Origin of the sequence: Leptolyngbya sp. FACHB-60 (genome assembly GCF_014695775.1) — a bacterium.
Classification (GTDB): Bacteria; Cyanobacteriota; Cyanobacteriia; order Phormidesmidales; family Phormidesmidaceae; genus Nodosilinea.
On sequence record NZ_JACJOX010000050.1, the window covers coordinates 57,434 to 113,160 of the forward strand.

The 55,727-nt window shown below is 57.8% G+C and carries 54 protein-coding genes (1 of these 54 cut by a window edge); 22 read left to right on the top strand and 32 right to left on the bottom strand.

Annotated elements, in window-relative coordinates; genetic code table 11:
- A protein-coding gene (locus H6F57_RS19360; RefSeq protein ID WP_199289683.1) for a WG repeat-containing protein crosses the window boundary here: on the top strand, window positions 1–359 show its end. 775 nt of this gene lie to the left of the window's left edge; 359 of the gene's 1,134 nt are visible here — the last part of the coding sequence; the start codon falls outside the window, past its left edge; its stop codon occupies window positions 357–359.
- Between the two features lie 2 nt (window positions 360–361).
- Here the strand turns inward: H6F57_RS19360 and H6F57_RS19365 are convergent, their stop codons facing one another.
- Complete coding sequence (locus tag H6F57_RS19365; protein WP_190626671.1) at window positions 362–1,249, bottom strand: alpha/beta fold hydrolase; 888 nt, start codon at window positions 1,247–1,249, stop codon at window positions 362–364.
- A gap of 208 nt (window positions 1,250–1,457) precedes the next feature.
- Here H6F57_RS19365 and H6F57_RS19370 point away from each other — a divergent pair, with 208 nt between their 5' ends.
- Window positions 1,458–2,072, top strand: coding sequence for a hypothetical protein (locus H6F57_RS19370; protein ID WP_190626672.1), 615 nt, complete (start codon window positions 1,458–1,460; stop codon window positions 2,070–2,072).
- Window positions 2,073–2,087: 15 nt separating this feature from the next.
- Here H6F57_RS19370 and H6F57_RS19375 read toward each other — a convergent pair whose 3' ends face one another.
- A complete protein-coding gene (locus H6F57_RS19375; protein ID WP_199289684.1) occupies window positions 2,088–2,807 on the bottom strand; it encodes a COP23 domain-containing protein in 720 nt (239 codons plus the stop codon).
- A 373-nt stretch (window positions 2,808–3,180) separates the two neighbouring features.
- Between H6F57_RS19375 and H6F57_RS19380 the strand changes: the two genes are divergently transcribed.
- Complete coding sequence (locus H6F57_RS19380; RefSeq protein WP_190626674.1) at window positions 3,181–5,292, top strand: AMIN domain-containing protein; 2,112 nt, start codon at window positions 3,181–3,183, stop codon at window positions 5,290–5,292.
- A gap of 97 nt (window positions 5,293–5,389) precedes the next feature.
- On the opposite strand, the gene H6F57_RS19385 is transcribed toward H6F57_RS19380, so the two are convergent.
- Window positions 5,390–5,824 (bottom strand): DUF1824 family protein, encoded by a 435-nt coding sequence (locus H6F57_RS19385; protein WP_190626676.1) that lies wholly within the window; start codon window positions 5,822–5,824, stop codon window positions 5,390–5,392.
- A 97-nt stretch (window positions 5,825–5,921) separates the two neighbouring features.
- On the opposite strand from H6F57_RS19385, the gene radC reads away from it, so the two are divergent.
- Entirely contained in the window at window positions 5,922–6,653 is a 732-nt protein-coding gene (radC, locus tag H6F57_RS19390) for a DNA repair protein RadC (RefSeq protein ID WP_190626678.1), read from the top strand.
- Between the two features lie 154 nt (window positions 6,654–6,807).
- Here radC and H6F57_RS19395 read toward each other — a convergent pair whose 3' ends face one another.
- The 4 genes from H6F57_RS19395 to fabI all read right to left on the bottom strand — a co-directional run bounded on the left by H6F57_RS19395 (window position 6,808) and on the right by fabI (window position 13,040).
- Complete coding sequence (locus tag H6F57_RS19395) at window positions 6,808–7,944, bottom strand: hypothetical protein (protein WP_190626680.1); 1,137 nt, start codon at window positions 7,942–7,944, stop codon at window positions 6,808–6,810.
- A gap of 197 nt (window positions 7,945–8,141) precedes the next feature.
- A complete protein-coding gene (locus H6F57_RS19400) occupies window positions 8,142–10,760 on the bottom strand; it encodes a CPBP family glutamic-type intramembrane protease (RefSeq protein WP_190626681.1) in 2,619 nt (872 codons plus the stop codon).
- Window positions 10,761–10,922: 162 nt separating this feature from the next.
- Window positions 10,923–12,119 (bottom strand): serine hydrolase, encoded by a 1,197-nt coding sequence (locus H6F57_RS19405; protein WP_190626683.1) that lies wholly within the window; start codon window positions 12,117–12,119, stop codon window positions 10,923–10,925.
- A gap of 144 nt (window positions 12,120–12,263) precedes the next feature.
- Window positions 12,264–13,040: an enoyl-ACP reductase FabI gene (gene fabI / locus H6F57_RS19410; RefSeq protein ID WP_190626685.1), complete on the bottom strand. Its 777-nt coding sequence runs from the start codon at window positions 13,038–13,040 to the stop codon at window positions 12,264–12,266.
- Window positions 13,041–13,155: 115 nt separating this feature from the next.
- Here fabI and hisA point away from each other — a divergent pair, with 115 nt between their 5' ends.
- Together hisA and H6F57_RS19420 are read left to right on the top strand one after the other, a co-directional pair.
- Window positions 13,156–13,929: a 1-(5-phosphoribosyl)-5-[(5-phosphoribosylamino)methylideneamino]imidazole-4-carboxamide isomerase gene (gene hisA / locus H6F57_RS19415; protein ID WP_190626686.1), complete on the top strand. Its 774-nt coding sequence runs from the start codon at window positions 13,156–13,158 to the stop codon at window positions 13,927–13,929.
- 60 nt (window positions 13,930–13,989) lie between these two features.
- Window positions 13,990–14,784: a hypothetical protein gene (locus H6F57_RS19420; RefSeq protein ID WP_190626688.1), complete on the top strand. Its 795-nt coding sequence runs from the start codon at window positions 13,990–13,992 to the stop codon at window positions 14,782–14,784.
- Between the two features lie 140 nt (window positions 14,785–14,924).
- Here H6F57_RS19420 and H6F57_RS19425 read toward each other — a convergent pair whose 3' ends face one another.
- The 4 genes from H6F57_RS19425 to H6F57_RS19440 form a co-directional block, all read right to left on the bottom strand.
- On the bottom strand, window positions 14,925–15,371 hold the full coding sequence (locus H6F57_RS19425; RefSeq protein WP_190626690.1) for a GFA family protein: 447 nt from the start codon (window positions 15,369–15,371) through the stop codon (window positions 14,925–14,927).
- Window positions 15,372–15,617: 246 nt separating this feature from the next.
- Window positions 15,618–16,592 carry a LysR family transcriptional regulator gene (locus H6F57_RS19430; protein WP_190626691.1) on the bottom strand — a complete coding sequence of 325 codons (975 nt, stop codon included), beginning with the start codon at window positions 16,590–16,592 and terminating at the stop codon, window positions 15,618–15,620.
- A 237-nt stretch (window positions 16,593–16,829) separates the two neighbouring features.
- Entirely contained in the window at window positions 16,830–18,353 is a 1,524-nt protein-coding gene (locus tag H6F57_RS19435; protein ID WP_190626692.1) for an HlyD family efflux transporter periplasmic adaptor subunit, read from the bottom strand.
- 116 nt (window positions 18,354–18,469) lie between these two features.
- Complete coding sequence (locus H6F57_RS19440) at window positions 18,470–21,454, bottom strand: peptidase domain-containing ABC transporter (RefSeq protein ID WP_190626693.1); 2,985 nt, start codon at window positions 21,452–21,454, stop codon at window positions 18,470–18,472.
- Window positions 21,455–21,875: 421 nt separating this feature from the next.
- On the opposite strand from H6F57_RS19440, the gene H6F57_RS19445 reads away from it, so the two are divergent.
- On the top strand, window positions 21,876–22,445 hold the full coding sequence (locus H6F57_RS19445; RefSeq protein WP_199294828.1) for a hypothetical protein: 570 nt from the start codon (window positions 21,876–21,878) through the stop codon (window positions 22,443–22,445).
- A gap of 87 nt (window positions 22,446–22,532) precedes the next feature.
- On the opposite strand, the gene H6F57_RS19450 is transcribed toward H6F57_RS19445, so the two are convergent.
- The gene (locus tag H6F57_RS19450; protein WP_190626694.1) at window positions 22,533–22,985 is read right to left on the bottom strand and encodes a DUF29 domain-containing protein; all 453 of its coding nucleotides are present in this window, start codon (window positions 22,983–22,985) and stop codon (window positions 22,533–22,535) included.
- A gap of 46 nt (window positions 22,986–23,031) precedes the next feature.
- A complete protein-coding gene (locus H6F57_RS19455; RefSeq protein ID WP_190626695.1) occupies window positions 23,032–23,853 on the bottom strand; it encodes a carbonic anhydrase in 822 nt (273 codons plus the stop codon).
- A 229-nt stretch (window positions 23,854–24,082) separates the two neighbouring features.
- On the opposite strand from H6F57_RS19455, the gene H6F57_RS19460 reads away from it, so the two are divergent.
- Both H6F57_RS19460 and H6F57_RS19465 read left to right on the top strand, forming a co-directional pair.
- Complete coding sequence (locus H6F57_RS19460; protein WP_190626696.1) at window positions 24,083–24,502, top strand: peptide chain release factor 1; 420 nt, start codon at window positions 24,083–24,085, stop codon at window positions 24,500–24,502.
- 67 nt (window positions 24,503–24,569) lie between these two features.
- Window positions 24,570–25,490, top strand: a complete 921-nt coding sequence (locus H6F57_RS19465) for a hypothetical protein (protein ID WP_190626698.1) — start codon at window positions 24,570–24,572, stop codon at window positions 25,488–25,490.
- 82 nt (window positions 25,491–25,572) lie between these two features.
- Here H6F57_RS19465 and H6F57_RS19470 read toward each other — a convergent pair whose 3' ends face one another.
- From H6F57_RS19470 to H6F57_RS19495, 7 genes are all read right to left on the bottom strand, one after another.
- Window positions 25,573–25,881, bottom strand: a complete 309-nt coding sequence (locus tag H6F57_RS19470; protein ID WP_190626700.1) for an RNA-binding protein — start codon at window positions 25,879–25,881, stop codon at window positions 25,573–25,575.
- Window positions 25,882–26,048: 167 nt separating this feature from the next.
- On the bottom strand, window positions 26,049–26,282 hold the full coding sequence (locus H6F57_RS19475) for a Calvin cycle protein CP12 (RefSeq protein ID WP_190626702.1): 234 nt from the start codon (window positions 26,280–26,282) through the stop codon (window positions 26,049–26,051).
- A gap of 124 nt (window positions 26,283–26,406) precedes the next feature.
- On the bottom strand, window positions 26,407–27,033 hold the full coding sequence (locus H6F57_RS19480) for a ribonuclease D (RefSeq protein WP_190626704.1): 627 nt from the start codon (window positions 27,031–27,033) through the stop codon (window positions 26,407–26,409).
- A 66-nt stretch (window positions 27,034–27,099) separates the two neighbouring features.
- The gene (locus tag H6F57_RS27680; RefSeq protein ID WP_313933587.1) at window positions 27,100–27,261 is read right to left on the bottom strand and encodes a DUF29 family protein; all 162 of its coding nucleotides are present in this window, start codon (window positions 27,259–27,261) and stop codon (window positions 27,100–27,102) included.
- A gap of 26 nt (window positions 27,262–27,287) precedes the next feature.
- Window positions 27,288–27,401 carry a DUF29 domain-containing protein gene (locus tag H6F57_RS27685; protein WP_242024865.1) on the bottom strand — a complete coding sequence of 38 codons (114 nt, stop codon included), beginning with the start codon at window positions 27,399–27,401 and terminating at the stop codon, window positions 27,288–27,290.
- Between the two features lie 56 nt (window positions 27,402–27,457).
- On the bottom strand, window positions 27,458–28,702 hold the full coding sequence (gene trpB, locus H6F57_RS19490) for a tryptophan synthase subunit beta (protein ID WP_190626705.1): 1,245 nt from the start codon (window positions 28,700–28,702) through the stop codon (window positions 27,458–27,460).
- A gap of 70 nt (window positions 28,703–28,772) precedes the next feature.
- The gene (locus H6F57_RS19495) at window positions 28,773–29,294 is read right to left on the bottom strand and encodes a gamma-glutamylcyclotransferase (RefSeq protein ID WP_190626707.1); all 522 of its coding nucleotides are present in this window, start codon (window positions 29,292–29,294) and stop codon (window positions 28,773–28,775) included.
- A 523-nt stretch (window positions 29,295–29,817) separates the two neighbouring features.
- Here H6F57_RS19495 and H6F57_RS19500 point away from each other — a divergent pair.
- Entirely contained in the window at window positions 29,818–29,961 is a 144-nt protein-coding gene (locus tag H6F57_RS19500) for a hypothetical protein (RefSeq protein ID WP_190626709.1), read from the top strand.
- Window positions 29,962–29,979: 18 nt separating this feature from the next.
- Here H6F57_RS19500 and H6F57_RS19505 read toward each other — a convergent pair whose 3' ends face one another.
- The 5 genes from H6F57_RS19505 to H6F57_RS19525 all read right to left on the bottom strand — a co-directional run bounded on the left by H6F57_RS19505 (window position 29,980) and on the right by H6F57_RS19525 (window position 35,873).
- Complete coding sequence (locus tag H6F57_RS19505; protein WP_190626710.1) at window positions 29,980–30,525, bottom strand: EF-hand domain-containing protein; 546 nt, start codon at window positions 30,523–30,525, stop codon at window positions 29,980–29,982.
- A 148-nt stretch (window positions 30,526–30,673) separates the two neighbouring features.
- Complete coding sequence (locus H6F57_RS28420; protein ID WP_190626712.1) at window positions 30,674–32,500, bottom strand: diguanylate cyclase; 1,827 nt, start codon at window positions 32,498–32,500, stop codon at window positions 30,674–30,676.
- A gap of 74 nt (window positions 32,501–32,574) precedes the next feature.
- Window positions 32,575–34,428, bottom strand: a complete 1,854-nt coding sequence (locus tag H6F57_RS19515) for an ABC transporter ATP-binding protein (protein WP_199289686.1) — start codon at window positions 34,426–34,428, stop codon at window positions 32,575–32,577.
- A 111-nt stretch (window positions 34,429–34,539) separates the two neighbouring features.
- Complete coding sequence (locus H6F57_RS19520; protein ID WP_190626714.1) at window positions 34,540–35,469, bottom strand: glycosyltransferase family 2 protein; 930 nt, start codon at window positions 35,467–35,469, stop codon at window positions 34,540–34,542.
- Window positions 35,470–35,690: 221 nt separating this feature from the next.
- Entirely contained in the window at window positions 35,691–35,873 is a 183-nt protein-coding gene (locus tag H6F57_RS19525; RefSeq protein WP_190626715.1) for a CsbD family protein, read from the bottom strand.
- A 194-nt stretch (window positions 35,874–36,067) separates the two neighbouring features.
- On the opposite strand from H6F57_RS19525, the gene H6F57_RS19530 reads away from it, so the two are divergent.
- The 3 genes from H6F57_RS19530 to H6F57_RS19540 all read left to right on the top strand — a co-directional run bounded on the left by H6F57_RS19530 (window position 36,068) and on the right by H6F57_RS19540 (window position 38,225).
- A complete protein-coding gene (locus H6F57_RS19530) occupies window positions 36,068–36,751 on the top strand; it encodes an ATP-dependent Clp protease proteolytic subunit (RefSeq protein WP_190626717.1) in 684 nt (227 codons plus the stop codon).
- 93 nt (window positions 36,752–36,844) lie between these two features.
- The gene (locus H6F57_RS19535; RefSeq protein ID WP_190626718.1) at window positions 36,845–37,480 is read left to right on the top strand and encodes an ATP-dependent Clp protease proteolytic subunit; all 636 of its coding nucleotides are present in this window, start codon (window positions 36,845–36,847) and stop codon (window positions 37,478–37,480) included.
- Between the two features lie 76 nt (window positions 37,481–37,556).
- Window positions 37,557–38,225, top strand: a complete 669-nt coding sequence (locus tag H6F57_RS19540) for a DnaJ domain-containing protein (RefSeq protein ID WP_190626720.1) — start codon at window positions 37,557–37,559, stop codon at window positions 38,223–38,225.
- A gap of 22 nt (window positions 38,226–38,247) precedes the next feature.
- Here the strand turns inward: H6F57_RS19540 and H6F57_RS19545 are convergent, their stop codons facing one another.
- The 3 genes from H6F57_RS19545 to H6F57_RS19555 form a co-directional block, all read right to left on the bottom strand.
- Window positions 38,248–39,321 carry a glycosyltransferase family 4 protein gene (locus tag H6F57_RS19545; protein ID WP_190626722.1) on the bottom strand — a complete coding sequence of 358 codons (1,074 nt, stop codon included), beginning with the start codon at window positions 39,319–39,321 and terminating at the stop codon, window positions 38,248–38,250.
- Window positions 39,322–39,368: 47 nt separating this feature from the next.
- Window positions 39,369–40,712, bottom strand: a complete 1,344-nt coding sequence (locus H6F57_RS19550) for a HEAT repeat domain-containing protein (protein ID WP_190626724.1) — start codon at window positions 40,710–40,712, stop codon at window positions 39,369–39,371.
- A gap of 252 nt (window positions 40,713–40,964) precedes the next feature.
- Window positions 40,965–41,984: an EamA family transporter gene (locus tag H6F57_RS19555; RefSeq protein ID WP_190626726.1), complete on the bottom strand. Its 1,020-nt coding sequence runs from the start codon at window positions 41,982–41,984 to the stop codon at window positions 40,965–40,967.
- 281 nt (window positions 41,985–42,265) lie between these two features.
- Between H6F57_RS19555 and sppA the strand changes: the two genes are divergently transcribed.
- Together sppA and aroH are read left to right on the top strand one after the other, a co-directional pair.
- Window positions 42,266–43,120, top strand: coding sequence for a signal peptide peptidase SppA (gene sppA / locus H6F57_RS19560; protein ID WP_190626728.1), 855 nt, complete (start codon window positions 42,266–42,268; stop codon window positions 43,118–43,120).
- A gap of 120 nt (window positions 43,121–43,240) precedes the next feature.
- On the top strand, window positions 43,241–43,618 hold the full coding sequence (aroH, locus tag H6F57_RS19565) for a chorismate mutase (RefSeq protein ID WP_190626729.1): 378 nt from the start codon (window positions 43,241–43,243) through the stop codon (window positions 43,616–43,618).
- Window positions 43,619–43,729: 111 nt separating this feature from the next.
- Here the strand turns inward: aroH and crtR are convergent, their stop codons facing one another.
- Entirely contained in the window at window positions 43,730–44,617 is an 888-nt protein-coding gene (gene crtR, locus H6F57_RS19570) for a beta-carotene hydroxylase (RefSeq protein ID WP_190626731.1), read from the bottom strand.
- Between the two features lie 327 nt (window positions 44,618–44,944).
- On the opposite strand from crtR, the gene pyk reads away from it, so the two are divergent.
- Complete coding sequence (gene pyk, locus H6F57_RS19575; protein WP_190626732.1) at window positions 44,945–46,735, top strand: pyruvate kinase; 1,791 nt, start codon at window positions 44,945–44,947, stop codon at window positions 46,733–46,735.
- Window positions 46,736–46,855: 120 nt separating this feature from the next.
- Here pyk and psaM read toward each other — a convergent pair whose 3' ends face one another.
- Window positions 46,856–46,951 carry a photosystem I reaction center subunit XII gene (psaM, locus tag H6F57_RS19580; RefSeq protein ID WP_190626734.1) on the bottom strand — a complete coding sequence of 32 codons (96 nt, stop codon included), beginning with the start codon at window positions 46,949–46,951 and terminating at the stop codon, window positions 46,856–46,858.
- Window positions 46,952–47,190: 239 nt separating this feature from the next.
- Between psaM and phoU the strand changes: the two genes are divergently transcribed.
- Complete coding sequence (phoU, locus tag H6F57_RS19585; RefSeq protein WP_190626736.1) at window positions 47,191–47,850, top strand: phosphate signaling complex protein PhoU; 660 nt, start codon at window positions 47,191–47,193, stop codon at window positions 47,848–47,850.
- Window positions 47,851–48,084: 234 nt separating this feature from the next.
- Here phoU and H6F57_RS19590 read toward each other — a convergent pair whose 3' ends face one another.
- Window positions 48,085–48,273 (bottom strand): hypothetical protein, encoded by a 189-nt coding sequence (locus H6F57_RS19590; protein ID WP_190626737.1) that lies wholly within the window; start codon window positions 48,271–48,273, stop codon window positions 48,085–48,087.
- Between the two features lie 80 nt (window positions 48,274–48,353).
- Between H6F57_RS19590 and H6F57_RS19595 the strand changes: the two genes are divergently transcribed.
- The 5 genes from H6F57_RS19595 to argB all read left to right on the top strand — a co-directional run bounded on the left by H6F57_RS19595 (window position 48,354) and on the right by argB (window position 54,407).
- Entirely contained in the window at window positions 48,354–50,774 is a 2,421-nt protein-coding gene (locus H6F57_RS19595) for a ribonuclease R family protein (RefSeq protein ID WP_190626739.1), read from the top strand.
- A 171-nt stretch (window positions 50,775–50,945) separates the two neighbouring features.
- Window positions 50,946–51,590 (top strand): flavin prenyltransferase UbiX, encoded by a 645-nt coding sequence (locus tag H6F57_RS19600; protein ID WP_190626741.1) that lies wholly within the window; start codon window positions 50,946–50,948, stop codon window positions 51,588–51,590.
- A 49-nt stretch (window positions 51,591–51,639) separates the two neighbouring features.
- Window positions 51,640–52,812 (top strand): hypothetical protein, encoded by a 1,173-nt coding sequence (locus tag H6F57_RS19605; protein WP_190626742.1) that lies wholly within the window; start codon window positions 51,640–51,642, stop codon window positions 52,810–52,812.
- A 68-nt stretch (window positions 52,813–52,880) separates the two neighbouring features.
- Window positions 52,881–53,459 carry a shikimate kinase gene (locus H6F57_RS19610; RefSeq protein WP_190626744.1) on the top strand — a complete coding sequence of 193 codons (579 nt, stop codon included), beginning with the start codon at window positions 52,881–52,883 and terminating at the stop codon, window positions 53,457–53,459.
- A gap of 45 nt (window positions 53,460–53,504) precedes the next feature.
- The gene (gene argB, locus H6F57_RS19615) at window positions 53,505–54,407 is read left to right on the top strand and encodes an acetylglutamate kinase (protein WP_190626745.1); all 903 of its coding nucleotides are present in this window, start codon (window positions 53,505–53,507) and stop codon (window positions 54,405–54,407) included.
- Window positions 54,408–54,475: 68 nt separating this feature from the next.
- Here the strand turns inward: argB and H6F57_RS19620 are convergent, their stop codons facing one another.
- On the bottom strand, window positions 54,476–55,099 hold the full coding sequence (locus H6F57_RS19620; RefSeq protein ID WP_190626747.1) for a glutathione S-transferase family protein: 624 nt from the start codon (window positions 55,097–55,099) through the stop codon (window positions 54,476–54,478).
- Window positions 55,100–55,727: the final 628 nt, after the last annotated feature.

A 55,727-nucleotide genomic window follows, 5' to 3' on the forward strand; every position in this document is an offset into this window, starting at 1 on the left:
TTGATGCCGCTGGGGCCGTAGTGGTTGAAACGACCCTACCCTTTGCCTCAGACTTTTCGGAGGGGCTGGCGGCCGTGCTGATCGAGGGCCAGTGGGGCTACATCGACCGCACCGGCAAGGTCGCCATTGCCCCTAGCTTCGCCTACGCCGCCGACTTTTCCGAAGGATTGGCCGCCGTTCAGAAAGATGGGCTCTATGGCTATATTGCCCCCAAGGGAGCCTGGGTCGTAGAACCTCAGTACACTAACGCCGGTCGGTTTTCGGAAGGGCGAGCGCGGGTGCAAATCGACAACCGCTGGGGCTTTATCGACACTGAGGGCAAGGTTCTCACTGGGGTTGGCTTCAAAGATCTGGAGTAACCCTACTGGGCCAAATCGGCCAAAAATTGCTCAATTAACCCAATAGTGACCCCAGGCTGCTCTAACTGGGGGGTCAACCCTACCCCCGGCAGCACCTCAAAGCGACGGATGGCGGCCGAGTTAAGGGCCGCGAACCGGCGACCTATGAACACGTCAGTGAGCTGGGCTACTTCACCCCAGAGCAGGGCGGTAGGGGTGGTGAGCTGGGGCAGGTGGGTGGCCAGATCAAAGCTCAGGTCGCCCCGCACAAAGGCTAGGGCGGCGACATCGGCATTGGGCTGCTGAGCCGACATCAGGTAGGCCGCTACGATGTCGTCAGAAATTTTGCTGGCGTCGGCAAACTGGCGCTGGGCCAAGAATAGATTGATGCCCTCGGTGGTGGCGATCGCCCCCCGGTAGAGTACCTGATCAATCACCGGCAGCTTCACGATCTGGTTGATTGGTGAGCGGCTCGGGTCTTGGCCAAAGTCGGCTAGCCCCGCTGGGGCTACCAGAAATAGTCCTCGCAGGCGATCGGGGTGGTCGATGGCAACCCGCACCAGCATGGCCCCACTGAGGGATGAGGACACTACTACGGGTGGAGTCGGGCAGAGTTCGATCAATTCGCTCAGCAGGCTCAGGTAGTCGGCGGTGGTCAAGGGGCGATCGGGATGGTCGGAGCTACCCCAACCGATCAGATCGGGAGCTAGCACCGGATGTTCGGCGGCAAAGGCCGGATATACCTTAGACCACTCATAGCTCGACGACCCACCGCCAAAGCCGTGGACAAATAACAGCGGCACAGCTGGAGCTGGAGGCCCAGGCCAAAAGTCGGGGTCAGCTTCGATGTAGGATACGGTGCCCAAACTCAAGGCCACCGATCGCTGGATAAAACCGGGAGGGATAAACATAGAACCACGCCGTTACTGCCTTCTGATTACCACGAAGCCTTGCCCCTTGCCCACTGGCCGAGACAGGATGGCCATTAGCGGGGCCATTCTAACGGCGTGAGTTCTGAAGCGCGTTGGCGCAGCCTCCTGTGGGAATCGCGGCAACCATTGCCCCAGCCCACCGTCTTAATCCATAGCAATTTCTAACGAGCTTTGGGAGTTAATGGCCATGGAGCAACGCGTTCAGCGGCTTTCTCTGGTGAGCTTTGGGGGGTTAGTGCTGGTCTCGGCGGGGTTGGCCGTGCTTATTCATCGGGCGTCACCCCTGCGAGACCCTAGCTTTGATGTCAACAGTGCCAATGCCGGTACGCTGGTGCCCTGGCTACAGTGGGTACCTGAGACCACTTGGCTATGGACTAGCTTTGCCCTAGCGGTACTGTTGGCGGTGAGTCTGACCTGGGTACTCAGGCAGTGGAGTCATGCCCCGGCACAGCCAGGACATACGGTGAGGTGGGTGGCGATCGCCGCCGTGCTTTTTCTGGCGTTGGGGTTTCCTGGCTACACGGTGGCCTATAGCTCCTCGGGCTACGGCTCCATCAGCACTGTTAAACTAGCTGCCGCGATCGTACGGACAGCCCTGCTGACAATTCACTTTACCGGCATGATTTGGTTTTGGCAGCGGATAAAGACAGCGCTGGCCCAGGATTCTGGGCTAGCGCCGGCGTTGCAGCGGTGGGGGCAACTCTACACCAGCGTCTACTGGGCAGGGTTTGCCGCCAGCTTATTTATCGCTCTGCGATTTTTATTTGTGGGCTATCTTCTTAATCAGCACATGGTGGACTAGATCGGCCTAGCGCTTCTAGCGAAACGCATCGGGGTCAAGGGAGCGACCGGTAGGGCTGCCGCCGCTCAGGCGAGCGCCGGTGCCGCCATCGGTGGGGTCGAGAAAGGGCTTGAGGTTAATGCCGCTGCTGCGCGAACTGCTGCTAGAACTGGGCAGCCCCAAAATATTGCCAATTTGCCCTAGCACGTCGTTGTTGCCGCCCGCAAAGGTGGTCACCCCGTCGGTTTGGTCGCCGCGGTCGGCGATCGCCAGGTTGTCAAACACAAGATCACGGGTTGCCATGGCATCTTGCCCCGGCGGTACGGTGAATACGATGCGGCAGGTGGGTGTTGACTCAGTAGTCACGCAGACGGTGTTGTAACCGTTTTCTACCGAAGTTTCAAGAGCCATCAGACCGTCAGGACGGTACTCTTCTAACCGAGCACTGATAGTGGCACAGCGCCGCTCGGCAGGCCAGGCACTGCCCATGTCTTGGGGCACCGCCCAGGGGTAGGCCTGACCCGGCTGACTGGTAGGGGAATACATCACCGTGTATTGCCCGTCCTGCATCTGACAGGTGAAGCGCGGCGCGGTGTCTGCCTCAGCAGGCTCTGCCGAAGTAGTTTCGGGAGTCCTTTCAGGGGTGCTTTCTGGAGTTTGGGCTTGGCCTACGGCCCCAAACGGCCCGGTCAGTAGGGCGGTGGCTAGCCCACCCATAAGTACTTTAGTGAACGTGCCAGTCGTAGAACGAACCATGGTGTGCTGCCTCCAGAAGTCAATTTGGCGTGCGTGAGTACATCTTTGCTCAGGGTGCCCCAGCGGCTGAAATACAGACCAGCTCGTAAGGTTGCTCAACCCCAAAAACATTCCCCATAGTGCGCGACGCGATCGCTCCCCCACAAGTTCCCCTCGCTCCCTATCGCATCATCTTCCTGATCCTTACCTTCTTAAACTTTCTTCTACCCCTTGCAATTCTCAAGATTGTGCGTATCCTTAGTTAGGCTTTGGGCTCACGCTGTATTTAGGCTAGGCAAACCCAGGCTAGACGCTGCATCTAGCGTTTGTCGAAAAAATCATTGGTATCTGCGTTCACTCCACACTCACACCGCCCCAGAGGGAGACATAACCCATGGAACACCCAATCCACCATTCTGCTGCATCGCGTACCGGCTACCGTCTAGGTGGCTGGGCGGGCGCTGGTTTAATGGTGTCTACCCTGCTGATCATCAGCCCCGCCGCCCAAGCCGAAACCCTGGCCGCCTGGCAGTTTGACCCGGCTACCCAGCAGCTAACCTTTACCCTGCCCAGCGGCATCACTCCGCAGTACACCGTTGCAGCGAACGCCTCCCAAATTGTGGTGACCTTGCCTCAAACCCAGCTGGGAACGGTAGCCACCCAGCAAACCTACAGCGGTGCCGTCAGTCAGGTGAGCCTCAGTCAGGTGAACGATGCCACCGTGGTGGTACTCGACTTAGTCGCCGATACCGTGTTGGCCGCAGAGGAAGTCAGACTGATCTCCATTGCCGCAGGTGATCAAACCCGCTGGGTGCTCACCGCCTCAGCCGCTGCCCCGATGGTGTCTACGCCCAGTAGCACCCCCGCACCGGGCAGTAGCTCCATGATTGTGGAACTGCCGGTAATTCCAGGAAATGATCCACGGCTGGGCTTTCCGGAGGCGGGCACCGGACGACTCAGCACCTCGGCCGCCAACCTGATGCTGCCCAGCGATATTGCCAGCCTGACGAACCTGCCTGAAACCCTGCCCGTAGACCCCTTCAACCTTGGGCAACCCGGAGAGCAGATATCGGTGCCCAGTTTGGCGGAACTCGACGCGGTGATCGGCCCGGTGGCTACCGCGCCACAGGGGCCAAGCTCAGCCTCGACTGAACCGCCGATCGCTGGAGCACCCCAGGCTGGGGCGATCGCCCCACTGCCTGCCGTACAGCCTCCCGCCAGCACCGGCTCGGTGCTGACCTTTGAGCCACCGTCGCTGGCCGAGGGTGCTGTCCCCAGGGCTGCCCAGCCATCGGTTGCCGCAGCTCCTACCTCTAGTCCCGAAGCAGTGGCAACCCAGCCAGCCAGTCCCCCCACCTCTCCTGCCGCGCCCGCGATCGATACCGAGACCAGCGGTGTGCCGATTGCGGTCACCCCGCCTGAGCTGCCAACCCCTGGGCAACCAGCAGTAGAGGCTGAGGCGATCGCGGCTGCTCCAACCCCTGCTACTCCTGTCGAAGCCAGCAACCCGACTCCGGTCATTGCTGCCGACCCGCCAGCCTTACCAGAATTGCCCGCAGAGACGACCACAGCTGCTCCAACCACTGCCCCTGCGGTTGAAGCTAGCAACCTCACTCCGGTCATTGCCTCCGACCCACCAGCCCTGCCAGAATTGCCCGCAGAGACGGCAATGGTTGAAACCCAGCCTGCTGGGGCGATCGCCGTTCAGCCCGACGCAATCAGCCAAGAGCCCCCTCCGGTGGCCACGGTTCCCGTTGAGTTAGCCGGCACCGACCCCAATCTTCTGACTGTACCCACTGCCCCAACCACCACCAGCCAGGGTACTGTAATTCCCCCATCATCGAGCCCGGTGATGTTGGCCGCAGCTAGAGAAACCGTTCTATTTGGTAGCCCACTGCCCGGCAATGGCGACCAGGCAGCTCTACCTAGCGCTATTAACCCGGCTTCTAGCGATCGCCCCCTTTCCCCCGATACGCTGGTGGCAGCGGGCACGGTGCTAGAACTGCGCTACGTCGGCGATGAGCCCCTTGGCCTAAATGCCAGCTCTAGCCAAAACCAGGTGCTGCTGCTGGCCCACGACATTCGTGACCCGATCACCAACGGCATCGTCGCCCCAGCGGGCAGTCAGCTGATTGGTCAATTTGAACCCACCCCTGAAGGCCAGCGCTGGGTGAGCAAAATGCTGATTGCCCCCAACGGGCAGCAAGTGGATTTCGCCAGCACTACCGAATATATGGTGGGCAACACCGAGGTCAGTAGTCCTCGCTTGGCCGCTGGAACGGGGTTAGGTGCCCTAGCCCTGTTGCTGTTGACTGGCTTTAGCGGCATCGGTCTGCTCGGAGGCGCTCTGGTCGGGGCTACAACCGTGGTGGGCACCTCTCCCCAGTACGTTGTCATTGAGCCAAACCAGGTCATTCAGGTGCAGGTGATTCAAGATATTCCCCGCGCCATCCCCATTGCTGCCGCCCCAGAAACGAGCCGCGAGTGGGGTAGCGGCGGCTGGTAGACCAGCCCTAACCAAGCAGAACATGTCAGCAGAAAGGCTTCAGGTAGGAATATATTCCTACCTGAAGCCTTTCTGCTGCACCCTCAACCCCAATCGACTAGGGCTGCGCTGGGAACAGGTCGAACGGAAACGGGCCATAGGTGCCCGACAATTCAGTTACCTCAGGGTCAGAGGTGTGAAAGGTGATCAGCACCCCGCGCGATTGGCCGCTGTAGTCATCCAAATACCACGCACCTTTAAGGGTGTTGAACTTGAGATAAACCGCTCCCTCACGGGCGGGCAAGTCTAGGCTAGCCGAAACCCCCAAGGCTTTCAAAAACGACTCTAGCGCCTGTTTCCCCTCAGCCAGGCCATCGGCGCAAATACCCAGGGTTTGGTAATCAGACCAATCGTTAAAGTCGCCCAGGTCAGCCCGCACCTGAGCGGCTTCGGCATCGCTGAGGGTAGGTGGCGTGGTGAGGCAGCTAAACTGGCCCAGCCGCTGGCGAATGGCGGCGATCACAGCGGCGGCAGGAAAAGGTGAGGTGGTCATAGGGAGTTCTCCGTTGTCTGTTTTGGGGGTGAATTATCCCAAAGCGGTTTGGGCTTACTAGCAGTGGGCCTCTGGCCCAGCTACCAGAGGTGCCACCATGACCTACCATGTCCGCATGTTGGACATGCCGTCGAGCGATCGCCCGCGAGAACGGCTGCTATCTTACGGGGCTAAAAGCCTCTCGGCCGCAGAGCTACTGGCCATTTTGCTGGGCACTGGCCAGGGGCCAGGTAAACTGTCGGCAGTGGGCCTAGGCCAGCTCATTCTGCAAGAAATGGGGCAAAACCAGCGCGATCCGCTCACCTCTTTGAGAGATGTATCGGCCCACGATCTAGAGCAAATCTCAGGCGTTGGCCCGGCTAAAGCCACCACCATATTAGCCGCCATTGAGCTGGGGAAACGGGTGCTGCAAGCGATTCCACCGGAAAACACTGTCGTAGATGACCCCGCCATTGCCGCCGCCGCTCTCAGTCACGAATTGATGTGGCAAGCTCAGGAGCGCTTTGCCGTAGTGCTGCTCGACGTGCGCCACCGGCTGATGGGCTCTAAGGTGATTACCATCGGCACCGCCACCGAAACCCTGGCTCACCCGAGAGAAATTTTCAAAACTGTGATTCGCCACGGTGCCGTGCGCTGCATTGTGGCGCACAACCATCCTTCAGGAAATCTCGAGCCTTCCCCTGACGACCTCTCGCTCACCCGTCAGCTACTTCAGGGGGCGCAGATTCTCGCCGTGCCGGTGCTCGATCATTTAATTATTGGCAATGGCGACTTCCGCAGCCTGCGCCAGACCACCCAGCTCTGGCAAGAAACGCCCCAGGGAGCCTAGGGTTGGACTTTCAGGGTGATGCAGGCGCATAACGCAGTAATGATTGCCCGAGGTATAAGCTGGGCTATTCTGAGAGACAAAAAAAGGAGAGTGCAGCGGCCCCTAAAGGATTATGCACCCTCCTCTAGTCCTGTCTGAGAGGATTTGCGATCGCCTAAATTGACCCAGTGACGGGCGCTTCTAGCGCTGGTGCCACGGTCGCCAGATCAAAGCTATCGTCAATAGCGCCGAGGGGCGTGGTCAACGAAGCGGTAGCAATGCCACCACTGACATCAATCACGCCATCGATACCGGCAAAGAAGTCGGCTCCCTGGTTGGTAAAGGCCACCACATCAAAGGTGGTCTCAAACAGCCCTAGAGAACTTTCGATCGCAGCGTCGAGCACGCCGTCGGTGAGCGTGCCGGTGCCATCTAGATCTTGGACAAACTCAGCCACATATTCACTGGCCAACGGCCCAATGGCTAGATCAGCAGTCGCGACCGGCAAGCTCAGACCAGAGCCGATAGGCAATGAAGCATCGAGACTAGCCAAACCGTCGGCCAGGGTCAGCGACCCAGTTACCGCCGAGAGGGGAATCGATAGATCGCCAAAGACGCCCAGGGGTGCAACAATATTGCCGCTGTTAAAGTCCACGACACCGTTGATGTCGCCCACTAGCGGCAGCGACGCCGAGAAAGGGAATACCGCGTCATCTTGAAAGTCGATGTCGGCCACCAATTGGCCAAAGGGCGTTGCCAGATCGAGGTTGAGGTCGCCCCCAGCTAGATCCACAGTGCCACCAATGGGGCCTAGAGCTGTGGCCAGGTCTAGGGTAAACGCGCCATTGGCAAATGGCACGGTGTCATCAATGGCGTTGATGGTGTCTAGCACTAGGGTGCTAACAGCGGCAGTCAGGTCAAACCTAGGCAAGACAGCCGTTTGCCCGTCGGTTGCGATCGCCGCCTCCATCATTCCCCCGTTGAGAGTGACAGTGCCATTTGAGACAGCGGCCAGATCGGCAAAACCCCGCAGAGTTGTAGGGGCATCAAAGGTGCCTGTTAGGGTCGTGCCATCGGCCAGCCGCAGGTTGGCATCAAACAGGCCATCCTCTACAGAAATTTGGCCAGTAGCATCGGGCAGGGCGCTGGCAAAATCGGCCACCAGTTCAGCAAAGCTGGAATCGAAAGCGGCCAGCAGGGTCAACACACTGTTGCTGCTGAAGAAGGATTCGTTAGGGGTAAATTCAACGACGGCTTCTTCTTCGTTGAAAAAATCTTGGTTAGGCGACAAATCAGTATCAGTCAAAGACATAGGGAACACCCTTGCTTTCCTTTAGATAAACATCAACGACAGATGACCTGTCGCAGGTGGCTCAGCGCCACCCACTGGTTTGCAATGCTCCGCTGGGTATTGTGCCACAAGAATTTAAGAGTGCCTAGGTAAATTTTCGGGCGATCGCAACGTCATTCCTGCCTATTCCCCTGGTCTTAATTACCACAGGCCCGGCATTACCGAAACGGCTCGATCGGCTTGCGCGCTCTGCCCCGAGCCGCCCCCACCCTGCTCAGCCGCGCCCAGCCGCCAAAGCGATTAACCCACACCAGCACTACCAACCAGTGCATCAGCACTACCAACCAAAGTGATCCCGTAATCCAGTACGCGCCGCTCAGTACCAGCCCCAAGCAGCCCGCTAGCACCAAAAAGCGAGGGTCAGAGAGGCCAGCCCCAGCCCCTCTGTACAGGGTTTTATCCAGCACAACGTGATACAGAATAAACGCCACAAAGCTAACGATGCCCCACAGCAGCCAGCGATCGCCGGGCACCCCTTCTACTGGGTGGGGCAGCAGCATGACGCGAAAGATCGTTTCTTCGAGCAGGGCAGGGGCAACGAAGCGGCGCAGGGCGTCTAGAGCAAACCCCGCTGGGCTAAACACCGCCTGCTGCCGCACCAAAAATCGTTTTCTCAGCCCAAAGGGCAGCGCCACCAGACCGTAGAGCGACAGCATGACCAGCCCCAGCAACCCCATGGGCCAGCTCAAGCCGGTGGCAAAGGCATCGGCCAGCCGCTGGGTGACCCGTCCCAGAATGGGAACACCCCCAAAAAAAGTCGTCGGGGGAACTGGCTGCACCATCGGGTCAAAGCCGCCCACCATGTTGGTACGCAAAAACCATAGCTGACCACCATGCTCCAAAAAAATGCGGGCTACCCGGTCGTGGGCCCAGCGAGGCATCATGCTGTGCCAAGTGAGTATGCCGCTCAACAACCTGCGGCTGCTGGTAAAACCGCCGGTTGAGGTGACCCCAGCCAGCGATTTAGCATTGGCTTGCCAGTCGGGACGCACCACACCATAGGGCACCAGCATAGCTTCGAGGTCATTGCCCAGAGCGGCAAAACGTCTGGATCGCTCAACCTCTGGGCTGTCAGGGTTTTGCTGCACCCAGGCAGCAATCTCAGGCTGGCTATCGATCTGGCGGCGAATCTGCTGAATCGCGATAAACAAGGCCTGGTTGGAGTCTTGCACACAGGACGTAGCGGGGGTGACCGGAGCCACACCCGTGCCGTCGCCAACGCGGTAGCGAGCCGCAATTACCTGGAGCTGCAACAACAGCTCGCGAAACAATGAAATGCGCATGTCGCCAAACTGAAACGGAGCGATGAAGGCGTCAAGCTTGACCACCACATCCGATACCGGGCGAATGCCAAGCCAGCCCCGCTGCATGTCGCCCATGTAGTCGGCCCAGTCGTGGGCACCAGACACAATGCCGTTGGGGTTGTGGGCGTAGATCTGCTGGTACTGAATATCAAACTGCAGCTCGTTAGTGATGGGTTCGCGCACCACCTTTGCCAGCCCGTAGGCAAAGTGGCCCGCTATGGTGCCGACTGGAGCAAATTCTGCTTTCTCACCGCCGATGCCGCCGAAAAGATGAATCACAAGGCCATAGTCACCCTCTTGCCACTGGGCCTGGGCGGTGTCGGCGCTGTCTGCGGTGGCGCTCACTAGCAGGCGCTGAAGGGTGCCCTGACGCTGAGGCGTGCCTTGCCAGTTGTCGCGATCGAGGTAGCGGCGGCCTGGGGCCAACCCCAGCACCACATCGTCAGTCTGAAGTTGAACCAGCGCCCTGGGCTTAAGGGCCTGCACAGTGAACAGACCATCCTCGGCACGGCTGCCGTAGATATACCAGCCAGCGCTGCCGGCGGGCGACTCGGCCAGGTCTCGCAGGTTAGACATGAAGCGATCGCCCCTCATCGCCGGCTGCTGCGGAATACGCACAGTGCCAACTGGCCCGCTAAAGTTACCCGACGCAGCGTTATAAAGCTGAACCCGAAAATATTCGGTTGGGCAAGGCGGCTCGCCAGGGCAAGCGATGGGTAGCGGGGCGCTAACAGTCTCGTCAGGCCCTATGAGCTTTACCAGGCCGTATTCTCTCCCGGTAATTTGAATCGGCTCAAGGCCAACCCGCAGCATAGGGCGATCGCCTTCTGTGACCACCTCCACCTCTGCTAGCCGGACGGTAACGTCATCGTTGGGTCGTGCCCCCGCTAGAGATTGCAGCGGCCCAACTGCCTTACGACCATTCAGCCGGGTGGGCAATATGTTGCCGGTGGCCAAAGACCGCTCGGCCTGGACATTAAAGGCAACATCGCGAGTAACGGCTTTCATGTAGGCCTGGGACTGGGCGTTAGGTTTCCAGGTGAGTTTCACCCTTTGGCCTGCCAGCTCAAGAAAATCGGGGGAGCTATACCACAGATCCATCCACACCCAGTCGCCGGGGGCAGCAGCGTATTCGGCCTCACTGGGGAGAATGAGCCTACCGTTCCACAACCCGTTGGAGCGCAGAAAGGGAGCGGTAGGCAGGGGCTTTGGGGGGAAAGTTTCAACTCGGTTGGCGGGAAGGGTGAGGGCGCGATCGTAGTTGGTCACGACATCGTTGGACACAGCCTCAGTATCTAGGGCCTGAGAGAGGAAGTTGGTGGCCAGCAGCTCGCGAGGTGGCGGTGCTGCGCCTCCTGTTTTGGTCGCTAGCAACCCCAGCAAACAGGCTATGACAACAACAACAGCAACCCGCTGCACCAATCGCTGGACACGGGGGGGTAACGGCAAATCTAGATCAGAAGGCCGTAGCATTAGGAACGCTTAACCCTGCGGCAGGAAAACGCTAGTAAACCACATTCGGCCTTTTAGAAAGTTAGCCTTAAGGAAAATCAAAGCTTAGCCTTCCTAGGCGGCAGGTCTGAACTACAACCATCACCAGGAGAGTTAGCCTGAATTTTCATGGAAGCATCCAAGCTACGGTACTGACCCAGCACGATCGCGTTCTTGCTGCGATCGCAGCCCTTCCACAATCGCATTCACGATTACCGCATCGTTCCAGGCGGGGGGCTCTTCTCCCAGGCGCACAATCACCAGCTCCTCTGACGGAATCACGTACACCCGCTGGTGGTGGCGACCATCGAGATAGAACGTGTCGGCAGCGGCAAAAGCAGCCGACGAGGCCCGGTTGACCTGGGGGTAGTCGGCGGTGCGGGCCTTGAGCCAGATGTGCAGGCCAAAGGTTGGTTCCAGTGGCGACGCTACCAACATTTGCTCTAGCCAGCTTTCGGGAATGATCTGGCGATCGCCCACTTTGCCCCCGTGCAACAGCATTTGCCCCAGCCGCACCCAGTCTGGAGCAGTGGCAAAAAAGCAGCAAAAAGGCTTGGCGTTACCTTTGGGGCGATCAAGCCAGAGAAAGCCATCCTGCGAACCCAGCGGCTGCCATAGGCGACTGCTCAGGTAGTCACCAAAGGATTCTCCTGTAGCTCGCTCTAGCACCAGGCTGAGCAGTTGTGAGTTAAAGTTGCTGTAGTCAAACGCCTCGCCAGGATTGCGTTCTAAAGGAATATCCAGAACAAGTTTCTGGGTATTTGAACCGCCGTAGAGCTGCACCAGGTCAGACCGCAGGGTATCGATCCGGTTGTCGTTGCGCAGGCCCGACTGCATATAGAGCAGATCGGCCAGAGTGATGTTGCCTCTGGGATCGTTGGCCCATTCTGAAACGTAAATGCTGATAGGATCTTGGATTGAGCCAATGTGCCCCTCGTCGATCGCGATGCCGATCAGCAGCGCCAGCAGGGTTTTGACCATCGACATTGAGTTGACGGGGTCACTGGCCTGGTGACCCTGCCAGTATTGCTCTAGCACCAAGCGATCGCGGTGCATCACCAGCAGCGCCACCGAATTCTGCTCCTCGGCGAAGTCCACTGCCTTTTGCAGCGCTTCGGGAGCAATCTCGCTTGTTTCAGCCTTAGCCAGCGGTGGCGCTTGGGGGCCAACACCGGGGACAAGTTGCTGAGGCTGATACCAGTCCGCTGAGGTGATGGGGGTATCGGGGTAGGTGAGCGATCGCCCCAGTAACCGCCAATCGACCGAAACCCGCAGCAGCCCACCCACGGCCACCAGCCCTACAACTGTCCACAGCCGAGGCCGAAGGAATGCTCTCGTCATACTGTCGTCGAGGTCTTCCCTGCAATTCCAGGCTCTATTCTAGCTAGCCCGACTCAGCCATCTTCAGCAGCCAGATCCCAGGACTCTTCTTCACTGTGCCCTAGGCCGATCTGTTGGCCCAGCCCCCGAGGAGCTACACCGACCCTACATGCCCATGATGCAGTAGCCAGAATCGACGTAGAGAATCTGCCCGGTCATGCCCGTCGAGAGGTCACTACACAGAAATGCCGCCGTATTGCCCACCTCGGTCTGGGTCACGGTGCGGCGCAGGGGAGCAATTTCTTCAACGTGGTGGATCATATCGAGAATGCCGCCCACCGCTGAGGAAGCCAGGGTGCGAATGGGGCCAGCAGAAATGCCGTTGACGCGAATATTGTTGGGGCCAAGCTCAGAGGCCAAGTAGCGAACGTTCATTTCTAGCGCCGCCTTGGCGATACCCATGACGTTGTAGTTGGGCACCACCCGCGCGCCGCCCAGGTAGGTAAGGGTAACAATGCTGCCGCCGTCGGTCATCAACGGCTTAGCCCCACGAGCCAGGGTAATTAACGAGTAGGCGCTAACATCCAGCGCTAGCTGAAAGCCTGCTTTAGACGTATTGCTGAAGTCGCCCGTCAGGTCATCGCGATTGGCAAAGGCCAGGCAGTGAATCAGGATATCGAGCTTGCCCCACCTCTCGCTAATGGTGCTGAAGACCTGCTCGACCTGGGCTTCATCCTGCACATTGCAGGGCAAAAACAGACTGGGATTGAGGGGGTCAACCAGGTCTTTGACCTTGCCTTCCATTCTGCCTCTTTCGTCGGGCAGGTAGGTAATACCTAGGTTGGCCCCAGCCGCGTGGAGCTGCTGGGCGATGCCCCAGGCAATGGACTTATTATTGGCAATGCCCGTTACCAGGGCGTTTTTACCAGTTAGGTCTAGCATGGCTCTCGGTGGTGATTCGCATTTAGGAGTTTACGGGAATGTGGGCCCGGTGAATAGGGTATAGCCCGATAGAATGAATAGGCTATTCTGCTGAACGTTTACATCTCCGCTGCCCATGGAAGTCATTCCCGCTATTGATTTGATCGACGGTCGCTGTGTGCGACTGTACCAGGGCGACTATGCCCAGACCGAGGTGTTTAACGACAACCCGGTAGAGGTGGCGCGGCAGTGGGTAGACCAGGGGGCAACTCGGCTGCACCTGGTGGATCTCGACGGAGCCAAATCGGGTAAGCCTGAGAACTGGCAGGCGATCGCAGCCATTGCAAAAGCCGTAGAGATTCCCATCGAAGTGGGGGGTGGGCTGCGCGATCGCGCCCGCGTCACTGATCTCTTCTCCCTCGGCGTGCAGTACGCCATCCTCGGCACCGCTGCGATCGAAAACCCTGAGCTGGTCAGCGATCTATCCGGCGAATTCCCTGGCCAGATCATCGTCGGCATTGATGCCCGCGACGGCAAGGTGGCGACGCGCGGTTGGCTTGAGACGTCGGAGGTGGATGCGATCGCCCTCGCCCAGCAAATGGAGCAGCGCGGCGCAGCGGCGGTGATCTATACCGATATCCAGCGCGATGGCACCCTGCAAGGCCCCAACATCCCGGCCATGCGAGCGATGGCCGAGGCCGTGTCGATGCCGGTGATTGCCTCCGGTGGCGTGGGTGCCCTACGTGATCTGCTCAGTCTGTTGGCCCTAGAGAGCCAGGGAGTAACCGGCGTCATTGTGGGCCGCGCCCTCTACACAGGCGATGTGAGCCTCAAAGAAGCCGTGCGGGCGGTGGGCAACGGACGGTGGCAGGATGTGCCCCCATCTCTGGGCGATTCGGCCTTTGCTTAGCAGAGGAATCTTTGGAGGCGATCGCGGCCTATAAGCTTATTGCACGAGGCAAATCTAGGTATGGACTCTGGTTTATTAGCCCCTCCCTTTGAACCCGCTGCCCTGGCAGCGGCCGACACCTCCACCTTAAAAGCTAGCCTGCTGAAGCAGGTAGACGAGCGGGAGTCCGAGCCCATGGCCAAAAAAGTGCGTTTGGCCAACGAGACCTTACTGCCACTCTTCAACGAGTTAGAACGCCGTAACCCTACTCCCGATCTAAATCAACAAATCCCCTTGCTAAAAGGAATTTGGATTCCTATTTGGTCTACTATTCCGTTTCAAGACATCATCCCCGGCCGAGTGCATCATGAGTCTTATCAAATCTTTGACAACAATGGTTTTTACGCCAATTTAGCCCGCTACAAACCAGGCCGTAAAACCCCAATCTTGAGCTGGGTTTCTCGCTGGCTACTCAGCTACGATTTTATGATCATGCAGAGCTACGGAATTCAGGCGCTGGCCGAAGTCGATCACCCCTCAGCCCCAGGGCAAATAGGGCAAGACTATTGGGAGATTCAAAACGTCTGCATCCGGCAGGTTTTGCGCTTTGGTTCGCCTGCCTTTAGCGCTGAAGCAGCTCAAGCTTGGTTCAATCAAACTGTAGCCAATTATCAAAAAAATCCTGCATCTCAGCAACAAACCGCTAGGCCCGCGCAGGGCAAGAATCGCGTTACAACAAAGCAATACGAGCAAATCGCCCAAGCCCGACCTCGGCTCGACCACCTCTATATCGACCAAGATTTTCGGCTCGTCAAAACCCAGCGAGAAAAGTCCCAGCGCCCATCCTACACTGTAGCCCTACGCTTACCGACCTAACCTCTGCTTAGAAAACCATGGGTCGAGTAACGCGCTAGCAAAACCCAACAAAACTGAAGCAAGCATAAGTGGGGCAGAACGGAGGGCAGCCCATTTATACCTGAGTAGAGATAGCAAAGGTTCGCTTTTGCGAACCCCCATTATTTGGCGAACTCTGCAAGTAACGTTGGAAACTGTTCTGGTGGCGGAAATTTACCGAAGCTATAGGTGGCAGGTGTTGTTGCCCAAGGCAGCTTTTCGTCAGTATAGGTTTCGATGAACGGGCTGAACGATTGAGCATCGTCCATTGAGCTAGTACGGATATTAACAAAGTCATCTAGACCTTCGGGCCGGGTGAAAAGCCAGGTCATGCAGTGGCCACAGAAATAATGGCGAGTCGCACCGTGCAGACCACCAATCACCGGGCTACCCGATGTAATGTTGAAGCTTTCGCTGGGGTAAAGAGCGCTCAGCGAAAAGGCGCTAGACGTCATTTGCTGGCAGCCAGTACAGTGACAAGCCATGGTGATCAGAGGTTCTGAATTTATTTCAAATTGAACCTGCCCGCATCTACAACGCCCCCTCTTGGGAGAAGTCTTGCCTGTCATTGCTTACTCCTGGGTTTTTCACAACCTAGCGCAATCTCGCATGACCATCCAAAGTTTTTGTAACGCTGATTCAGCAGGATATCTGTGGCCCGTAGAGCGCCAACTAGCCAACTAGACATTTCAGCCCTACTCGGGGTGAAATGCAGAAAGGTGGAGATCCAAAAAGAGGGGTTAGTGGGTCTGTTGGTTAGCCAAAATCGAGATCTCTTTTTGAAAAGGGGGTTTAGGTTGTCTCACCTATTCTGGCTAGACCTTGGTTAGCAGTTCCGCGCCCTTGGGGCCGATCGCAGCTGGTGCCCGGTTAATTCCCGGCAGCAGATTTTCCACTAGGGTGTGGCTTTCTTCTAACAGATAGTCTAAGAATGCTTGGGAGACCACCGAGAGCTGCTTGCCCGCTAGGTGGGCCACATACCAGTGGCGATCGATGGGGAAGTGGTCAACATCGAGAATGGCAAACTCACCCCTGGTGCCTTCAGAAATAATGGTGTGAAGCGACAGCACCGAGATGCCCAGACCACCCGCAATCGCCTGTTTGATCGCCTCATTGCTGCCCAGTTCCAGCCGCACCTTCACATTCACGTCGTGCTCGGCAAACAGCTTTTGCACCGCGTGGCGAGTGCCCGAGCCCGGCTCGCGCATGATGAACTGTTCGCCGTCGAGGGCGCTAATGGGCGATCGCGCCTTGCCCACCAGCGGGTGATCCTGTGGGCCTAACACCACCAGGGGATTTTCAAGAAAGGGGTAAATCTTCAGGTCGGGCTGCTCGGGCGGCGTGCTGATGATGTAGAGATCGTCATCATTGTTGGCCATGCGCTCTTGAATCTGCTGGTGGTTCGTCACCTTCAGCGAAATATCAATGCCGGGGAACCGCTGACAAAATGGCCCCAGCAGCCGGGGCACAAAATATTTGGCCGTGGTGATCACCGCTAGGCGCAGCTGGCCCTGCTTGAGGCCCTTGAGGTCTGACACTGACATCTCAAACTGATCGAGGCCATCAAAAATTTCTTGGCAGGTTTCTAGCAGCTTTTGCCCTGCCTGGGTGAGGTAGAGTCGCTTGCCAATCTGTTCAAACAGAGGTAACCCCACCGCCTTGGTCAGCTGCTTCACCTGAATCGACACCGTGGGCTGGGTCAGGTAAAGCTCTTCGGCAGCCCGGGTAAAGCTGCCGTGGCGGGCAGTTGCTTCAAAAACCTTAAGCTGGTGCAGCGTGGCATGAATCAACGAACTACCTCCCCAATCAAGCAACGGCGCTTTTTACATAGACGCTATTCTATCAAATCGGGATGACTTAGTCTGCTTTTTCTATGAATGAATCGCCACAAAAAGAATTGGCCTGGGGGGAGACAGGCTGAAAAAGGGGTTTGAGGTACAAGATTTAGGGCATAAGGGGCGGCCTTAAACCCTGCACCTCATACCTTAAACCTGCATTTGTAATAGCTTTGAGAGCTGTCTGAGTTGCTAGCCGCCCGTCTTAATCGTGTCGATTTTGCGCACAAACAGATCAGAGAAGATGGTGATCACTCGCCGGGGCCGGGTCTTGATATTGGCGCTCAGCGACATGCCCGATTGCAGCTTCACCGGCTGTCCATCGATCGCAATTACCTGATCGCCCAGGGTGATCTCTGCCGGAAAGCGAAAGGTGGGATTGATCTGGTCGGGGGGCAGAGCGTCAGAGCCAATCCGGGTCAGGGTGCCCTTCACATCCCCAAACTCACTGTAGGGGAATGAGTCGATGCGCACATCGACCTCCATGCCCTCGCGCACAAAGCCAATGTCGCGGTTGGTAATAAACACCCGCGCCACCAGGGAATCGCTGGGCACAATTTCAAGAATCGGCTCGGTAGAGTTGGCCACGTAGCCCGCCTGGTTGGCCTTGAGGTTAAACACCGTGCCGCTCACCGGGGCGTGCAGCTCTTGATAGGTGAGGGTCTGCTGAAGCTGGGCAATCTGGCTGTCGAGCTCTTGCAGGCGGTTGTCGTTTTCGAGAATAGTTTTGGTCAGCTGGCTGTCGATGGTGGCGAGCTGGTTATCGTTGGCGGCAATACGCTGCTGCAAGTCGTCTTGGGAGGCGATCGAGGTGTTGCGAAACTGCTCTTGGGCCTGCTCAATCGCCAGCTCTAGTCGCTGCCCCTCTTCCACCAGGCGATTGACCTCGGTCTGGCGGTTGTTCACCTCCTGCTCCTGCTGGAGATATTGAATTTCGCCAATGCCCCCGGCCTCGTACAGCGGCCGAATGCGATCGAGAATATTTTGATTGACCCGCAGGGCATCGCGGGCGTTGGTCAGCTGGGCTTCGGTCTGGGTGAGCTGGCGGCGCAGCTGGTCGACCTCCAGGTTGGCAATGCTGAGGCGTGAGTTGAGTTCGGCATTAGAAGCTCGCAGGCGATCGCGCTGGGCGACAGGCAAGCTTTCCCCAGTCACGTCTCCCGCTAGCTGGGCACGGTAGAGGGCGTTTTCAGCTACCAAGGCGGCGCGATTGCTAGTCAGCTGAATCAAACCGGGGGCGATATCCACCGGGGCGCTGGCCTCAACGTTGTCGGCTAGCTGCGACTTATAGTAGGCATTTTCTTCCCGCACCTTAGTGCGAATAGTCTCCAGCGAGGTGAGCTGGGCCTGGGTGGTTTCGGGGTCAAACCGCAGCAGCGCGTCGCCCGCCTCCACAGCTTGCCCTTCGCTGACCAATACCTCCTGCACCACGCCGCCTACCGGAGCCTGCACCGGCTGCACCATGCCCTTGGGCTCCAGCTTGCCCTGGGCCGGTATGGCCTCCTCAAACTTGGCCAGACAGGCCCAGGCCAAAGTAAAGGTCGTCACCCCCACCAGACTCCACACCACCGCCCGCGACCACCGGGGCGACTGACGCAGAATCACCGGCTTGTCGAACTGAACCTTTTGCCGCGAGGGCTGGTTGGCGAGCACGGCGTCGCCGTTTGGGTCAGGGGTCTGCGGTTGAGCGGGGGGAATGCTGTTGATGCGAACCATGGTTGGGGGATGAGGGAAGTAAGGGGGTAGGGGAATGATGGAGAATTTTGAATGCTGAGTTTTGAATTTTGAATTGGAGAATCAAACTCAAAACTCAAAACTTATTTGCTACTAGCCTAAACGCCGCTGAGTTGCTGCTGGTAGAGGGTGGAATAGCGGCCCTGAAGCTCCATCAGCTCGGCGTGGGTGCCCAGCTCGACCGCTGAGCCTTGCTCCATCACCAAAATCTGGTCGGCCTGCTGAATGGTGTTGAGGCGGTGAGTAATGAAGAACACCGTGCGGCCCTCGGCCCAGCCCTTGAGGTTCATCGAGACCTGGTGCTCGGTGTCGTAGTCAAGGGCGCTAGTAGCTTCATCCAAGATCAGCAGACGTGGATTTTGCAAAATGGTGCGGGCGATCGCAATTCTTTGTCGCTGCCCCCCCGACAGGGTCGAACCCCGCTCGCCAACGCGGGTGTTGTAACCTAGGGGCAAATCCATAATGAAGTCGTGGCAGCAGGCAATTTTTGCCGCTTCAATAATCACGCTGGGCTCGGCGTCGGGGTTGGTAAGCGAAATATTCTCCTGAATGGTGCCCTCAAACAGCAGGCTATCCTGCGGCACAATGCCGATCTGTCGCCGCAGCGAATGCAGCTCGACCTTGCTGATGTCGTAGTTATCGATCAGAATGCGGCCCGACTCTAACTCATAGAGGCGCGGCAGCAGCTTCATCAGGGTGCTCTTACCCGAGCCACTCTGACCCACTACACCAATGAAAATTCCCGCCGGAAACTCCAGGCTAACACTGGCCAATTGCAGCGGTCCCGAGGGCGCAAAGCGAAAGGCCACATTCTCGAAGGTGACCTGCCCAGTAATCTCAGGCATTGGGATCTGGTTGGCCTCGTCGGCCTCGGTTTCCTGGGGGTGGTCGATGATGTCAGACAGCCGCTCCAGAGACAGAGCCGTTTCCTGAAAGTTTTGCCACAGCTGGGCCAGACGCAAAATCGGCGCAGTCACGTAGCCCGAGATAATCCGAAAAGCGATCAGCTGGCCCAGAGTGAGCTGCCCCTCCAGCACCAGGTAAGCCCCTACCCACAGCACCAGCAGGGCCGAGAGCTTGTTGAGAAAGTTGCTGGCCGAGTTAGCGGTGGTGGAAGTGAGTACGGTGTTAAACCCGGCGCTGACGTATTCGGCATAGCGCTCCTGCCACTTCCAGCGGGTGCGCAGCTCAATATTCTGCGCCTTGACGGTCTGAATGCCCGACAGCGACTCCACCAGCAGTGACTGAGTTGAGGCATTGCGCTCAGCCTTGATGCGCAGTTGCTTGCGCACAATAGGGGCAGTTAGCACCGTCACCAATACAAACAGCGGAATGGTCGCCAGGGCTACCAGGGTCAACACCCAGCTGTAGATGAACATGACCACGATGTAGAGCACCGAGAACACGGCGTCGAGTACCACCGTCAGCGCCGTACCGGTGAGGAACTGGCGAATGTTCTCTAGCTCGTTGATGCGGCTGGAGAGCTCACCCACGGGGCGTTTGTCAAAGTAGCGCAGGGGCAGGCGAAACAGGTGGTCGATGATCTCCGACCCCAGGGCCATGTCGATGCGGTTGGTAGTATCGACAAACAGATAGGTGCGCAAACTGGTGAGCAGAGCCTCAAAGATGGCCACCACCACTAAGAAAACGCCCAGCACTTGCAGGGTATCGACGCTGTTTTGCACGATCACCCGGTCGATGATGATCTGCACCATCAGCGGGTTGGCCAGGCCAAACAGCTGCACAAAGAATGAGGCCACAAACACTTCAATCAGCACCCAGCGGTACTTTTGAATTGAGGGCCAAAACCACTGGAGGCCAAATTTTTGCTGGGGGGTTTCGCGGGTGGGCTCTAGTAAAAGAACCTCGCCGCTGTCACCCCAGGCTTCGGCAAAACTCTCGGGGGTACGGCGAATCACGCCCACCTCAGGGTCGCCCAAAATATAGGCTTTTTCGCTGGTTTCGTAGAGCACCGCAAAGCTCTCCTGCCAGCGGATCAGGCAGGGGGTGTTGAGGCGGCCAAAGGCTCCTACGGGCACGCGCACCAGCTGGGTTTTAAGGCCCATCATCTCGCTCACAGAGCCGCAGATCGGCAGCGATAGCTGGCCCATGCGCTCGTGCTGGCCGGCCAAAATGCGGCGAATCACGTCCTTGCGAAAGGGCATGGAGAACTGCTGGCTGAGCATGTCGAAGCAGGCCAGCGCCCCATCAACCTCGCCCCTACCCCGCGCGAAGGGGTAGCTGCGGCCCGACGACTTCTCTACAGCTGAAGACGCCTGGGCGCGGGGCACCAAATCGGCCTCGGTGGCGTAGGGAATGTTGTTAACATCCAGCACCTCTACAGATCGAGCAACGGCCTCTGGCTCTAGATCAGAGGGTTCGGGCAGGGTTTCGGCCAGCACCACCGGGGTCATGCCCAGCACCCGCGCTCCCTGGGGGCTGAGTATCTCTACGGGGCGATCGAGGGCCAGGGTTGAGCCCACGGGCAGGTTGAGCACCGTGCCACCGCTGAGCACCCAGATAAGGGCGCGATCGAGCTGGGCCAGATTATTGGAACCGGTGGGCAGGGTGACGATCGCCGATTCGTCACAGACAGTCTGGGCCTTGGCCCTGAGATCGCCCACATCGAGGGCATGGGTTTTGGCATGCTCAGCCACCAGGTCAAAGGCCTCGATCGCATAGACGCGATCGCGCACCTCTCCCCCAAACTCTGGGTACTCGTTGAGAAAACTCAAGAAGGTGTACGACGGCAGAGTAAGAGCCAGCACCTCGCTTGAGGCAATTACCGTTTCGCAGGGCACCCCACGAATCAAGCTGATCACCCCCAGCATTTCACCCCGACCAAAGCGCCCTAGGGTCACCGGCTGCTGCGTGCGCGGGTCATAACCCAGCAGCCGAGCCTGCCCCTCTAGCAGCACAATCACCTGCTGGGTCAACACCTCCCGCCGCAGCAGCGGCTGACCAACGCGGTACTTGAGGGGCTGGGCCGTTTGCAAAAGCTGCTGTAACGCCTCGACAGGCAGCCGATCAAAAGGCTCCAGAGACTGAAAGGTTTGTTGAATCGAGAGCGAGGTTTGGGTCATAACAGAAGATATGGACGCACGGTGGGGGCAGCCGGGCAACTTTAATGTGCCAAAGCAGGAGCGTAGTATTCACCAGGTTTAATCAATACGCCCAGTGAGCAATAGGCAGATGCACTAAATCGATACACAACGTAATTTAAGTTCGGCGACGTTTGACGACCTTTCGTAGCCTGCCCCATCGTAAACGGTGGGGTGGTCTCGACAAGATAACGTCGGGTTAAAGTGGCCAACTTTTTACCTTCTAATCCCCAGGCCATAAATTCGTACCCTGAGACAAGTGCTGCCACAGTGGGGAACAGCTCACCCGGTTAACCATCCTCTTGTGCCACTTTCATCCGCTGCCGCGTTACATATGCGGTCCATACAAAGCGCTGGTAGCGTCTATATACAGACAATCCGTCAACAATAACCGACCGTTGCTATGCCTACGCTGTCCTCTACGTTTTCTGTACCTCGCTGGCTCCAGGCCAGTGCGCTAGGGCTAACCCTGGGCCTGGTTGCGGGCTGCGAAAACTACCCTGCTACAGGCAACACCGTCACCACCGGCACCTACGAGGCTACCGCCACCGTTACCCAAACCTGGCAGGTCGACTACGCCCGTAGCTTTGACCGCCGTCAAACCATTCACCAAGAAACCTTCCAGTCCAACTCCCTCGTCAACCGCAACGGCGTGCGCCCTGAAGGTGCCGCCACTGGTCCTGACGACAATGGTCTCTACTGGCCCGCCCTGCCCCCGCGTCCCACCGCCGATGAGCTAGAAGCCCGCAAGGGCGAAGCCATCGAGCAGCGTACCGACCCGATGCTGCTCAAGGATGTTAAATACGCCATCACCTTTGACTACAACGGCCAGCGGCGCACTCTGCCCACTACCCGCACTGTCTACCGCGAAGCCTCTAGCGCCTTTGCCGACCAGCAGGCGCTAGAGGTCACCTTTGGCCCCGGCGAGCAGAGTATTGGGGCAGCGCGGCGAATTGCGAGCTTTGATCGGTAAAGGGGTGGATGGGCAAGGAGTAGGGAGTAGTCACCGTAGGGTGGGCACTGCCCACCATGGAACCAGGCTTACAGATAAGCGCTCCAGCTAATCAGCCCAATAGGCATTGCTCAGCAGGTCGTCCACCGATTGGCTCAGGGGCCAGCGATCGGGAAAGGTGACTTTGGCATAGTCTTCTTGCACTTCTGCGAGGGCGATCGCATAGACCCCATCAAACACCTCGGCGAAATACCCACTCAGGCTAGGAGACTGTTCGAGCAGCAGCAGAAGTTCTTTGCGCTGCTCCCGAATGGTGATTTCCCAGCCTCGATTGTCGTAGGTGCTGTCGATGTAGAGCCGCTTTAGCAAGTGGGCAAATAGAGTAACTAGGCGGCTTTTTAGCTCTCTCTTGTCTGAGCGCCCCAAAGACTCAATCTCCTCTACCAGATGATCAATATCAAGGCGGTCAAAGTCCCGCGATCGCAGCTTGGCTGCCACATCCTCTAGCCAAAGTGCAAAATCACCGTCGTATAGAGACACCTGCTGTTGCACCTGAGTCATGGGCATGAACCCTTTAAAGGTGAGTCTTCCTATCTTTAGGATAGCCCTACACCCCAGAGCCTCGGTAAATGCGAGCGGCCTGTTCAGGACTGAGGCGGTTAGCCCCCGGCCAGTAGGGCTGCACCGGCTCAGAAAAGGTGGGGAGGGCCACAGAGGGGGCACCAGCACCGGGCCGCACCGTGTCGTTAAACTCTAGGGAAAGCCCGCCGGGCTTAACCGACTTAGCATGTTCTAGGTCGGCGTAAATTTTGCTGTGGGGCGGTATGAAGGCTTTAGAATCCTCATCGTAGGCGAGAAGCTCGGCGGTATCGAGCTTGTAGATCCAGCCGTGAATGGCCAGGGTGCCCGCGTGCAGCTTTGAGCGCACCGAAGGGTAAGTTTGCAAGTTATCAATCTGTGTGAGGACGTTTTGGGCCACCAGCAAATCGAGTTTTTCTTGCTTAGGCAAGTCACTGTAGTGGTCTTCGACCAGCTTGCGAGTGGCTTCGGTGTGGCGCAGCCAGTGATAGACCAGGGGCATTTTTTCTTCTAGTTCGCCGATCTGCAACAGCCCCTTCATGGCTCCGCACTGGGTGTGGCCGCAGACAATCACCTGGCGAATATCGAGGGCCTCCATGGCGTACTCAATGGTGGCTCCTTCACCGCCGTTGGTGGCCTCGTAGGGAGGAATAATGTTACCCGCATTGCGGATGATGAACAGATCGCCAATATCCGCCTGGGTAATGATGGTGGGGTCTACCCGCGAGTCGGAGCAGCCAATAAACAACACCCTCGGGTGCTGCCCCTTGGCCAACTTCTGAATCAGCTCCTGGTGGTCGGGAATATAGTTTTCCTGAAACTCACGCAGACCTTGCAGCAGCTTTTCCATAGATTCCAGAGGAAATGAGGGCACACCAGAGTCAGGCGATCGCCTGAACCCGCATCTATTGTTATCCCATATCCAAGGTCTTAGCACCGCAAAGATTTACTTATCACAGCAATCATCTCTACTTCTTGAGGGTCAGACGGGCTGCTCTGACCCTCGATCTAGATGCCGTTTCAGCAACCAGATTGAGAATTCGGCGCAATAATGAGCTTGACTTCCTATTGCTGCGGCTATGCGTAATCCCTTTTGGCGGCTCAAGTCTTTGCCCTGGGCGATTTTGCTCCAGGTGGCTCTAGCGGCGGTGGCGATCGCCACCATCGCCGACCTGCTTTTGGCTCAGGGGTTAGCCCTACTGCTGGGCAACGTCGGCAGCGGCCTGTTGCCCCTGATGCAGCTGCTGTTTATGGCGCTGCCCATTGCCGCTGGCTTTGGCATTGGCGCACTGGGCCTCACCATTCTAGAACGGCGGTTTGGCCAGGTGCATATCGATACCGGTGTGCTGTGGGCGTTGGTGCCCTGCATTGCCCTGGTGCTGTTTGTCAAAGGGTTTTTGCCCATTCCTACCGCGCTGGTTGCCATGTCTTACCCCCTGCTGGTCGGGGTACTGCTGGGCATCTTTGTGGTGGGCAAACGCCACTGGCGACGCTGGTAGCGGCAGAATCAACCGGGGCAAGCTGAGCACACCATGTAAGTAATATCATTGAGACCCAGAATCGTTGATGAAAGCCATCCTCACAAGCCTGATTGTCGGTAGCCTGATGACCCTAGGCCTGCCCGCCCTAGGGTCAAACCCACGCATCGCGATCGATTCCGACACTGAAGCGCTTAGCGATCGAGCGATCGCCCAAGGCCCCATTCGCGTTGTTGCCAGCTACACCCCGCTCGATTACGAGGCTGAAGAGATTGGCAACAATTTGACTATTCAGCTGTTTTATAACGACGAACTGAAGCTATCTACCACCGATACCGCCGCCATGTTTGCTGGCATTGAGCTGATGGATCTTGACAGCGACGGCACCGCAGAGGTGGTGGTTCAAACCTATACCGGCGGTGCCCACTGCTGCCTGGCCACCACCACCTACACCTGGCAAGATCAGCAGTTTAACCCAGTTTATTTTGGCTATCTCGATGGCGGCGGCGGCGATTTCAAAGATCTCAACGACGATGGGCTGATGGAGTTTGTCACCTTCGACAATGCCTTTCTCTACAGTTTTAGCTCCTACGCTGGGTCATACCCACCCAGCGTCATTCTCACCTACGAAAATGGCGAGTACCGCGAGACTACAACCCAGTTCACCAACTATTTAGAAGACACTGCGGCCGGGATGCGATTTACGGTAGAAGACCCAGAGTTTGCCGATCGCAGCGACAAAAACGGCGTGTTAGCGGGCTATGTAGCCCAAAATATTCGCCTCGGACGCTACCGAGAAGCCTGGCTCTTCATGCTATCCCACTACGATCCCACCGACGACACGGGCCTCAACACCTACACCGACGACGGCGAGGCCACCCGAGCCTATGCCGATTTTCCCACCGCTCTCTACGCCTTTTTGCAGGATCTGGGCTATCTCGATACTAGCGGCAGACCCCAGCCTACGGTCGATCGATCTCCGGTCGTCGCCGAGCGCGAGCAGTTTTAGGAGCAGATTCCCCACAAAAAAGGGTAAGTCAATGCGACCTACCCCACTCAATATCTGGCTCGATTTAGCTCCTTGGAAGAGCCTAGAAGCCGGTGCGACGGTAGTTGCCACCGTTGCTGCTACCTGCGCTAACACCGCTACGGGCATCATCGCGGGGGCGAGCTTTGTTTACCCGCATTTCACGGCCCATCCACTCAGCCCCATCCAAAGATTCGATGATGCTGTCTTCTTGGGATTCAGCAGCCATATCGACAAAGGCAAAGCCTCGAGGACGACCGGTTTCGCGATCGGTGGGCAGGCTAACCCGCTTCACATCGCCGTATTCTGCAAACACTTGCTCTAGATCTTCGCGAGTGACATCGTAGGACAAGTTACCAACATAGAGTGACATAGGATTGTCTCTGTACTGTACAACGTGCAGTGAGTAAACGGAGACAAAGCTGTATCGGAAATCAAAATGAAATGAAACAAGCGAAATCTACCGAAAACTAACTAAGGCGATTTTAACACTCTAAATCTACCCATGGGAGGGGTTAAGGCAGCTTCCAGGAGTTGCCCCTAAGTGTCGTACATCAAGCCTTCGGGCGCTTCGGGATTGTCTTCTAGATACTGATCGAAGCCGGTTTTTTTAGGAGTTTGGTGCTGGTGCGAAACCTCGGCCCGCATCTCTTCTACTACGTCCCATGCGGCAGCGGCTTCGGCAGAGGTTTCGCCCTTTTCGGCGGTGATTTGATGGGCATAGTCGATCGCCTTTTGCAGCTCATCTTGAAAGTCTTTGCTGTCGACACTCATGGTCGTTCTCCTCTTAGATCATCTTCAAGGTGGATAGGCCTATCTTACCTGCCTCCCGATCGCAGCAGTCGTTCCCTAAGCAGAGCCATTGGCGCAGCCTCCCAAGGGGAAAGGGGATAATTAATCAGTGCTCAAACACCCCTGTGTACTGAAGTAAGTCTAGGGCGACGAAGGTGGGCAAACAGTTAAAACAATCCTGCGCTAACTCCCACCGGCCCTCGCGCTTGAGCATAGCGGTCAGGGCTTGATGAATGCTGTGCAGATAGCGCACGTCGTTGGCAGCGTAGCGAAGCTGCTCATCAGACAGGTGCATGGCGTTGCCCCAGTCAGAGCTTTGGGCGGTTTTGTCGAGTTCAATGCCCTCTAGCTCTCTGACCAACTCTTTGAGGCCGTGGCGAGGGCTATAGGTACGACTCAGTTTGCTGGCAATTTTGCTGCAAAACACGGGAGCGACGGTAATGCCCAGGTTGTGCTTGAGAGTGGCCAGGTCAAAACGAGCAAAGTGGAACAGTTTGAGAATATTTGAGTCTTCGAACAGTTCTTTGAGCAAGGGCGCTTCTGTTTGACCTAGCTCAATGCGCACTACTGACACATAGCCGTCGGCGTCAGAGAGCTGCACTAAGCAAAGGCGATCGCGCTGGGGCAGCAGCCCCATGGTCTCGGTGTCGCAGGCGATCGCGCTGGCCTGTTTATAGCGAGTCAGCAGGTCGGGGGTGAGGTCGCGATCGCAGATTTCAAAACCGTCGGCCATAGGGGTTCCTAATTGTTGTCGGATGGGCCAGGCTGCCAGGGCAACCAGTCGTAGTTTAGAGCCTGCTCAAGGGTAAACCAGGGTTGTTCGGGAACGGAAATTAGTAATTTCAAGGCTCCACCCACGAAAGCAGCGATCGCGCTCAGCTTCCCAATAGCAAAGCTTGAAGAAGTGCTCACAAAGTCGCATGAGACAACTCTTCAACGATCGCTTATCACTTCGACCCAAGCTCTCAATTTCCTCAATCAGGTTCTCTAAATCGAGGCATCAAAGTTGCGGGATTGCAGATAAGCAACCGTATCGTCTATCCAGAGCTGATAATCCGCGTCGTACAAAGACGTTGACTCAACATTGGCTTCGCTGCTCATCTGCAACTCCTCCTCTGATTGAATTTACGAGTTGGTCAATCCAGCGGAGGCCAGTCCTACTCCAGCCCGCCCAGGGCTTTGGCCACGGTATTCACATCCTTATCGCCTCGGCCCGAGGAGTTGATCACAATGCGGGGGTTGCCCGTCAGCTGTGGACACAGCGTTTCGAGATAGGCAAAGGCATGGGCTGTCTCCAGCGCGGGAATAATCCCCTCCAGACGCGACACCCGCTGGAACGCGTCTAGCGCCTCTTGGTCAGTGACGCTGTAGTATTCGGCTCGGCCGGCATCCTTTAGAAAGCTGTGCTCGGGGCCAACACCGGGATAGTCCAGACCAGCGCTGATGGAGTGGGCCTCGATCACTTGGCCTTCACTGTCTTGCAGAAGGTAGCTCATCGCTCCGTGGAGCACACCGACTCGGCCCTCCGTTAGGGTGGCGGCGTGCTTGCCGCTGGCCACACCGCTGCCCGCCGCCTCAATGCCAATCATCCGCACCGTGGGCTCATTGACAAACTCATGGAACAGGCCCATGGCGTTGGAACCACCGCCCACGCAGGCCATTAGGATATCGGGCAGGCCACCAAACTTCTCTTGGCACTGGGCGCGAGTTTCTTCGCCAATAATGGCGTGGAAATCGCGCACCATCATCGGGTAGGGGTGTGGCCCCGCCACAGAACCCAGGATGTAATGGGTATTTTCAACATTCGTCACCCAATCGCGAATCGCTTCAGAGGTAGCGTCTTTGAGGGTGCCGGTGCCCGCTGTGACGCCGCGTACCTCGGCCCCCATTAGCCGCATGCGAAATACATTCAGCGACTGGCGCTCCATGTCTTGCACGCCCATATAGATGACGCACTGGAGGCCAAAGCGAGCGCACACTGTTGCGGTGGCAACCCCGTGCTGCCCAGCCCCAGTTTCGGCGATGATGCGCTGCTTGCCCATGCGCTTAGCCAGCAGTACCTGCCCCAGAGCATTGTTAATCTTGTGCGCCCCCGTATGGTTGAGGTCTTCGCGCTTGAGATAAATATCGGGACCGTTGCCGTCGGGACGGCGGTAGTGGGCGGTAAGTCGCTCAGCGAAGTAAAGGGGCGTGGCTCGGCCGACGTAATCCTTGAGCAGACCATTCAGCTCGGCCTGAAAGTCGGCCTCGTCGCGGTATTGGTAAAACGCCTGCTCTAGCTCAAAGAGAGCAGGCATGAGGGTTTCGGGCACGTACTTACCGCCAAACTGGCCAAAGCGGCCCAGGGCATCGGGGCGGGCATCGGTGACGGCAGGGCGAGGCGAGAGCGGCGTTTGGGTCACGGTGGCGGCGGGGTGAAGGGTTATTAGGTAGCCCTCATTATAAGGAATGCCCTGACCCGTTGCTAGCGGGTTAGGCCGTGCGTTGTAGCGGAGCCGCCTGCCGCCGTTGCAAAGAGTGAATGTGATGGAACAGGTTCCAGCAATATTCCTCTGGCAGACCACAAGTGGCCGCACCCCGCATCACCACGCTGGAGTACCACTCGTTGGGGGCAATTTCTTCGTGGGTCTTGCTAATTACAGAATAGGTGCGGGTTTCGGCGTAGGCTCGCCCGTTAGCGGTGACCGTGACCATTTCGTGGCAGTAGCCCTCTTCGCGCAGGTCAAGGGCGGGGCTGAGTCTCCAAGGCAGGTGGTAGAGCACGCCCTGCACCTTGGCGGCGGAGTCGGGGACAACATCCAACACACCGCAGTTGCGCAGGCGCGATCGCCGAAAAAACCCCAGCCGATACCCGGCGAGCGTCGCTGGCCCAACCACGTAGGCATGGGTGCTCTCGCCTAAGGAGCGTTTGAGGTCTACGGGGCACATGCAAGAGCCGTAGGCAAAGTAGTAGAAGCGATCGTCCGGGCCGTGGAGGGGGGTGAGAGTTGTCATGAGCGGTCGTTGAGAGCGAGGGCTGAGAGTAACGGTATTGTCCCTAGCGATTCCCTTGCTGGAATGGAGGCAGGGCTGATGTCAAGAGCAAAGCACTGCGATGGAAAGGACTACAAACGCAATCTACGGTTTTCCGGTCGGAATGCCGATGATTGGATCTATTACTTTTGTTTATATCACTCTATTTCTGAAGGGAAAAGCTTTCTTGATGAAGCCTTGATAAGTCTTTAAAGTGCCCAAAGCGAAGAAGCTAGAAGCCAGGTTTCTAAGTCAACGACGTTGACCTTCAGTAGCGTAGAGAAGAAACTCGGTCGCGGCGGTGGGGAGAATGCTCGATCGCAGGGCTTTGGTACGGTGCAGCGCAAAGAGTGGGTGTGAGCTTGCAAAGGGGTTTGGGGCAGCGATCGCACCCTCCCCCCTTCTAATCCCAATGCGCCCAGTGGATATCTTAAAACCACCGCTGGTTATGCCAATGCAGGCAGCGGCAACGCTATAACCACACCATGATCATCAATATCACGCTATGGTTTTGCCAATGCAAGGGGTGGTCATGGCAATGCAGGTGGTGGTAATGGCAATGCGATCGCCTGCATTGCCAATGCGCCAGCTTGTTCTACGATGGCGTCAACCTGCAACGCTATTCACGGTGATCGATATGTTCACCTGAATGAGGCACAGCCTATGTCTAGTAAGGCCCAAACATGCCGTTGGCCGGGTTATCGGCCTCATCGCTACAGCAAAACGCGCTAAAGTGCTGCAAAAACTCGGCTTTGGTGAGCCAGCCATCCTGGTCAGCATCAAGCGGTGGAAACACCAGCGGCGCATAGACCGGCGACTCATTAAAGACAGCCAGCAGTTGCCCCCATTCAGCTTGGTTAATTTTGCCGTCTTCATCCTGGTCAAAGACATCGAAGATGATCTCCATCAGGCTGACAATGTCATCCGCGTGAGGCTCGGTGTCGGATAGACCGTCATCGTAGTAGGCCAGCCATTCGGCTCGGCAGACCTGCTTGTTGTGGGCGGTGTCAGCTTTTTTTTCTAGCCCCTGCCATTTGCGCATGAGCTTGTCTTGCAGCACCAGGCAGCGGGGCGATCGCAGTGACCAATTGCGCAGGGTAGACAGCTTCTTAAACATCAGCTCGAAGTCTTTTTTGACCAACACCCCGGTGTAGTCAGAGTCGTACATGCTAAACAACTTAGTCAATTTGCGCTGTTGCAAGTCAGTTAGCATGGTCTGTATTCCCCTCTGCCCCGGCAGTTGCTACTACAGTCATTAGCCTATAGCACTTTCAGGTTGCCATGCCGAATTGGCCATTACTAGGCTCAGCTGGTTTCTTCAATGTGAGTGGGGGCGAAGCTTTGGCCCGATAGCACGACGGTCAATGATCAGCTTGGATGCGATCGCGGCCCTGCTGCTTGGCTTGATAGAGCCGAGTATCGGCGGCGGTAATCAGATTAATGGAATTGAGGGTGACCGAGGGCTGACAGGTGGCAATGCCCAGGCTGAGGGTAATCCAGGGGCTAACGGTGGATCTTGCATGGGACATATGCAACGCCTTCACCGCTTGACGCAGGGTTTCAGCCAGGTAAACAGCGCCGTGGGCATCGGTGTTGGGCAAAACGACCGCAAACTCTTCGCCGCCGTAGCGGGCCGCAAGGTCGGTGGCGCGGTGGATAGTTTGGACAATTGTCTGGGCCACCAAGCGCAGGCAGGCATCCCCCGCCTGGTGGCCATAGTGGTCGTTGTAGAGCTTGAAGTAGTCGATATCCAGCAAAATGAGAGAGAAAGGCTGGTGTTCGCGGACAGCGCGTCGCCATTCTTGCTCCAGATATTGGTCAAAGTGGCGGCGGTTGGCAATGGCAGTGAGGCTGTCTACTAACGTGAGCCGCTGTAGCTCTTGGTTGGCGCTTTGGAGGGCCAGCTCAGCCTGCCTGCGTACGTCAATTTCGGTCTGGAGCTGTTGGTTGAGCTGCTTGAGCGTAGCGGTGCGGGCCGCCACCTGAGCTTCGAGGTCAGCGTTGAACTGCTGGAGCAGACTGGTTTGCTGCTCTAGATTGGCAAACAGCTGGGCGACCGATCGCGACAGCTGAGCAATCTCGTCTCGGCCAGGAAAAATGGGCATGGAAATGTAGGTATCCCCTGTGCGAATGCGTTCGGCGGTGGCGGCAATGACCAGCACCGGCTTGACCATTTGCCCCGCAATCCACCAGGTGAGGGCGCCGCTCATCAGGCCTAACACCGTGCCCCAGAGCAGAATGCTGGTCTGGAGGGCGCGGGCAGCGGCAAAGGCTTCGTCAGTAGCCTGGCGCACTAAGACAATCCACCCGAGGCCGTGATAGGTGCGATAGCCCTGGGTGGCAGCATAGCCCGTGACATAGGTGTTGTTGTCAAACCCAGGCTCAAGGAGAAAGCCGGTTCCTCCTTGAGCAGCCGCCTTAAAGCTCTCTAGCGATTGAAACCGCAAGTCTGTGTCGGCCTCGGCATAGTCGTGGTTTTGCTTGGCCGCCAGCAGCACCTGCCCAGTGTTGGCCAAAATTTCGATATCTACGTGGCGGTAGTGCCGGAAAGGCATCAGCAGGCTGTCGCGCAGGGTAGTGGCCCACTGCCAGTAGAGATGGCCGCCTAAGACGCCCACGAGATGACCGTCTGCACCTAACACAGGGGCAGCTACATCCACTAGGCGCAGGGGATCTTGGCTAGGATTCGGGTTGGGCACCAGGTCGGCGAGCAGCTTAGCTGAGTGCACATTCTGCACATTGGGCTGAGTGCGCCCCTCCACAAACCACAGCCGTTCAGAGACATCTTTGCCTTCTAATATGCCTTGGGTACTGGCTAGCACGGTACCTTCGGTATCGGTGAGGCCAATCCAGGCGAAGTTGCTGTAGAGCTGCTGGAGCTGTTCGAGTAAATGCCGTTTTTGGGCGAGGGAGCGCGTCGGCGAGCGAATGTCTTCTAGAGAAGCCAGGGTCTGAATTTCTTGGTAGTAGATGTACATGTCGCGATCGAGCGCACCCGCCAGTTGAAAAGCCAGCTGGGACAGCAGTTCACCCCGATCAGCCTGGGCCTGGCGTTGGCTAATGACGCCCACAATCGAGGCTAGCAGCAGCGAGAACACCAGAATTGTGGTGGCGATCGCCGCGCCCAAACGGCTGCGAAAGCTGCGGCGCAGATTTAATTTATCTAACCAAAATCGAACGTATTTCACAGTCGACGGCTAGCTCACTCCACGGGCAGTATGCCCATCGTAGTTGTTAGCAGTGCGGGGGAAATCTGCCAGATTTACAAATACCCAGCCGCCTGCATTGTAAATAGGCGGGCGTAGCGGCCATCCTGCTGCAGCAGCTCCTCGTGGCTGCCCTGCTCGATTAGCTTGCCATTGGCCAGCACAATGATATTGTCGGCCCGCCGCACCGTCGAAAATCGGTGCGAAATCAGAATCGCCATCTGATCCTGGGTGGCGGCACGAAACTGCTCAAACAGACGGGTTTCAGCCTCCGCATCCATCGCCGATGTCGGCTCATCCAGCACCAGAATATCGGCCTCGGTGCGCATAAAGGCACGGGAGAGAGCAATCTTTTGCCACTGGCCGCCAGAAAGCTCCTGCCCGCCAAAGAACCACTTCCCTAGCTGGGTGTTGAAGCCCTCCGGCAGGTCCTCAATAAATTCTGTAGCGGTGCCTTTAGCGGCGGCAACCTGCCATCGCTGAGCATCCTCAAAATCGGTCACATCCCCAACGCCAATGTTTTCGCCCACCTTAAACTGGTAGCGCACAAAGTCTTGAAAAATCACGCCGATGCGCTGTTGAACTACGTCAGCATCCCACTCTTGCAGGTCGCGGCCGTCTAGCAGAATGCGGCCCTGACTGGGGGTGTAGAGCCGGGTCAGCAGCTTGATCAGGGTGGTTTTGCCGGAGCCGTTTTCGCCCACGATCGCCATCTTTTCCCCCGGTTTCAGGTGGAAGGAGACCCCTTCTAACGCCAGGCGATCGCTGCCTGGATAGCTAAAGGACACCTGCTCAAACCGCAGCCCATCGCTGGGGTCAAGGCCGCGATCGGCGGTTCCCCTATCCTCAGGCACTGGCTGTTCTAAAAATTCGTAGAGGTTGGCCAAATACAACCCGTCTTCATACATGCCACCAATGGCGGTGAGGGTACTGGCGAAGGTGGTCTGCCCCTGGCGAAACACCGTCAGGTACATGGTCAGCTCACCCAGGGAAATGCGGCCTGCGATCGCCTCTAGCACAATCCAGCAGTAGGCCAGGTAAAACGATACGGTGCTCAGCAGTCCCAGCCCGTAGCTCCAGCCGCTGCGGCGCACCGTCAGGCTGCGGTCTTCTTTATAGAGGCGCTGAAAAATATCCTGGTAGCGATCTAGCAGCAGTGGCCCCAGGCCAAACAGCTTCACCTCTTTGGCAAAATCCTCCCGCGCCAGCAGCGCCTCTAGATAAATCTGCTGGCGGGTTTCGGGCGATCGCCACTTAAACAGGCGAAAGGCTTCCCCGGCAAACTGGGTTTCAGCGATGAAAGCGGGCAGGGTGGCCACAGCCAGCAGCGCCACCGCCCAGCCCGAGAATTGCAGCAGCAATCCGCCAAAGGTGAGCAGCGACAGCACGTCTTGAACCACCCCAAAGGTGCGGTTCACCATGCTCAGAGGCCGCGACGAGGCCTCGCGCCGGGCCTGGGTCATTTTGTCGTAGAACTCAGAATCTTCAAAGTAGGTCAGCGGCAGGGTCTGGGCCTTTTCTAAGATCATCACGTTGACCCGCTGCCCCAGCAGCACCCGCAGCAGCGATTGGCACAAGGTTAAGCCCTGCCGCGCCCCCGCCAAGCCTGCCACCAATAGCGCTTCCAAAGCTAGGTACATCAGCGCGGCCTGGCGATCGATCGCCAATCCTGACTGGGCAGCCTTGACCACGCCATCGACAATTAGCTTGCCGACGTAAGCGATCGCCGCCGGCACCAAGCCTGCCACCAGGGTTAGCAACCCTAACATCACCGTCAGCCGCCAGTCGGTCTGCCACACCAGCTGAATCGCCCGCTGCCCGTAGCGATACATTCCCAGCGATTCGCCCAGATTGCGCCATGAAGCCTTTTTCTTGGGGGCCGAAATCCGTTTTACCCGATATTCACTCATTTTTCTACGATAGCGTCTCGGCTAGGCAGGGTGAGTGAGTAGGGGGATAAGGGGTGGGGAAGGTAGGGAGATGAGGAAAATAAGGGAGTGGGGAAGATAGGGGATGAGGGGTTATTGCATCGGCGGGGCAGCGACACTGGATGAAACTGGGCCATGCTCTTCTATAGGTTGGGAGCTGTTTGACGCAGTGCTTGTCTGCTCCGGTTGTACGCCGGTCAAATATTCGGGGTGATTGAGCTCGCGAACCTTGAGGACGATTAAATACTCATAAAACGCCTGGAGGGTACACCAAGCTAGCCCGGCCCGGCCGTCGCGCCAGCCACCGAGGATAAACATCATATAGAGCCACCGGGTCAGGGGTCGCAGGGGCAGTCGCAGCGAGAGATCCTTCAACGCCCGGCGACGCTCGACTTCAGATTTGCCCCAAACCATAGCCCGCCAGTCAACGTGGCCGTCCTTCAGCTGTCGCAGGGTTTCAGTGGCCTCGTCGGTGGAATAGCGGTTGTGCTTGTCGATCCAGCGGCTGAGCCCCTTGCTACAGGTGTAGTGGGGGTAGGTCTCCTGCAAAAATCCGGTGGGGCCCTCTACGATCTCGCGCTCGGTATGACCGTAGTCGTCGAACCACACCTTGCCCCGCTGCAGCAGCCGCAGCTGGTAGCGCGGAAACTGGGTGCTGCGGCGAATCCAGCTGCCTATAAACATGACCCGCTCGGCCACGTAGTAGCCCACGGTGTCACTATCAAGTTGGGCGATCGCCGCCAAACATTCGGCAAATAGCTCTGGCGTCATGCGCTCGTCGGCTTCGAGAATATAGGCCCAGTCGTAGCGGTAGGGCACATGCTCCAGCATCCAGGTACGCTGCTGACCGTGACTGGCGAAGGGATGCTCGATGAAGCGTACGGGGTACTGAGTGGCAATGGCTTGGGTGCGATCGCTGCTGCACGAGTCCACCACAATGACATCGTCGGACAGCCGGGCCGACTCTATACAAGCGGCAATATCCCGCTCCTCATTGTGGGTCAGTATAAAAATTGAGAACATAGGCGCAGCACATCCCAACGGTAGACAGGAACTCCTCTCTGGTTTAGAGAACCCATTTTGGCTCCCAAACTGAAATTTACTCAGCAACTACATAGCCAGCCACAGTTCTGAAATATCTTTACCCCCTCGTTATTGCCGTCCGACGAATATCAAATAAAAAGGGGCAGCCAGTGGCTGCCCCAACGGGTCACTAATAGGGTTTAAACGGTAGGCTGTAGCGCTTAGTCGATGGCTTTTTTCAGCGCATCCTTCACATCTTCTTTAGCGTGGGTGGCTTGGGCCTGGGCCTGCTTGGTCTCACCCTCGGCTACGCTCTTGGTGTCGCCAGTAATTTCACCCGCAGCAGCCTGCACTTTGCCCTCAATATTTTGAGCGGTGGCTTTAACACGATCTTCAATAGACATAGGGTTAATTCCTTGAATGAAAATCTTCCCCTACTTTAGAGCTAAGCCCAATGGTATACATCCCCAGAAAGGAGCAACCGGGCTCTACATTTCGACGGAGACTCAGGTGGGGATATCCGTCTTCGGGGTGGCATAGAACCCAGCACAATCCCGCGTTACACTGTTAAAAACGCGTATTTGGGCGTCTTCGGTCTATGAGTTTAGAGATTAAAGCCGTGCAGGCACCGTATGGCGATGCGACGTACCGTACGCCGCCCCCAGATCTGCCCTCCTTGCTGCTTAAGGAGCGGATTGTATATCTGGGCCTGCCCCTGTTCTCAGGGGACGACATTAAACAGCAGGTAGGCATTGACGTTACCGAGCTGATTATTGCTCAGCTGCTCTTCTTGCAGTTTGATGACCCTGATAAGCCGATCTTCTTCTATATCAACTCTACCGGCACCTCCTGGCATGACGGCAACATGATTGGCTACGACACCGAAGCCTTTGCCATCTGCGACACCATGAACTACATCAAGCCCCCAGTGCACACTATCTGCATTGGTCAGGCCATGGGGTCGGCGGCGGTGATTCTGGCGGCGGGCACCAAGGGCTATCGGGCTAGTCTGCCCCACGCCCGCATTGTGCTCAACCAGCCTCGCAGCGGTGCCCAGGGCCAGGCCACTGACATCGAAATTCGGGCTAAGGAAGTGCTCGACAACAAGCGCTCCATGATGAGCATTCTGGCTAAGAGCACTGGCAAAACCTTAGATCAGGTGCTGCGCGATTCTGACCGCATGTTCTACATGAACCCAGAAGAAGCCAAGGAATACGGCATCATTGACCGGGTGCTGTCTAGCCGCAAAGAGCTACCGGTGCCCGCCGGGGCAGGGCTTTAGGCCTAGGTATCAGGTTTAAGGGGCGATCGCCCCTTAAAGCCGGTCTTTAACCATCCCACGTCCGTTGTTTTATTTTTAGGTTGAAAGAGCACTATGCCCATCGGCACTCCCAAAGTCCCCTATCGTCTGCCCGGTAGCCAGTACTCCCAGTGGGTCGACATCTACACCCGCCTAAACCAAGAGCGGATTATTTTTCTAGGTCAAGAGGTCACCGACACTCTGGCCAACTCCATCGTGGCAGCCATGCTGTACCTCGACTCCGACGACAACACCAAGCCCATCTACCTCTACATCAACTCCCCCGGCGGGTCGGTGACGGCAGGCATGGCCATCTACGACACCATGCAGTACATCAAGTCTGACGTGGTCACTATCTGTCTGGGTCTGGCTGCTTCCATGGGGGCATTTTTGCTGGCGGCGGGCAGCAACGGCAAGCGGGTTGCTCTGCCCCACTCACGAATCATGATTCACCAGCCCATGGGCGGCACCGGGCGGCAGCGTCTCCAGGCCAGCGACATTGCCATTGAGGCCAAAGAAATTCTGCGAGTTCGTCAAGAACTCAACGAAATGATGGCCCGCCACACCGGTCGCTCGATTGAGCAAATTCAAAAGGATACCGATCGCGACTACTTCATGTCGGCAGAAGAAGCTGTTGCCTACGGCCTAATCGACCGAGTGATTGAAGACCGCGCTCAGGAAATCGTCTCTCCTGCCACCGCTGCGGTGTAATTGGCTGCGCCATTTTTGCCGACAGTTGGCAGAATAGGGCCAGCACACGTACCTCATTCTCTTGAGTTAGCGAACTATGGCGCTGGCGCATTACTACCGCATACTGGGGCTTAGAACCGGGGCCAGCTTTGGCGATGTCAAGCTGGCCTATCGCAATCTGGCCCGGCTGTATCACCCCGACATCAATCCCGGCGATCATTTAGCAAAAGAAAAATTCATTCAGGTCACCCAGGCCTATCAGGCTCTGGTGAACGAGCTGCCCGTGGAAGCCATAGCGGCTCAGCGCAAAGCCACTCCCAGCCCGGCTACCAAAGCGCCTGCTCAAACAACTCCAATCGCCGCCGCCCGACCCTCAGTACCCGCCGTCTCTCCGCCTGCCAAAGAGGTCGAACTCACGGTTAGCCCAACTCCTGGGGGGTCAGAGGCCGATCAGCAGCTTAAGGTAAACAGCTTTAAGCAGCTGCGAGAGCTATTTAAGGGGCAGCGTTTCCCCCGAGCAGTGGCCCTGGTAGAAGGGCTGGTTCAGCGCTTCCCGGAAGACCCAGAGATTCGCCAGTGGCATGCCATCACCTATTACCGCTGGGGGCACGACTTGCTCAACCATGGCAACCTCAAAAAAGCCGAAGCCTGCCTGAAAAAGGCCCGCCGCGTCGATCCCCAAAACCGCTCTCTGCGCCAGGCTCTGCACCACGACTTTCAGCGTCTAGAGCAGCTGCGCCAAGCCCCTGTACCCCAGGCACAGTAGCCGCCACTTGCCTTGAGGCTTTCTACTGGTTCGCAATTAGGGTCTCGAACCATCGCTCAAAGCGGACGGCTAGAGCACTGAGGGAATATTCGGTTTCGGCCTGGCGACGGCAGGCGTGGCGATCGAGCTGATCGATAGTTGCGATCGCATCCACCAACCCTTGCACATCATCCGGCGGCACCAGCCAGCCAGTTTTACCCGGCTGCACAATTTCAGCCGGGCCACCGCGGGCATAGGCAATCACCGGCACGCCACAGGCCAGAGCTTCGATCGCTACATTGCCAAAGGCTTCGACCCAGCGTGGGGTCATTACCAGGGCGCGGCACTGGCGCAGCACCTGCTGTAGCTCGTGGGTGGGCAAGAACCCCAAATAGCAGTCAGCGGCTCGGGGAAAGCGATCGCAAAGGGCTTGCCAGTAGTCGGCGTCTTCCAGCTTGCCCAAAATTTTGAGGGGAGCCTGAGCAATCTCGGCCGCCTCTAGGGCATCCTCTAGTCCCTTTTCGGGGGAGATGCGCCCCAGCCAGGCCAGGGCATCGCCGGGGGTTGAGCAAAATTCGTATAAGTCCAGATCAATGGCGCTGCTGAGCAGCTCAAAGGCATTGGCCACCCCAAACGTTTCAGCCTGGGTGCGCGTGTAGGCCCCCAAGCGTCGGGGAAACTGCTGAGCTACCTGGCAGACGGCTTCATCCATAGCATCGCTGAGGGAGCCCATGGTGACAAAGTGGGCTACCGGAGTAACGAAAAACTCCGTTAGGTAAAAGGGCAACCAGTCGTAGGCCAGGTTGACGATTAGATCAAACTCGGCCTGGTGCTGCCGAGCGTAGCGCCACATAGCGCCCAACGCACTGTCTGCGGGGAGCACGACCGGCGCGCTGCGTCCTTGGGTGTGGGCTGTGGGCTGCAACTGTCCCGGCACCGTCACGATGGCAGCATCGCCTAGGCTCGACCCCTCGGGTGCCAGCACGGTAACCTGATGCCCGCGATCGCGCATTCCCTGAGCCAGGTTGAGCAAGGTGAGCTCTACCCCGCCCCCCAGGCCAGACCCCAGCGGCCCGACAGGAGTTGAGACAAACAACAGGCGACGGGAGAGAGACATAGAGGGAGAGATGGAAAGATCAGGGAACAGGGAAAGGGGAATGGACGCTAGTTAGCGGGAGGGAGACGATGGCCCTCCGGAGTCAGTCTTTGGCCCTCGCTGTCGTAGGGTGAGTCGAGGGAGTTAGTCTCAGGGGGCAGCGCCCCTGAGTAGGTCGCCGCAGGGATGCGGTTGAGCTGGCTAAGCGCCCACTGAGCGGTTTCCTGCACGCCAACATCGGGGTCTTGGGTCGCCTGGGCCAACATGTGGCTGAGCTGCACCACCGTATCGTAAATTCGGCTCAGGTCACGAATGGCGTTCTTGCGCACCTCGGGGCTGGGGTCTTGCAGACCTAGGGCCAAAGCTCGATGCATGGGCTTGAGGCTACGGCTGCTAATCTCAGCCAGGGCAGCCAGAATCAAGCTTTTTTCTTGGGAATCAGCATCGAGTAAACCATTGATCAGAGGTTGAATAGCTTCAGAATGGCCGCGCTGACCCAGCTCCCAAATGGCGTGGCGACGCACCGCACCATCGTGGTTATCTAGCTCATGGATCAACGAATTCACAATATCCCCAGAGGTGAGACGGGTGGTGGGGTCCAGAGTCAGGTCGTTGGCCGCAGCAGCCGGGGTAGCCAGACCGAGGGCAGGGGACAACGTTCCTATATGCCCCGCCATAGTGGAATCATCTGGGGAAGGCTCAGCACTGCTTCTAGCCTGTGATTCCGCACTGGGTAATCGTTCTGAGTTAGTTGTAGAACGCTTCGCCGATCGCCCCTGCCCCAAGAACCACCAGCCCCCCAAACAGCCGACCAGCGCCAGCCCCCCCAGCCCTAGCCATATCCAGCGGCGACTAGACTCAGCGGTCTCAACCGATGCGCCGTTTTCAACCGCAGCAGGTTCAGCTAATTCCTGGCCTTCGCCCGCAGGGGACTCAACCGGTGCAGCGGTCTCGGCATCAGGCGACTCAGCCGATACAGGAGTAACCGATGCATTAGCCGTCGCCACCACAGGCGTTGCTGCCGATGGTGCTGGCTCCTCAGCAGTCGGAAACAGCACCGGTATCTCTGGTTCAGCAGGGGTATTCTCGGTCAGCAGTTGGGGCGTGCTCATGTGCTGCCAGGTGACCTGGTCGAGCGTGCCACTAGCGGGTAACCCAGCTTTTGACTGAAAGGAGGCGATCGCCTCCTGAGTCGGCCCCCCATAGCGACCATCCACAGGCCCCTGATAGAGACCTAGCAGCCGCATCTGCCGCTGGAGCATGATGACATCATCGCCTTCGGCTCCCGGTTGCAGCAGCACGGAGTTAGGAGCAGGGATCGCTGTCTGGGCGTGCCGGGTATCTGACTGGGCAGACTCTGGGGCGGTAGTTACTTTGGCGATCGCAGCCTCTAACCCCAGCAAACCTGTCATCGATAACCCCACAGCCAAGGTTAAAAGAGCACCTGCTCTAGAGGCACTGCGGCAGCCCGGCCCTCTCCCTGGCGTTAGCATTTTAAGTCTCATATCAGCCCATAGCTGGCGGCGACGCTTGCCCAGTGTAGATGCCCCTAAGGTAACTTAACTTGCCAAGGGCGGCGTGATCTAGGGAGGGTAGGAAGTAAAGGGGTAGAGACAACGACCAGCTCGGACACTGTCTCACCCATCCACCCCCTACTCCCTCGCCTAGTCCGGCTCTACCGGGGTACGCTTGGCAGAAGTTGCGGTCTCGTAGGCCAGGGTCAACTGGCGTAGCCTCTGAGTTAGAGCATCGCGCTGGTTAATCAGGTAAATGCTGACCAGGGTAAAACTAACGCCCAACCACTGCAACGAACTCAAGGTTTCGGCCAAAAACAGGTTACCAAACAGCAGGGCAAATACCGGCGTTAAAAAGGTCAGGGCGCTAAGGCTAGTGAGGTTGCCCTGGGCCGCTAAGAAGAAGAAAATACCGTAGGCCAGGGCACTGCCAAAGATGGTCGAGTAGGCGATCGCACCCCAGTCCAGGCCTGTCAACCCTTGCCAGGGTTGCCCTTCCCCCAGGGCCGAAAGGACAAAGAGGGGAACGCCTCCCAGCACCATGTGCCAGCCCGTAGCTACAACCGGATCCACATGGCGGCAGACGTAGCGAATCAGAATTGTGCCGGTGGCCATCGACAGGGCCGCCAACAGCATCAGCCATTCGCCTCCTTGCAAGAGGGTGGTGAGGGCCGTGCCCTCGGTCAGCCAGGCCGTGTCGCCGTGGAAGAGCGAAAAAATCCACTCGTCGGGCAGGCCCAGCAGGCTAATACCCGCAATGCCCCACAGCAGGCCAATCCAGCCCAGGGTGCCAATGTATTCGCCAAACAGTCCCCGCGCCATCACCGCCACCGCCAAGGGTTGAGAGTCAATCATCACCGAGCCGAGGCCTGCCCCGGTGCGCTGCAGGCCCGCCGCCAAAAATCCTTGAAACAGCGTGCCATCCACTAGGGCAAAAAGCGCTATCCACAGCCAGCCCTGGCGGCTAATGCCCTGGGGACGGCCTAAAAACAACCCCGCCAGCAGCACGATCAGGCCCGCAGGCAGCAGCCGAATGCCCGCCATAAAGAACGGCGTGGTGTGGGGCATGGCTCCCTTCATCGCCACCATGGCTGTACCCCACAAAAAGAAGGGCGCAATCAGCACAATGAGGTTGCGCGTGGCCGATTGAGGAGCGGAGACTGAATCCATAGTGGAGAAATGAAAAGCGATAGTTAAGCATCGGCCCCGAGGGCGATGGTTAAAAACCCGCCCAAGGGCGAGCGCAGCGGCCAAAAAGGCTTTCTTTAAGGAATGTTAACGCAGTTCGGGGTAGGGTGCTGCCCTGCCCAAGATCGCCCAATCCCTAACAGGCTACGGCGCTAGACCCCGCCACAGTGTCGTTTTGGCTACAATAGACCCTGGCCCTAGCACGTTCAGTGCCGGGGCTATCTACTGTTCATCCTTGTCCGCCTAAAGTTGTTGATACCCCTATGATTTGGCCGTTTTCTCGCCGTTCTCGCAAATCTATTGCCCGCATTGAAGTGACCGGCGTGATCGGGGCCGCCACCCGTAAGCGGATGCTAGAGGCTCTCAAAGAAATTGAAGAAAAGCGCTTTCCGGCTCTGCTGCTGCGCATTGATAGCCCTGGCGGCACCGTGGGCGACTCCCAAGAAATCCATACCGCCCTCAAACGGCTCAAAGACAAACTCAAAATTGTGGCCAGCTTTGGCAATATCTCTGCCTCGGGTGGGGTCTACATCGGCATGGGGGCCAACCACATTGTGGCCAACCCCGGCACTATCACCGGCAGCATCGGCGTCATTTTGCGGGGCAATAACCTGGAGCGCCTACTCGATAAAGTGGGCGTGTCGTTCAAGGTAATTAAGTCTGGCCCCTACAAAGACATTCTCGCCTTCGATCGCGAACTCACCGACCCTGAAAAGGGCATTCTGCAAGAGCTGATCGATGTTAGCTATAGCCAGTTTGTCAAAACCGTCGCCGAGGGTCGCCATCTGAGCGAAGAGGCCGTGCGCAGCTTTGCCGACGGACGCATTTTTACTGGCGAACAGGCACTCCAGCTCGGTGTTGTCGATCGACTCGGCAGCGAGGAAGACGCCCGCCGCTGGGCCGCCGAACTGGCCGGTCTCGACCCTGACAAGGCCGAGTGCATCACCTTTGATGAGAAAAAGCCTTTCCTGCAACGGCTGGTGCCCGGCAATAGCAATGTCGCTGTCGCTGGTCTGGCCTACCCCACCCTGGCGGTACCGGCCCTCAATGCAACCCTAGAGTGGCTAGAGTTCGAACGCTCCACCAGCGGTATGCCCCTGTGGCTCTATCGTCCTTAAGGGCCAGCACAGATCAGTGCCCTGGTAGGATTAAAGCAGTAAAATGCAGTCAATTCTCTGCCCCAATTGTAGCCGTTGGTGCCATTGGGGCTTTGAAGAATGACCTTTGGAGGCTAACGCGTGGACTGGCGAGTGTGGGCAATTCGGGGAGCGGTAACGGTACCAGAAAATACGGAGGGGGCAATTCGGGAGGCCGTCACAGAGCTGATGGATGCCCTCGAAGAGAGCAACCACCTCGACCCGGCCTGCATTATTAGCGCCACCTTCTCTGTCACCCGCGACTTAGATGCGGTATTTCCTGCAGCGATCGCCCGCCAGCGACCTCAATGGGATAACGTTGCCCTGCTCGACGTGCAGCATATGCATGTCGAAGGCAGCCTGCCCTGCTGCATCCGCATTTTGATGCACGTGCAGCTCCCCGTCCCCCACGGCAAAATTCAGCACGTCTACCTGCGCGGTGCCCGCGACCTGCGCCCCGACTTGGTAGTTACGGGCTAGAAGGCAAATACTGACGGATTCTAGACTGTAAAAACGACCCCAGATTTTGGCTTTGTGTACCAAAATCTGGGGTCGTTTCTATTCAGCTGCCTCTGCCGCAGCATGTCATGACTAATGCCGCTTCAGCCGAATGCCTAGAAATAGGTCATACAGAAAGCCAAAGAAGTCTTTCATTTTCAGCAGCCCAAGGGATTGGGGCGACCCTTTCTCATCGAGCAGCGGCTGCATCACCTCGTAGGTGGGTTTGTACTTATACCAGGGCACCGAGGGCCACAGGTGGTGTACCAGGTGATAGTTCTGACCCATGATCAGCAGATTGAGAATCGGGCTCGGGTAGACCCGGGCATTCTTCCAGCGATCGCGATCTTCAAACGGTCGGTGGGGCAAATAGTCAAAAAACAAGCCTAGGGCAATGCCCACCACTAGAGCAGGCGAAAACCAGTAGTTAAAGAGGTAGCCCACAAAGTCGAACCGACAGGCGATGAACACCAGCAGCCCCACCGCAAAGCGCCCCAAAAACCACTCCAGCAGCTCCCAATTGCGCCAGAGGCGACGCTTAAAAAAGTAAATCTCGTGGTAGAAAAAGCGCGCCGCAATTAGCCACAGCGGCCCACCCGTCGACACAAAATGATCGGGGTCGTTTTCAGGATCGTTGACGTGGGCGTGGTGCTGCAGGTGCACCCGCGTAAACACCGGGAACGAGAACCCCAGGATTAGGGCACTGCCGTGGCCCAGCAGAGCATTCACCACGCGGTTGCGGTGAGCCGAGTTGTGGCTAGCATCATGAATCACTGTCCCCGCCAGGTGCAGGGACAGAACGTTCATTAGAAACACACACCAGCTGGCCCAATGCCAGCAAAAATAGCCCACCGTAGACAGACTAATCAGCCCGACGGAAGTTATAAACATGAGAGAGTTGAGGCTCAACCCGCCTTCGGTTTTGAGTAACTCAGGGGGAACCGTTTTTCGAATCGTCAGGGCTTCAACTGCCACCGACATGACGCATCGCTCCTACACCAGTGTCTTCGGTAGTATACGTTACGATGCTTTATTAATAAACTTTTGTGACATAGCCTAAAGGTAGGAGCTGCCCAGGCTGCTCGCTGTTGATAGCGCGGCCCAGGAGGTGCCAGATGCGCGCCAACTCGCCTTAGCCCCTCGTCCATTGCTCACCGTCAGTAAAACCGCTGAATTTTTTGCTGGTTTGGAGGTGAAGCATAAAGCCCATCGGCATTCGTGCTACTATCCCTGTGCTTTATAGCTGCTAGTCTATGGGCTTGACAAAGGTCCGATGCGGTAGCGTTTTACTCTCAGTAGAGGTCGTTTATGCCCCTGCGCAACTCTGTCCGCCGCACCAAAATTGTTGCCACTATCGGCCCTGCCACCCAAAATGCCGACGTGCTGCGGGAGCTGATCGAGGCTGGGGCCACCACCCTGCGGCTCAACTTCTCCCATGGCAGCCACGACGACCACCAGCGCAGCATTCGCCTCATCCGGCAAATCTCCTTCGAGCTCAATCAGCCGGTGGGCATTCTGCAAGACCTCCAGGGACCCAAAATTCGCCTGGGCAAATTTGAGAATGGCTTTATTCAGCTGGCCAAGGGCGACCCCTTTGTGCTCACCAGCGAGATTATTCCAGGCACCCAGGAGCGGGCCTGCGTCACCTACGACAAGCTAGCCCAGGAAGTGCCCCCCGGCTCCACGATTTTGCTGGACGACGGCAAAGTCGAAATGCAGGTGGAGTCGGTCGATCTGGTGGCCCAGGAGCTTCACTGTCGGGTAGTGGTAGGGGGCACTCTGTCAAACAACAAGGGGGTCAACTTTCCTGGGGTTTACCTCTCGGTCAAGGCGCTCACCGACAAAGACCGCGAAGATTTGCTGTTTGGTCTCAACCAGGGGGTTGACTGGGTAGCCCTCAGCTTTGTGCGCAACCCCCAGGACGTGCTGGAAATCAAAGAGATTATTAGCGCCGCTGGCAAAAATGTGCCGGTGATCGTCAAGATTGAGAAGCACGAGGCGATCGAGCAGATGGAGGCCATTCTCTCCCTCTCAGACGGGGTGATGGTGGCTCGGGGCGATCTGGGGGTAGAGCTACCCGCCGAGAAGGTGCCGATTTTGCAAAAGCGGCTGATTGCCATGTCTAATGCCTTGGGCATTCCGGTGATTACTGCTACCCAGATGCTCGATAGCATGGTGTCGAACCCTCGCCCTACCCGAGCTGAGGTATCTGACATTGCCAACGCCATTCTCGACGGCACCGATGCGGTCATGCTCTCTAACGAAACCGCTGTGGGCAAGTTCCCGGTCGAGGCGGTGGCGACCATGGCGAAGGTGGCTGTGAGCACCGAGCAGGAAGGGCTATCTCTGGGCGATCGCAATGACGGTGGCGGGGCCCGCTCGATTCCCAACGCCATCAGCCAGGCGGTGGGCCGCATTGCGACGCAGCTCAATGCGGCGGCCATCATGACCCTGACCAAATCTGGGGCTACCGCCCGCAACGTCTCAAAATACCGTCCCCAGACGCCAATTCTGGCGGTGACCCCCCATGTCCATGTGGCGCGGCAGCTCCAGTTGGTGTGGGGAGTGCGGCCGCTGCTGGTGCTGGATTTGCCCTCTAGCACCCAGACCTTTCAGGCGGCTATGAGCGTTGCCCAAGAAAAGGCCCTGCTCAATGACGGCGACCTGGTAGTGCTAACCGCTGGTACCCTGCAAGGAATATCGGGTTCTACCGATTTGATCAAGGTAGACGTGGTGACAGCGGTGCTGGGACGCGGCGTGGGCATTGGCGAAGCCTCGGTGAGTGGGCGGGCCCGAGTTGCCCACAGCAGCCTGGATGTCAACAACTTTAATGACGGCGAAATTTTGGTGGTGCCCCGCACCAGCGCCGACTTTGTCGAGGCCATTCGCCGGGCGGGCGGCATTGTCACAGAAGATGACAGCCCCACCAGCCACGCAGCGGTGATTGGCCTGCGGTTGGGGGTGCCGGTGATCGTCGGGGTTAAGAACGCCACCGAAATCATCCGTGACGGCAGCATTCTCACCCTCGATACCCGGCGGGGGCTGATCTACTCTGGGGCCTTAGGGCCAGTTAAAAATGAGCCTGCCATGAGCTTTTAGCGCGTTTTGGCCAGCCCTATTGTCAGTTGGTCATAATAAAAGGCTCCGGCATGTAGATGCCGGAGCCTTTTATTATCGTGAACTATGCCTTTGGGACGTTAGAAAATGCCCCGACTTAACCTATTTATAAAGCTCAGTGGACAGGCGGAATGCCAGAATACCAGGCAATAGAGCTACGGCTAGGGCAATAAAGATTTGGGTGTCTGAAAGGGGCATAAAGAATACTCCTCAAGCTGAGTGAATAACGCTTAAGCAAAGACGCTGGGTCTAGACCGATTGTTAACTAAGATGGGAGCTTTCGCGAGGCCGGTCAGCCTAACTGTTACAGAGCTTAATGGGAACCCCTAGGCAGCGCTAGGGGTTCTGGTTGGCGTTAGCCCTTAGGGGGCTGCTAGGCTAAATAGCCACGATCGCTGCGGTTTTCCTTTTACTCAGTGTGCTTCGCGATGCTTGATATGGATACAACTCAACCCGTGCGTGGTGACTTTGATCGGCAGCTGCTGCGGGTGCAGCGCGATCTGTTGCGCATGGGGGCGCTGGTTGAAAACTCCTGCGTGCTGGCTCGGGAAGCCCTGTGCGATCGCAATCTCGATGCCGCCCAGCGGCTCCACCATCACGATAAGCAGATCGACAAGTTCTACCGCCAGATCGAGATGGACTGCATGCACCTGTTCACGCTCCAGGCGCAGCCAGAGGCCAAAGACCTGCGGCGCATTGGGGCCTTTATGCAGCTGGTGCGCGACCTAGAACGCATCGGCGACTACGCCGAAGATCTGGGGGAAGTAGCGCTGAAACTCTTCCCTTACCCCGCACACCCTCTGATGGGGCGGGTGCAGACTATGCTCGATCGCTGCCGATCGATGGTCGCGATGTGCCTGCTGGCCCTCTCTGACCTCGACGCCAAGAGCGGCCTGGAGATTAAGCAAAAAGACGACGCCATCGACGCCGACTACGAAGAGCTGTATGCCCTGCTAGCCCACCAGACCAACCTGACCGGCTCGGTCGAACCGACAGTACTGCTGGTGCTGGCCATTCGCTATATGGAGCGGATTGCTGACCATGCCACCAACATTGGCAAGCGAGTAGCCTACATCGTCACGGGCGAGCGGAAGTGAGAGAGGGCATACGGTTTAAGGTCTAGGGACAGCCTTGTACCTTGCACCCTGAACCTGCCACCCCTTTACAAAACGTTGCCTTCCATTGACAAAAAGATTTGACAGCGGTCCATTTCCTGAGAAACTGTAGGGTGTAACCGGCTCCCCATCGTTCGAGGGGTTTAGCCTCCCTGAGAGGCTGGGCCTGAGGTGAGGGTTACTTTCCCCTGCCGGGTTCATCCACGGCTGTAGCAGTTACACTTGGGCGTTGGCTACCCCAGTCTGTCGGTTGTCCTCTCGGCCATAGCTAGAGGAGGGAGCCAGAGCGCTTGTCTGCAACCTTGCCTTGAGGAAGACGAATCGAGGTTGGTTGCCGCTACGGCTCACCCCCAGCACTGGTTTCGGCGTCGCCTCGTTGCCACAGGCAGCGTACTGAGACCGCATCCCTGGGGCTCACACGGGTTGATGACCTGTCGTAGCCCGGGGCACCCCAGTCATGAATAGTTTTAGGAATCAGTCGCTACATGGAACTCTCGATCGCGGCCTTACTGGCAAGCTTTGCCAAAGATAAAACCCACACCCTCAAGGGCCTAGAAAAAAAGCTGCACTGCAACGACGATACTAGCCAGCGCGACTTGCAGATTGCCGTCGATGCCCTAGAGCGGATTGGCGTGCTAGTCAAAGAGCGGGGCAAGTACCGCCGCGAGCTGGGGGAGAATGTGATCGAGGGCAAGTTGCGCTGCTCGAGCAAGGGCTTTTGCTTTGCCATTCAGGACGAAGAGGGTGCCGACGATATCTACGTGCGCGAGAGCCAGCTCAACACGGCCTGGAACGGCGATCGCGTGCTGGTCAAAGTCACCAAGGAGGGCAGCCGCCGCCGCAGCCCCGAAGGCGAAGTGCAGCTCATTCTAGAGCGGGCCAATGCCTCAGTGCTGGCCCGCGTCAAGCAAGAATCTGACGACTACCGTGCCGTACCCCTCGACGATCGCCTGCTGTTTGAGCTGGCCCTAGTCGCCAACGGCGGCGACCTGGCCGACGCCGTTGACCAGCTGGCCCATGTCGAGATTGTGCGCTATCCCCTGGGGCAGCACCCGCCCCAGGGCCGGGTAGCCCAAATTCTTGGCAGCGACGCCGAGGCCGCCGCCGACATCGACATCGTTTACTGCAAGCACGATCTGCCCCGCAAGTTTTCTGACGCGGTGCTCACCGCCGCTCAGGCCCTGCCCACCCGCGTGCTCAAAGCCGACATTAAAGACCGCCTTGACCTGCGCGAGACCCTCACGGTAGCCATTGACGGCCCCAACGCTCAGGTGATTGACGACGCCATCAGCCTGGAGCGCACCGCCGCTGGCCAGTGGCGATTGGGGATTCACATTGCCGATATTTCCCACTACGTCCCGGCTCATTCTGCCATTGACCAGGAGGCCTGCAAGCGCGGCACCTCGGTCTATCTAGGCGATGAGGTTATCCCCATGCTGCCGCCCCCCCTGTCGGGCCCACTAGGATCGCTGCTGGCAGGCAAAGACCGGCTGGCGATTTCGGTGCTGGTCACCCTCGACGACACGGGTGCCGTCAAGGAGTACGAGGTGCAGCCCACGGTGGTGGCCGTAGACCACCAAATTTCCTACCAGGAAGCCCAAGGGATATTGGAGCGCGATAACTCCGATGTTCTGAAGAGTCTAGGCATCAAACCGAAGGCGCTCAAGGCCCTAGAGCCGGTCTACGACCTGATGGATAACCTGCTTTACCTGAGCCAGGCGATCAAGCGGCAGCGCCTCCACCGTGGTTCTTTTGAGCTAAATTTGCCCGAATACGACTTTCCCGCCGATGCGGGTGAGCCCCTCGCCCACTACCGATCGCCCAAGTTTCAGTACGACGACGAAGGACTGCTGGGGGTGATGGTGACGGCCACCAGCCTACCCTCCCGCCAGATTGTGACGGAGTGCATGCTGCTAGGCAATCAGCTGATTGCGCAGCAGCTCAAGGCTCTGGGGGTGCCCGCCATCTACCGCCTGCACCGCGCCCCCGACGCCAGCGACGTGCAAGAGCTGGTCAAGCTGGCCGAAAACATGGAGATTCAGCTCACCCTAAATGACGAAGCGGCCCCCCAACCCAAAGACTACCAGCGGTTTGTGGAGCAGTTTGCCGCCTCCGGGGCCGAGAAAATTCTCACCTACCTGCTGCTAGAGACCATTCAGCCCGCTTTTTACAGCACCCATGCCGACCTGCACTTTGGGCTGGCTCTCACCGAGGGCTACACCCATTTCACCTCGCCCTCCCGCCGCTACGCCGATCTGCTGATCCACCGCATTCTCCATGCGGTGTTTGAGTCGGGCCGCGATCGCCGCTCCACCCGATCCAAAGACCCGGCCAACCTGCGCCACAGCTCTTGCCACGGCCAGGTCAACTGGAATGTGCTGCCCCCCGAGATTCAGCACGAGCTAGAGGACGACATCCCCCGCATCGCCATCCACCTCACCGAGCGCGAGCGCCTGGCCCAGGAGGCCGAATCAGACCTGGAGGGGCTGAAGAAAGCGGAGTTTATGCGATCGCACACCGGCGAGGTCTTCCACGGCCTGATTACCGGCGTGCAGTCCTACGGCTTCTTCGTCGAAATCGAAGAATTGCTGGTAGAAGGGCTCGTCCACGTCAGCTCGCTCAAGGACGACTGGTACGAATATCGCGCCCGCCAGCAAAAGCTCGTCGGCCGCAAAAACCGTCAGCAATACCGTCTCGGCGACAAAGTTGACGTGCAGGTCAAGAGCGTCGACTACTACCGCCAGCAGATCGATCTCGTTGCCGTCGGCGGCGGCAGCCAGGCCCCCGAAGACGAAGACAACAACTACAGCGAAGACGACAACGACGAACTCATCAATAGCCAAGATGACGGCCAAGACGATGGGCGGGATGATGGGCGGGATGATGGGCGGGATGAGAGTGAGTAAGTGAGTGGGCTAGTGAGTGAGGGAGTGCCTGAGATAGCGGGTTAGTTCAATGGCGTTAGCCTTAGAAACTTAAGCTCGTTAGGATTAGGACAGATCAGCGGGTGACCCCGAATATCTGCACTGGTCAAGTGCCTCACTCGCCCGCCCCCATACTCCCCACCCCCATACACAATGCCAACCGTCGAAACTCCCCTCTCCATCCGTCCTCTCATTGTGGGAGTTACTGGCGCATCGGGTTTGATTTACGCCGTACGTACGCTGCGACACGTACTCAACGCAGACGGCGTGGTTGATTTGGTCGCATCTAAGGCCTCGCAAATGGTGTGGCAGGCCGAATCAGACATCCATATGCCCCTTGATCCTGAGAAGCAGGAGCAATTCTGGCGCGACCAGGCGGGGGTGCCCACCGCAGGCAAGCTGCGCTGCCATCCCTGGGGGGATGTGGGGGCCACTATTGCCAGCGGCTCGTACCGCACAGCGGGAATGGTAGTGATACCGTGCAGCATGAGCACCGTGGGGCGATTGGCGGCGGGCCTAAGTTCTGACCTGCTAGAGCGAGCCGCCGACGTCCAGCTCAAGGAAGGCCGCAAGTTGGTGGTGGTGCCGCGCGAAACTCCTTTTAGCCTAATTCACCTGCGCAACCTGACTACCCTAGCTGAGGCTGGCGCGCGCATTGTCCCTGCCATTCCGGCCTGGTACCACCAGCCCCAGACCATCGACGACCTGGTGGATTTTGTGGTGGCCCGCGCCCTCGATCAGCTCGACATCGACTGTGTACCCCTCAACCGCTGGCAGGGGCACTTGTCTAACGTCTAACCTCCACGAGGCACGATAGGATGGGCAGGATGACGCTATAGGGCTAACCATGGCTACCGTACGTCTAATTGTGGTCTTGCTGGTTTTGGGGGCAGTGCTGCTGCTGGGGGTGCAAAACTTGGCCCCGGCTCTACCCCTGGTCTTTTTTGGCGGCACAACCCGGGCTTTGCCGCTCGGCATTTGGCTGACGGGGGCCGTGGGCCTAGGGGCGTTGACAACCCTGGTGTTGACCGCCCTGCTAGGGTCTGCTGGCCCCAGCAGCGGCAATCGCTCCACGGCCTATAAATATCGGCCTCAATCCTTCTATGAACCCACCGGTTCATCTTCTGGGACGGCCTCGACAGCTAGCCAGACCGGACGCAACGCGCCACCACCCTACACCACACCCGGATCGAGGAGTGGCGGAGCGGGGCGATCGCCCGCCACTCCCGGCACCAGCAGCGATAATCCTACTGACGACGACCCCAGCTGGCGAGCCTGGACAAATTTGAAATCGCCCGCCCAGTGGAGCGACTGGGAATCGCTTAGCCAGGCCCCTAAACCTGAAAACACCCCGTCATCCTCCTCAGCATCGGGGATAGTCGATAGCGTCACCACCTGGTTTAGCAGCAGCAAGCAGCAGGCCAAGCAGCAGCAGCGGGTCAACGAATCGCTACAAGAACTCGACACCGACTGGGATGGGCTAGAAAATCGTCCCTACCGCGCCCCTGGAGTTAGCCCAGTAGACGATCACCTGGATGACATCACCCAGGGCTGGGAACAGGCCGGTGATCCCAACCGCGACCCCAACCGTGATTTTGAAGCCTCCCAGGCCCCGCGCCGCGTATATCGCGACGGTTCGCTGTACTCCTACAGCTACCGCGATGAAGGCGACCCGGCCCCCCAGAGCAGCCAGGTTGACAACATCTACGCCCCCCCTGATGACGTCATCTACGGCAATGACCCAGACCCCCGGTATGCTGACACCGACTACGTCAGAGGCTCAGTCTATGCGGCTGACAACAGTGCCTACAACAGAGATGAGGGGGAGGATGACGACCTCGGTGAACCCGAAATCGCTGAAGATGGTGTCGTCGATGCCGACTATCGGGTGATTGTGCCTCCCTACACCGCTGCCGCCGAAGCTGCCGCCGTCGAAACCTGGACCGATCACCGTGAACCGACCCCAGATCGCCCACCCGGTGACGAATGGGACGACGCCGACGACGCCCTAACACCCTAAACCCCCACCTTCCTCAACCCCTCACCCTCACCCCCCCCTTACCCCCCACTCCCTCACCCCTTTCTTTCATGACTCTGACCGATCGCCTCAACGGCATTAACCTCTACCTCATCGGCATGATGGGCGCTGGCAAAAGCAGCACGGGCGCAGCCCTAGCCCAGATGCTCGGCTACCAGTTTTTTGATACCGATGCCGTGGTAGAAGCCGCAGCGGGGCAGTCCATTCCCGACCTTTTTGCCAGCCAGGGAGAACCCGCCTTTCGTCAGCTCGAAACTGAGGTGCTGGCAGAACTATCGGCCTACCGTCGTCTGGTAATCGCCACTGGCGGCGGCATTGTCACCCAGCAGCAAAACTGGAGCTACCTGCACCACGGCATTGTGGTGTGGCTGGATGTGCCGCTGACAGTGCTGCAAGGGCGATTGGCGGGGGAGGCGGGCCGGCCGCTGTTGCAGGGGCAAGATTGGGAAACTAAGCTGACTAACCTTTTAGAGCAGCGGCAGCCCCTCTACGCCCAGGCGGATGTGCGGGTGACCGTGGGCACTGGCGACGCGGTGGGGGCGATCGCCGCCCGCATCCTCGACTTAGTGGCCGAAAGAATTAGCGAGAAGACTGATAGCGCTAAGACTGATTCTGCCGTACTCAATTGATACACTACTGGCAGCTTGATTTCTGCCAACCCTATCGGTAGCGCCATGGTTCAGTCTCCTTCTCAAACGGACAGCGTCCACGAGGCCGAGGCCGCGCGAGTTCGCATTCTCAGCGAGGCATTGCCCTACATTCAGCAGTTTCGGGGCCGCACGGTGGTGGTGAAGTACGGCGGCGCGGCAATGAAAGACGGCAGCCTGAAAGCGGGCGTGATCCGCGACATTGTGTTTATGTCCTGCGTGGGCATTCGTCCGGTGGTGGTGCACGGCGGCGGCCCCGAAATCAATATTTGGCTCGGCAAGCTGGGTATTGAGCCCCAGTTCAAAGACGGTCTGCGGGTGACCGATGCCCCCACTATGGATGTGGTGGAAATGGTGCTGGTGGGCCGGGTCAACAAGGAGCTGGTGTCGTTGATTAACCAGGAGGGGGGCAAGGCCGTGGGCCTCTGCGGCAAAGACGGCAACCTGATCACCGCTCGGCCCCAGGGCGCGGCCGATGTGGGCTTTGTGGGCGAGGTAAGCGGCATTAATTCGGGGATTATTAAAACGCTGGCAGAGGCGGGCTACATTCCGATTGTGTCGAGCGTGGCCAGCGACGAAACGGGCCAGGCCTATAACATCAACGCCGACACCGTAGCAGGGGAAATTGCCGCCGCCCTGGGGGCCGAAAAGCTGATCTTGCTCACCGACACCAAGGGCATTTTAGAGGACTACCACGACCCTTCCACCCTGCTGCCTAAGCTCGATATTCAGCAGGCGCGGCAGCTGATTGAAACCGGGGTGGTGTCTGGGGGGATGATTCCAAAGGTGAATTGCTGCGTGCGATCGCTCGCCCAGGGGGTCGGTGCCGCCCACATTCTCGATGGTCGCGTGCCCCACGCCCTGCTGCTGGAGATTTTCAGCGATCTGGGTATTGGCTCGATGATTGTGGCCTCAGAGTTTCGGGGGTAAGCCCAAAGAAATTCTGTAGGGGAGCGGCATGCTGCGCCCCTACCTGACTTTTCTAAAGGAATGCCGCCCTAGGAAATCACCTCTAAGAAGCTGGGGCGATGACTGACTGAAGCCCACCAGGCGTTGAGCTGAGGAATTTCGCTGGTGACGGCGGCAAATTCTGGCGTCTTCGACAGATAGAGCATCACCGGCATGAGATAGAAGTCGGCCAGGGTAATGGTAGGGCCGAGCAGGTAGGGGCTAGAGGCGATCGCCTCAATCGCTTCCAGGGCAGTTTTGACCTTGGGTGTCGCATCGGCCACGGCGGCCTCGTCGGCTTGCCCACCCTGGCTGGGTACAATCAGCCGCTGAATGGTGATCACGCCGATGGCCGGGGCGTAGAGGTAGCTATCGACGATCGCCATGATTTGGCGCATGTGGGCCTGGCCCATGGGGTCGGCGGGGGTGAAGGCGCGATTGCCCACCACCGTATCGAGATATTCCACAATGGCGCAGGTTTCGTAGAGTGTTTCCCCATCTACCTCCAGGGTTGGCACCTTGCCAAAGGGGTGCTTAGCCAGGTACTCAGGGTCGCGATCACTGAAGATATCGACCGCTTTAAGATCGTAGGGCGTGTTGGTCTCCGCCAAAATCATGCGGACAGTGCGCACATAGGTGCTGAGGGCTGGCCCGTAAAGCGTATATTGTGTCATCTCAGTTAGCAGGTAAATGTCAGTGCCACAAGCGGCCTCTTCAAGCTACCGCGATTCGTCTTCCTAGAACTATCCTGGCCCCTTCAGCGGGTTGACTATGTGTGGCACACCGCCGGCCTGCAATCGGTGAGCGCTAATGTGGGCGATCGCGGTGGGTCTGACATTACCCTGTGGTAGCCACCCGAGATAGGTAAAGTGCTAACTTGCATTCGATATCCAGGGTTTAGGTGGCCGGGCGCTCTCGTGGCGAACGATAAAGCGATCGATAAGTTGTTCTCGAATCCGAGCAATTCAGAGAGCAGCGATCATCTTCTCCATTTCTTTTTGATTTACCCCTAGACAGGGCCGCCGATTTGCCGTTATATAGGCTTAAGTAAAGAACTATTAAGCAGATCTACTCACGAGCTATGTCGCTCTTTCTCGGTCAGCCCCAAGGCAATCGACAAGCAGGCAGTCCCCCATAGATTGGGGAACCTGCCGTCTTGAGCACCTCAACAGCCTTTCATGACCGAAGGCGACTGTTGGAGCTTGCCAGCCCAAGAGTAGATTCATTCAAAAATTGAGATAGCAGGCTGCGATGGTCCCCGAGGACCGGTCTTTGACCATCGCGCGGCCCATCTCCCCATCG

What these genes read in the sequence shown, in the direction of transcription:
- radC (WP_190626678.1), top strand. Translation starts at nt 5,922, where the DNA reads ATGACCTACCATGTCCGCATGTTGGACATGCCGTCGAGCGATCGCCCG.
- H6F57_RS19400 (WP_190626681.1), bottom strand. Translation starts at nt 10,760, where the DNA reads ATGCTACGGCCTTCTGATCTAGATTTGCCGTTACCCCCCCGTGTCCAG.
- H6F57_RS19380 (WP_190626674.1), top strand. Translation starts at nt 3,181, where the DNA reads ATGGAACACCCAATCCACCATTCTGCTGCATCGCGTACCGGCTACCGT.
- H6F57_RS19475 (WP_190626702.1), bottom strand. Translation starts at nt 26,282, where the DNA reads ATGAGTGTCGACAGCAAAGACTTTCAAGATGAGCTGCAAAAGGCGATC.
- H6F57_RS19600 (WP_190626741.1), top strand. Translation starts at nt 50,946, where the DNA reads ATGCCAACCGTCGAAACTCCCCTCTCCATCCGTCCTCTCATTGTGGGA.
- H6F57_RS19465 (WP_190626698.1), top strand. Translation starts at nt 24,570, where the DNA reads ATGAAAGCCATCCTCACAAGCCTGATTGTCGGTAGCCTGATGACCCTA.
- argB (WP_190626745.1), top strand. Translation starts at nt 53,505, where the DNA reads ATGGTTCAGTCTCCTTCTCAAACGGACAGCGTCCACGAGGCCGAGGCC.
- H6F57_RS19450 (WP_190626694.1), bottom strand. Translation starts at nt 22,985, where the DNA reads ATGACTCAGGTGCAACAGCAGGTGTCTCTATACGACGGTGATTTTGCA.
- H6F57_RS19425 (WP_190626690.1), bottom strand. Translation starts at nt 15,371, where the DNA reads ATGACAGGCAAGACTTCTCCCAAGAGGGGGCGTTGTAGATGCGGGCAG.
- fabI (WP_190626685.1), bottom strand. Translation starts at nt 13,040, where the DNA reads ATGCTAGACCTAACTGGTAAAAACGCCCTGGTAACGGGCATTGCCAAT.
- psaM (WP_190626734.1), bottom strand. Translation starts at nt 46,951, where the DNA reads ATGCCCCTTTCAGACACCCAAATCTTTATTGCCCTAGCCGTAGCTCTA.
- H6F57_RS19505 (WP_190626710.1), bottom strand. Translation starts at nt 30,525, where the DNA reads ATGCTAACTGACTTGCAACAGCGCAAATTGACTAAGTTGTTTAGCATG.
- H6F57_RS19385 (WP_190626676.1), bottom strand. Translation starts at nt 5,824, where the DNA reads ATGACCACCTCACCTTTTCCTGCCGCCGCTGTGATCGCCGCCATTCGC.
- H6F57_RS19595 (WP_190626739.1), top strand. Translation starts at nt 48,354, where the DNA reads ATGGAACTCTCGATCGCGGCCTTACTGGCAAGCTTTGCCAAAGATAAA.
- H6F57_RS19470 (WP_190626700.1), bottom strand. Translation starts at nt 25,881, where the DNA reads ATGTCACTCTATGTTGGTAACTTGTCCTACGATGTCACTCGCGAAGAT.
- H6F57_RS19550 (WP_190626724.1), bottom strand. Translation starts at nt 40,712, where the DNA reads ATGACAGGTTTGCTGGGGTTAGAGGCTGCGATCGCCAAAGTAACTACC.
- H6F57_RS19610 (WP_190626744.1), top strand. Translation starts at nt 52,881, where the DNA reads ATGACTCTGACCGATCGCCTCAACGGCATTAACCTCTACCTCATCGGC.
- H6F57_RS19445 (WP_199294828.1), top strand. Translation starts at nt 21,876, where the DNA reads ATGCCTACGCTGTCCTCTACGTTTTCTGTACCTCGCTGGCTCCAGGCC.
- H6F57_RS19545 (WP_190626722.1), bottom strand. Translation starts at nt 39,321, where the DNA reads ATGTCTCTCTCCCGTCGCCTGTTGTTTGTCTCAACTCCTGTCGGGCCG.
- H6F57_RS19370 (WP_190626672.1), top strand. Translation starts at nt 1,458, where the DNA reads ATGGAGCAACGCGTTCAGCGGCTTTCTCTGGTGAGCTTTGGGGGGTTA.
- H6F57_RS19460 (WP_190626696.1), top strand. Translation starts at nt 24,083, where the DNA reads ATGCGTAATCCCTTTTGGCGGCTCAAGTCTTTGCCCTGGGCGATTTTG.
- H6F57_RS19405 (WP_190626683.1), bottom strand. Translation starts at nt 12,119, where the DNA reads ATGACGAGAGCATTCCTTCGGCCTCGGCTGTGGACAGTTGTAGGGCTG.
- H6F57_RS27685 (WP_242024865.1), bottom strand. Translation starts at nt 27,401, where the DNA reads ATGAGCAGCGAAGCCAATGTTGAGTCAACGTCTTTGTACGACGCGGAT.
- H6F57_RS19605 (WP_190626742.1), top strand. Translation starts at nt 51,640, where the DNA reads ATGGCTACCGTACGTCTAATTGTGGTCTTGCTGGTTTTGGGGGCAGTG.
- H6F57_RS19395 (WP_190626680.1), bottom strand. Translation starts at nt 7,944, where the DNA reads ATGTCTTTGACTGATACTGATTTGTCGCCTAACCAAGATTTTTTCAAC.
- H6F57_RS19365 (WP_190626671.1), bottom strand. Translation starts at nt 1,249, where the DNA reads ATGTTTATCCCTCCCGGTTTTATCCAGCGATCGGTGGCCTTGAGTTTG.
- H6F57_RS19500 (WP_190626709.1), top strand. Translation starts at nt 29,818, where the DNA reads ATGGTTTTGCCAATGCAAGGGGTGGTCATGGCAATGCAGGTGGTGGTA.
- H6F57_RS19495 (WP_190626707.1), bottom strand. Translation starts at nt 29,294, where the DNA reads ATGACAACTCTCACCCCCCTCCACGGCCCGGACGATCGCTTCTACTAC.
- H6F57_RS19440 (WP_190626693.1), bottom strand. Translation starts at nt 21,454, where the DNA reads ATGACCCAAACCTCGCTCTCGATTCAACAAACCTTTCAGTCTCTGGAG.
- H6F57_RS19455 (WP_190626695.1), bottom strand. Translation starts at nt 23,853, where the DNA reads ATGGAAAAGCTGCTGCAAGGTCTGCGTGAGTTTCAGGAAAACTATATT.
- crtR (WP_190626731.1), bottom strand. Translation starts at nt 44,617, where the DNA reads ATGTCGGTGGCAGTTGAAGCCCTGACGATTCGAAAAACGGTTCCCCCT.
- H6F57_RS19590 (WP_190626737.1), bottom strand. Translation starts at nt 48,273, where the DNA reads ATGCGGTCTCAGTACGCTGCCTGTGGCAACGAGGCGACGCCGAAACCA.
- H6F57_RS19620 (WP_190626747.1), bottom strand. Translation starts at nt 55,099, where the DNA reads ATGACACAATATACGCTTTACGGGCCAGCCCTCAGCACCTATGTGCGC.
- H6F57_RS19540 (WP_190626720.1), top strand. Translation starts at nt 37,557, where the DNA reads ATGGCGCTGGCGCATTACTACCGCATACTGGGGCTTAGAACCGGGGCC.
- H6F57_RS19555 (WP_190626726.1), bottom strand. Translation starts at nt 41,984, where the DNA reads ATGGATTCAGTCTCCGCTCCTCAATCGGCCACGCGCAACCTCATTGTG.
- H6F57_RS19515 (WP_199289686.1), bottom strand. Translation starts at nt 34,428, where the DNA reads ATGAGTGAATATCGGGTAAAACGGATTTCGGCCCCCAAGAAAAAGGCT.
- H6F57_RS19525 (WP_190626715.1), bottom strand. Translation starts at nt 35,873, where the DNA reads ATGTCTATTGAAGATCGTGTTAAAGCCACCGCTCAAAATATTGAGGGC.
- H6F57_RS19375 (WP_199289684.1), bottom strand. Translation starts at nt 2,807, where the DNA reads ATGGTTCGTTCTACGACTGGCACGTTCACTAAAGTACTTATGGGTGGG.
- H6F57_RS19535 (WP_190626718.1), top strand. Translation starts at nt 36,845, where the DNA reads ATGCCCATCGGCACTCCCAAAGTCCCCTATCGTCTGCCCGGTAGCCAG.
- pyk (WP_190626732.1), top strand. Translation starts at nt 44,945, where the DNA reads ATGCCCCTGCGCAACTCTGTCCGCCGCACCAAAATTGTTGCCACTATC.
- H6F57_RS19520 (WP_190626714.1), bottom strand. Translation starts at nt 35,469, where the DNA reads ATGTTCTCAATTTTTATACTGACCCACAATGAGGAGCGGGATATTGCC.
- H6F57_RS19435 (WP_190626692.1), bottom strand. Translation starts at nt 18,353, where the DNA reads ATGGTTCGCATCAACAGCATTCCCCCCGCTCAACCGCAGACCCCTGAC.
- hisA (WP_190626686.1), top strand. Translation starts at nt 13,156, where the DNA reads ATGGAAGTCATTCCCGCTATTGATTTGATCGACGGTCGCTGTGTGCGA.
- H6F57_RS19420 (WP_190626688.1), top strand. Translation starts at nt 13,990, where the DNA reads ATGGACTCTGGTTTATTAGCCCCTCCCTTTGAACCCGCTGCCCTGGCA.
- phoU (WP_190626736.1), top strand. Translation starts at nt 47,191, where the DNA reads ATGGATACAACTCAACCCGTGCGTGGTGACTTTGATCGGCAGCTGCTG.
- H6F57_RS19530 (WP_190626717.1), top strand. Translation starts at nt 36,068, where the DNA reads ATGAGTTTAGAGATTAAAGCCGTGCAGGCACCGTATGGCGATGCGACG.
- sppA (WP_190626728.1), top strand. Translation starts at nt 42,266, where the DNA reads ATGATTTGGCCGTTTTCTCGCCGTTCTCGCAAATCTATTGCCCGCATT.
- H6F57_RS19480 (WP_190626704.1), bottom strand. Translation starts at nt 27,033, where the DNA reads ATGGCCGACGGTTTTGAAATCTGCGATCGCGACCTCACCCCCGACCTG.